The organism is Nonomuraea harbinensis (assembly GCF_019396385.1).
GTDB lineage: Bacteria > Actinomycetota > Actinomycetes > Streptosporangiales > Streptosporangiaceae > Nonomuraea > Nonomuraea ferruginea.
In genome coordinates, this window is the sequence record NZ_JAHKRN010000008.1 from 1 (window position 1) to 57,370 (window position 57,370).

The 57,370-nt window shown below is 72.6% G+C and carries 51 protein-coding genes (1 of these 51 cut by a window edge); 33 read left to right on the forward strand and 18 right to left on the reverse strand.

Annotation, left to right across the window (positions count from 1 at the left end; translation table 11 throughout):
• On the forward strand, positions 1-805 hold an 805-nt coding region (locus tag KME79_RS10565; protein ID WP_219544281.1), incomplete at its 5' end, for a hypothetical protein.
• Between the two features lie 225 nt (positions 806-1,030).
• Positions 1,031-1,537 carry a methyltransferase family protein gene (locus KME79_RS10570; protein WP_219544282.1) on the forward strand — a complete coding sequence of 169 codons (507 nt, stop codon included), beginning with the start codon at positions 1,031-1,033 and terminating at the stop codon, positions 1,535-1,537.
• 6 nt (positions 1,538-1,543) lie between these two features.
• Here KME79_RS10570 and KME79_RS10575 read toward each other — a convergent pair whose 3' ends face one another.
• Positions 1,544-1,816, reverse strand: coding sequence for a hypothetical protein (locus tag KME79_RS10575; RefSeq protein WP_148032117.1), 273 nt, complete (start codon positions 1,814-1,816; stop codon positions 1,544-1,546).
• A gap of 98 nt (positions 1,817-1,914) precedes the next feature.
• Between KME79_RS10575 and KME79_RS10580 the strand changes: the two genes are divergently transcribed.
• Positions 1,915-2,889: an acetylxylan esterase gene (locus tag KME79_RS10580; RefSeq protein WP_219544283.1), complete on the forward strand. Its 975-nt coding sequence runs from the start codon at positions 1,915-1,917 to the stop codon at positions 2,887-2,889.
• 69 nt (positions 2,890-2,958) lie between these two features.
• On the opposite strand, the gene KME79_RS10585 is transcribed toward KME79_RS10580, so the two are convergent.
• The gene (locus KME79_RS10585; RefSeq protein ID WP_148032115.1) at positions 2,959-3,246 is read right to left on the reverse strand and encodes an iron-sulfur cluster biosynthesis family protein; all 288 of its coding nucleotides are present in this window, start codon (positions 3,244-3,246) and stop codon (positions 2,959-2,961) included.
• A 182-nt stretch (positions 3,247-3,428) separates the two neighbouring features.
• On the opposite strand from KME79_RS10585, the gene KME79_RS10590 reads away from it, so the two are divergent.
• The 6 genes from KME79_RS10590 (at position 3,429) to KME79_RS10615 (ending at position 10,139) form a co-directional block, all read left to right on the forward strand.
• Positions 3,429-4,049, forward strand: coding sequence for a DUF4142 domain-containing protein (locus tag KME79_RS10590; RefSeq protein ID WP_187281202.1), 621 nt, complete (start codon positions 3,429-3,431; stop codon positions 4,047-4,049).
• Between the two features lie 140 nt (positions 4,050-4,189).
• The gene (locus KME79_RS10595; protein WP_219544284.1) at positions 4,190-5,038 is read left to right on the forward strand and encodes a DUF2382 domain-containing protein; all 849 of its coding nucleotides are present in this window, start codon (positions 4,190-4,192) and stop codon (positions 5,036-5,038) included.
• Between the two features lie 466 nt (positions 5,039-5,504).
• Complete coding sequence (locus tag KME79_RS10600) at positions 5,505-5,792, forward strand: hypothetical protein (RefSeq protein ID WP_148032111.1); 288 nt, start codon at positions 5,505-5,507, stop codon at positions 5,790-5,792.
• Between the two features lie 78 nt (positions 5,793-5,870).
• Positions 5,871-7,271, forward strand: coding sequence for an FAD-binding oxidoreductase (locus KME79_RS10605; protein ID WP_148032110.1), 1,401 nt, complete (start codon positions 5,871-5,873; stop codon positions 7,269-7,271).
• 85 nt (positions 7,272-7,356) lie between these two features.
• Positions 7,357-9,018: an MFS transporter gene (locus tag KME79_RS10610; RefSeq protein WP_219544285.1), complete on the forward strand. Its 1,662-nt coding sequence runs from the start codon at positions 7,357-7,359 to the stop codon at positions 9,016-9,018.
• A complete protein-coding gene (locus tag KME79_RS10615; RefSeq protein WP_219544286.1) occupies positions 9,015-10,139 on the forward strand; it encodes an FAD-dependent monooxygenase in 1,125 nt (374 codons plus the stop codon). The genes KME79_RS10610 and KME79_RS10615 overlap by 4 nt, the downstream gene beginning before the upstream one ends.
• Here the strand turns inward: KME79_RS10615 and KME79_RS10620 are convergent.
• Both KME79_RS10620 and KME79_RS10625 read right to left on the reverse strand, forming a co-directional pair.
• Positions 10,123-11,217 (reverse strand): serine hydrolase domain-containing protein, encoded by a 1,095-nt coding sequence (locus KME79_RS10620; RefSeq protein ID WP_246639633.1) that lies wholly within the window; start codon positions 11,215-11,217, stop codon positions 10,123-10,125. The two genes, KME79_RS10615 and KME79_RS10620, sit on opposite strands and share 17 nt — an antisense overlap.
• Positions 11,218-11,299: 82 nt before the next feature.
• Entirely contained in the window at positions 11,300-11,632 is a 333-nt protein-coding gene (locus tag KME79_RS10625) for a hypothetical protein (protein ID WP_148032106.1), read from the reverse strand.
• A 78-nt stretch (positions 11,633-11,710) separates the two neighbouring features.
• On the opposite strand from KME79_RS10625, the gene KME79_RS10630 reads away from it, so the two are divergent.
• Complete coding sequence (locus KME79_RS10630) at positions 11,711-12,718, forward strand: hypothetical protein (protein ID WP_219544288.1); 1,008 nt, start codon at positions 11,711-11,713, stop codon at positions 12,716-12,718.
• A gap of 30 nt (positions 12,719-12,748) precedes the next feature.
• On the opposite strand, the gene KME79_RS10635 is transcribed toward KME79_RS10630, so the two are convergent.
• Entirely contained in the window at positions 12,749-13,606 is an 858-nt protein-coding gene (locus tag KME79_RS10635; protein WP_219544289.1) for a helix-turn-helix domain-containing protein, read from the reverse strand.
• A gap of 135 nt (positions 13,607-13,741) precedes the next feature.
• On the opposite strand from KME79_RS10635, the gene KME79_RS10640 reads away from it, so the two are divergent.
• A complete protein-coding gene (locus tag KME79_RS10640; RefSeq protein WP_219544290.1) occupies positions 13,742-14,734 on the forward strand; it encodes an aldo/keto reductase in 993 nt (330 codons plus the stop codon).
• A 7-nt stretch (positions 14,735-14,741) separates the two neighbouring features.
• Here KME79_RS10640 and KME79_RS10645 read toward each other — a convergent pair whose 3' ends face one another.
• The 3 genes from KME79_RS10645 to KME79_RS10655 all read right to left on the reverse strand — a co-directional run bounded on the left by KME79_RS10645 (position 14,742) and on the right by KME79_RS10655 (position 17,140).
• Positions 14,742-15,341: a pentapeptide repeat-containing protein gene (locus KME79_RS10645; RefSeq protein WP_219544291.1), complete on the reverse strand. Its 600-nt coding sequence runs from the start codon at positions 15,339-15,341 to the stop codon at positions 14,742-14,744.
• A 149-nt stretch (positions 15,342-15,490) separates the two neighbouring features.
• Positions 15,491-16,651 carry a cation:proton antiporter gene (locus KME79_RS10650; protein WP_148032101.1) on the reverse strand — a complete coding sequence of 387 codons (1,161 nt, stop codon included), beginning with the start codon at positions 16,649-16,651 and terminating at the stop codon, positions 15,491-15,493.
• Between the two features lie 6 nt (positions 16,652-16,657).
• The gene (locus tag KME79_RS10655; RefSeq protein ID WP_148032100.1) at positions 16,658-17,140 is read right to left on the reverse strand and encodes a cation:proton antiporter regulatory subunit; all 483 of its coding nucleotides are present in this window, start codon (positions 17,138-17,140) and stop codon (positions 16,658-16,660) included.
• A 150-nt stretch (positions 17,141-17,290) separates the two neighbouring features.
• Here KME79_RS10655 and KME79_RS10660 point away from each other — a divergent pair, with 150 nt between their 5' ends.
• The 4 genes from KME79_RS10660 to KME79_RS10675 all read left to right on the forward strand — a co-directional run bounded on the left by KME79_RS10660 (position 17,291) and on the right by KME79_RS10675 (position 19,926).
• Positions 17,291-17,953: a response regulator transcription factor gene (locus KME79_RS10660; protein ID WP_308248863.1), complete on the forward strand. Its 663-nt coding sequence runs from the start codon at positions 17,291-17,293 to the stop codon at positions 17,951-17,953.
• Positions 17,954-18,045: 92 nt separating this feature from the next.
• Positions 18,046-18,453, forward strand: coding sequence for an ATP-binding protein (locus tag KME79_RS10665; RefSeq protein ID WP_219544292.1), 408 nt, complete (start codon positions 18,046-18,048; stop codon positions 18,451-18,453).
• A gap of 31 nt (positions 18,454-18,484) precedes the next feature.
• Complete coding sequence (locus KME79_RS10670) at positions 18,485-19,546, forward strand: PAS domain-containing sensor histidine kinase (RefSeq protein ID WP_308248864.1); 1,062 nt, start codon at positions 18,485-18,487, stop codon at positions 19,544-19,546.
• Positions 19,543-19,926 carry a response regulator gene (locus KME79_RS10675; RefSeq protein ID WP_219544293.1) on the forward strand — a complete coding sequence of 128 codons (384 nt, stop codon included), beginning with the start codon at positions 19,543-19,545 and terminating at the stop codon, positions 19,924-19,926. The genes KME79_RS10670 and KME79_RS10675 overlap by 4 nt, the downstream gene beginning before the upstream one ends.
• A gap of 6 nt (positions 19,927-19,932) precedes the next feature.
• On the opposite strand, the gene KME79_RS10680 is transcribed toward KME79_RS10675, so the two are convergent.
• Entirely contained in the window at positions 19,933-21,114 is a 1,182-nt protein-coding gene (locus KME79_RS10680; RefSeq protein ID WP_219544294.1) for an acetate/propionate family kinase, read from the reverse strand.
• On the reverse strand, positions 21,090-23,393 hold the full coding sequence (locus tag KME79_RS10685; RefSeq protein ID WP_219544295.1) for a phosphoketolase family protein: 2,304 nt from the start codon (positions 23,391-23,393) through the stop codon (positions 21,090-21,092). The genes KME79_RS10680 and KME79_RS10685 overlap by 25 nt, the downstream gene beginning before the upstream one ends.
• 96 nt (positions 23,394-23,489) lie before the next feature.
• On the opposite strand from KME79_RS10685, the gene KME79_RS10690 reads away from it, so the two are divergent.
• Positions 23,490-25,196, forward strand: a complete 1,707-nt coding sequence (locus KME79_RS10690; RefSeq protein WP_219544296.1) for an IlvD/Edd family dehydratase — start codon at positions 23,490-23,492, stop codon at positions 25,194-25,196.
• A 50-nt stretch (positions 25,197-25,246) separates the two neighbouring features.
• On the opposite strand, the gene KME79_RS10695 is transcribed toward KME79_RS10690, so the two are convergent.
• The 4 genes from KME79_RS10695 to KME79_RS10710 all read right to left on the reverse strand — a co-directional run bounded on the left by KME79_RS10695 (position 25,247) and on the right by KME79_RS10710 (position 28,926).
• A complete protein-coding gene (locus tag KME79_RS10695; RefSeq protein ID WP_219544297.1) occupies positions 25,247-25,603 on the reverse strand; it encodes a spore germination protein GerW family protein in 357 nt (118 codons plus the stop codon).
• Positions 25,604-25,617: 14 nt separating this feature from the next.
• Positions 25,618-27,249, reverse strand: coding sequence for a glucose-6-phosphate isomerase (pgi, locus tag KME79_RS10700; protein WP_219544298.1), 1,632 nt, complete (start codon positions 27,247-27,249; stop codon positions 25,618-25,620).
• Positions 27,250-27,437: 188 nt separating this feature from the next.
• A complete protein-coding gene (locus KME79_RS10705) occupies positions 27,438-28,160 on the reverse strand; it encodes a VIT1/CCC1 transporter family protein (protein WP_219544299.1) in 723 nt (240 codons plus the stop codon).
• A 166-nt stretch (positions 28,161-28,326) separates the two neighbouring features.
• Positions 28,327-28,926, reverse strand: a complete 600-nt coding sequence (locus KME79_RS10710) for a hypothetical protein (protein WP_148032091.1) — start codon at positions 28,924-28,926, stop codon at positions 28,327-28,329.
• A 218-nt stretch (positions 28,927-29,144) separates the two neighbouring features.
• On the opposite strand from KME79_RS10710, the gene KME79_RS10715 reads away from it, so the two are divergent.
• The 6 genes from KME79_RS10715 to KME79_RS10740 all read left to right on the forward strand — a co-directional run bounded on the left by KME79_RS10715 (position 29,145) and on the right by KME79_RS10740 (position 40,336).
• Complete coding sequence (locus tag KME79_RS10715; protein WP_308248865.1) at positions 29,145-30,077, forward strand: Clp protease N-terminal domain-containing protein; 933 nt, start codon at positions 29,145-29,147, stop codon at positions 30,075-30,077.
• An 894-nt stretch (positions 30,078-30,971) separates the two neighbouring features.
• On the forward strand, positions 30,972-32,042 hold the full coding sequence (locus KME79_RS10720) for an amidase (RefSeq protein WP_219544300.1): 1,071 nt from the start codon (positions 30,972-30,974) through the stop codon (positions 32,040-32,042).
• Between the two features lie 90 nt (positions 32,043-32,132).
• On the forward strand, positions 32,133-34,211 hold the full coding sequence (locus KME79_RS10725; protein WP_219544301.1) for a hypothetical protein: 2,079 nt from the start codon (positions 32,133-32,135) through the stop codon (positions 34,209-34,211).
• Positions 34,212-34,273: 62 nt separating this feature from the next.
• A complete protein-coding gene (locus KME79_RS10730) occupies positions 34,274-37,660 on the forward strand; it encodes a phosphodiester glycosidase family protein (protein ID WP_308248866.1) in 3,387 nt (1,128 codons plus the stop codon).
• Between the two features lie 154 nt (positions 37,661-37,814).
• Positions 37,815-38,963 (forward strand): amidohydrolase family protein, encoded by a 1,149-nt coding sequence (locus tag KME79_RS10735; protein ID WP_219544303.1) that lies wholly within the window; start codon positions 37,815-37,817, stop codon positions 38,961-38,963.
• Positions 38,960-40,336 (forward strand): M20 metallopeptidase family protein, encoded by a 1,377-nt coding sequence (locus KME79_RS10740; protein WP_308248867.1) that lies wholly within the window; start codon positions 38,960-38,962, stop codon positions 40,334-40,336. The genes KME79_RS10735 and KME79_RS10740 overlap by 4 nt, the downstream gene beginning before the upstream one ends.
• Before the next feature lie 5 nt (positions 40,337-40,341).
• Here KME79_RS10740 and KME79_RS10745 read toward each other — a convergent pair whose 3' ends face one another.
• Entirely contained in the window at positions 40,342-40,896 is a 555-nt protein-coding gene (locus KME79_RS10745; protein ID WP_246639634.1) for a dihydrofolate reductase family protein, read from the reverse strand.
• A gap of 73 nt (positions 40,897-40,969) precedes the next feature.
• On the opposite strand from KME79_RS10745, the gene KME79_RS10750 reads away from it, so the two are divergent.
• The 3 genes from KME79_RS10750 (at position 40,970) to KME79_RS10760 (ending at position 44,920) form a co-directional block, all read left to right on the forward strand.
• The gene (locus KME79_RS10750; protein ID WP_219544304.1) at positions 40,970-43,792 is read left to right on the forward strand and encodes a glycoside hydrolase family 2 TIM barrel-domain containing protein; all 2,823 of its coding nucleotides are present in this window, start codon (positions 40,970-40,972) and stop codon (positions 43,790-43,792) included.
• The gene (locus tag KME79_RS10755) at positions 43,789-43,995 is read left to right on the forward strand and encodes a hypothetical protein (protein ID WP_219544305.1); all 207 of its coding nucleotides are present in this window, start codon (positions 43,789-43,791) and stop codon (positions 43,993-43,995) included. The genes KME79_RS10750 and KME79_RS10755 overlap by 4 nt, the downstream gene beginning before the upstream one ends.
• Positions 43,996-44,251: 256 nt before the next feature.
• The gene (locus tag KME79_RS10760) at positions 44,252-44,920 is read left to right on the forward strand and encodes a hypothetical protein (protein ID WP_219544306.1); all 669 of its coding nucleotides are present in this window, start codon (positions 44,252-44,254) and stop codon (positions 44,918-44,920) included.
• Positions 44,921-44,922: 2 nt separating this feature from the next.
• On the opposite strand, the gene KME79_RS10765 is transcribed toward KME79_RS10760, so the two are convergent.
• Positions 44,923-45,414, reverse strand: coding sequence for an Lrp/AsnC family transcriptional regulator (locus tag KME79_RS10765; RefSeq protein ID WP_219544307.1), 492 nt, complete (start codon positions 45,412-45,414; stop codon positions 44,923-44,925).
• 105 nt (positions 45,415-45,519) lie between these two features.
• Between KME79_RS10765 and KME79_RS10770 the strand changes: the two genes are divergently transcribed.
• Complete coding sequence (locus KME79_RS10770) at positions 45,520-46,701, forward strand: MFS transporter (protein WP_148032080.1); 1,182 nt, start codon at positions 45,520-45,522, stop codon at positions 46,699-46,701.
• A gap of 86 nt (positions 46,702-46,787) precedes the next feature.
• Positions 46,788-47,075 (forward strand): putative quinol monooxygenase, encoded by a 288-nt coding sequence (locus tag KME79_RS10775; protein WP_219544308.1) that lies wholly within the window; start codon positions 46,788-46,790, stop codon positions 47,073-47,075.
• Positions 47,076-47,090: 15 nt separating this feature from the next.
• On the opposite strand, the gene KME79_RS10780 is transcribed toward KME79_RS10775, so the two are convergent.
• Positions 47,091-47,426, reverse strand: a complete 336-nt coding sequence (locus KME79_RS10780) for a hypothetical protein (RefSeq protein ID WP_219544309.1) — start codon at positions 47,424-47,426, stop codon at positions 47,091-47,093.
• A 103-nt stretch (positions 47,427-47,529) separates the two neighbouring features.
• Here KME79_RS10780 and KME79_RS10785 point away from each other — a divergent pair, with 103 nt between their 5' ends.
• Entirely contained in the window at positions 47,530-48,981 is a 1,452-nt protein-coding gene (locus tag KME79_RS10785) for a serine/threonine-protein kinase (RefSeq protein WP_219544310.1), read from the forward strand.
• 46 nt (positions 48,982-49,027) lie between these two features.
• On the opposite strand, the gene tuf is transcribed toward KME79_RS10785, so the two are convergent.
• On the reverse strand, positions 49,028-50,194 hold the full coding sequence (gene tuf, locus KME79_RS10790) for an elongation factor Tu (protein WP_219544311.1): 1,167 nt from the start codon (positions 50,192-50,194) through the stop codon (positions 49,028-49,030).
• Between the two features lie 301 nt (positions 50,195-50,495).
• Here tuf and KME79_RS10795 point away from each other — a divergent pair, with 301 nt between their 5' ends.
• The 5 genes from KME79_RS10795 to KME79_RS10815 form a co-directional block, all read left to right on the forward strand.
• Entirely contained in the window at positions 50,496-52,412 is a 1,917-nt protein-coding gene (locus KME79_RS10795) for a S9 family peptidase (protein ID WP_219544312.1), read from the forward strand.
• Complete coding sequence (locus KME79_RS10800; RefSeq protein WP_308248868.1) at positions 52,376-53,689, forward strand: serine hydrolase domain-containing protein; 1,314 nt, start codon at positions 52,376-52,378, stop codon at positions 53,687-53,689. Before KME79_RS10795 ends, KME79_RS10800 begins: the two co-directional genes overlap by 37 nt.
• Before the next feature lie 5 nt (positions 53,690-53,694).
• Positions 53,695-54,537: a serine hydrolase gene (locus KME79_RS10805; protein WP_308248869.1), complete on the forward strand. Its 843-nt coding sequence runs from the start codon at positions 53,695-53,697 to the stop codon at positions 54,535-54,537.
• Positions 54,538-54,560: 23 nt separating this feature from the next.
• The gene (locus KME79_RS10810; protein WP_246639635.1) at positions 54,561-56,147 is read left to right on the forward strand and encodes a PucR family transcriptional regulator; all 1,587 of its coding nucleotides are present in this window, start codon (positions 54,561-54,563) and stop codon (positions 56,145-56,147) included.
• 95 nt (positions 56,148-56,242) lie between these two features.
• Positions 56,243-57,370, forward strand: the 5' portion of a protein-coding gene (locus KME79_RS10815; RefSeq protein WP_219544314.1) for an ABC transporter substrate-binding protein. It continues 432 nt past the right edge of the window; 1,128 of the gene's 1,560 nt are visible here — the first part of the coding sequence; its start codon is at positions 56,243-56,245; its stop codon lies beyond the right edge, outside the window.

A 57,370-nucleotide genomic window follows, 5' to 3' on the forward strand; every position in this document is an offset into this window, starting at 1 on the left:
TCAGCCGCTTCCTCTCCCGACCGCGGCCGCCGCCGGAGCGACGCTCCTCCCCGCGGCACAGGCCGTCGCCGGCACCGGCCAGGTGGCCGGCACCGCCGTCGTCGTGCACGAGAAGCCGATTCTCTGCAAGCACCGCAAGTGCGGGCACCGCTACAGGTGCCACAGCTGCGGCCACCGTCGCGGCTGCCACAACTGCGGGCACCGCCACCACGACGGCAACTGGTTCTTCAAGAACAAGGGTCACCACCACCACCGCGACCTCGACGATGACGTCGACGACGACGAGTTCGAGCACAAGGGCCGCCACCACGACGACGGGTTCAAGCACAAGGACCGCGACGGCGGCTGGGGCAAGCGCAAGGGCGACGACGAGCGCGGCGAGTGGGACGGGCGCAAGGGCTACCAGGACCGCGGTGACTGGAAACAGTACAACGAGGACCGCGGCGAGTGGGACAAGTACAAGGGCGACCGCGCCGAGTGGGACAAGTACAAGGGCGACCACAGCCGCGGCGAGTGGGACACGTACAACGGCGTCCAGGACCACGGTGACTGGGGCAAGTACAAGGGCGACCACGGCGAGTGGCAGAAGTACAACGGCGACCGCGGCGAGTGGGAGAAGTACGGCGACGGCGACCGCGCCCGCGGCGACTGGGGCAAGTACAAGGCTCCGCACAAGGAGAAGTGGGGTCACGGCTACTACGCCAAGAAGCACCACCACCACAACAACAAGTGGTGGGTGTGGCCGTTCGTCGAGAACGGCAGCGAGCCGTGGTGGCGCACCGACCAGAAGAAGAAGACCGTCTGAAAAAACCGCTGGGGCCCGTCGCCCGTAGCGGAGGGGAATGAACCCGCCGCTCGTTTTCCGGCCCGGCCGCAGGCCGTGGCGAAAATCCGGCAGGCGGATTCCCTTCGGTGATTCATCGTGCGGACGAAATGCCGCACCCGTTTCGACGGGTGCGGCATTTCGCGTTCCCCGGGGTTGACGGGCCGATCCGAAGAAGTCATCATGTGATGAAATAAGGGGTGGGCCATGCGCAGGACATCAGCCGCGATCGGCAGTGCGATCTTCTTCCTCGCCGCCCCGGGCGTCGTCGCGGGCCTGGGCCCCTGGTGGGTCTCCGGCTGGGAGCCGCGCTCGCCCCTGCCCGGCGCCTGGATGATCCCCCTCAGGGTGGCGGGCGTGCTGCTGCTCCTGGCCGGGGCGGCCGTCGTCGTGGACGCGTTCGTCCGGTTCGTCGCCGAGGGCTCCGGCACGCCGGCCCCGATCGCGGCGCCCGGGCGGCTGGTCGTCGGCGGCCTCTACCGCCACGTGCGCAACCCGATGTACGTGGGCGTCCTGGCGGCGATCCTGGGGCAGGCGCTGCTGTTCGGCGACGCCGGGCTGCTGGTGTACGCGGCGGTGGCCGGGGCGGCGATGGGCGCTTTCGCGCACTGGTACGAGGAGCCGCGCCTGCTCGGCAGGTTCGGCGCCGACTACGAGCGATACCGCCGCGCGGTGCCCGGGTGGTGGCCGCGCGTCCGGCCGTACCACCCCTGACGCCGGTCACTCCAGCGGGTGCCCCAGGCGCAGGATGCGCCGGTCGCCGCTCACGGTCACCTCGCTGACGGTCCACATGCGCTCGTCGACGACGGTGCCGTCCATGGTCATGTAACCCCCGACGACCAGCAACGGGCGGCCGCCGATGAAGAAGAGCTCGGCCCGCGCCTCGGTCTCGTCGCCGAACCCCAGGATGAAGTCGTCGTAGTCCAGAGGGGCGTCGAGGATCATGCCCGGCGCCAGGTGGGGGCGGGAAGTCTGGAACAGGTGCACGTTCACGGGGGTCAGCTACCCGGATTCCTGATGATCGTGCACGCTATGGCGCTGATGTGCGTGGATGCGATGAAATGTCTCCATCCCGAAAGGTTGGAGTATCTGTGCCCCTGTTCGATCTGCCGCTTGAGCGACTCCGCGACTACCGCCCCGACCGTGACGAACCCGCCGACTTCGACGCGTTCTGGGCCCGCACGCTCGCCGAGGCCCGCGAGTTCGCGCTGGACGCGGAGTTCACCCCGTACGAGCTGCCGTTCGCCCACGTGGACGCGTTCGACGTCTCGTTCGCCGGGTGGGGCGGGCACCGGATCAACGGCTGGTTCCTCATCCCGCGCGGCGCCGGGGCCCCGCTGCCGTGCGTGATGCACTACATCGGCTACAGCGGCGGGCGCGGCTTCCCGCACGACCACCTGATGTGGCCGGCGGCCGGGTACGCGGTGTTCGTGATGGAGACCCGCGGCCACGGCGGCGCCAGCGTGCAGTCGCCCGGCTCCACCGGCGACCCGCACGGCGCGGCGGGCCCGCAGGCTCCCGGCATGATGACCCGCGGGATCATGGACCCGGACGACTACTACTACCGCCGGGTGTTCGCCGACGCGGTCAGGGCCGTCGACGCGGCGGCGGCCCACCCGTCCGTGGACGCGGGCCGGATCGTGGTGTCAGGCGGCAGCCAGGGCGGCGGCATCGCGCAGGCCACCGCCGCGCTGCACCCGTCGGTGGCGGCGGCGCTCGTGGACGTGCCGTTCCTGACGCACTTCCGCCGGGCCGTCGAGATCACCGACCGCGACCCGTACCAGGAGCTGGTCCGGTTCCTCGCCACCCGGCGCGAGGCCGCCGACCAGGTGTTCCGGACGCTCTCGTACTTCGACGGGGTCAACTTCGCGGCTCGGGGCACGGTGCCGGCGCTGTATTCGGTGGCGCTGATGGACTTCGTCTGCCCGCCGTCGACGGTCTTCGCCGCCTACAACCACTGGCAGGGGCCGAAGGAGATCACGGTGTGGCCGTGGAACGGCCACGAGGGCGGGAGCGGCTACCAGCGCGAGGAGCAGCGCCGCCACCTGGCCGCGCTGTTCGCCTGACCCCGCCTGGCACGCCGCCGATCCGGCACGTGGACCGTGCCGGACCCGGCGGCGTGCCGAGCTGCGGTGTCAGCCGGCGCGCTCGGTCACCAGGAAGGACACCGCCCCCTGGTCGTCGGCGCCGGCGTCGAGTGACTTGTCGTCCAGCACCGTCGCGGCCACCGGGTCGAGGTAGACGCGGGCGCCCTCCGACTCCACGACCGCGTCAGCCGGCTCGGGAGCCGTGGCCAGGGACAGGGTCAGCGAGCTGGCGTCGTCATCGCTGGAGGCGATGCGGATGCCGCCCTGCGCCGGCTCGGGCGCGCCCGCCGTGAGATTGCGGATCGCCTGGGCTGCATTAGCTGTCAGGGTGAGCACTACGGCTCCTCCTCGGATTCGACGTACATGAGTCGCCTGCCATTCCCCGGTCTGTCCGGGTCCTAACCTTTGTGGCCGGGACTTTTACCGGCGAACCGGCGTGGCGTGGCGGGCCGGGCCCGCCGGGCGCGCTTGGATGACTCTCCGTCAACGCACCATCACAGATCGTCGGGGGATTCAGCATGTCCGTTCCGCGCCCGTACCTCGCCCTGCTCCTGGCCGCCGTGACCGCCGTCACCGGCTGCAACAGCGGCCCCAGCACGTCCGCGGGGCTCGCCACGCCCGCCTCGCCCACCGCGGCCTCGCCGGGGACGGCCTCTCCCGCTCAGCCCTCCGACCAGGACCGGATCTGGCTCCGGGAGATCCACCAGGGCAACATGGCCGAGATCCAGGCGGGGGACCTGGCCCAGCACAAGAGCACCTCCGAGGCGGTCCAGAGGCTGGGCACGATGCTGGTCGAAGACCACACCAAGCTCGATCAGGAGGTCGTGAAGACCGCCGAGCAGCTCGGCGTCAGCCTGCCCAAGAACACCTCGGGCGAGCAGAAGAAGGTCATCGCCGGGCTCCGCGACGCCTCGCGCGCCGACTTCAACCAGGAGTTCCTGATCGCCATGCGCAAGGCGCACGAGAAGGCCATCACCGCCACGCAGACCGAGATCCAGAGCGGCACGTCGCCCCAGGTGAAGCAGCTGGCGGAGAAGGCGCTCCCGGCGCTGGAGATGCATCTCGACGAGATCGGCAAGATCCCCGGCGGGGAGGCGCCGGCGCCGGACAGCGGTGCCCCGGCCCCGGAGAACTCCTGAGGCGTCAACCCCGAATTACGCAAAACATCCCGGGTGAGCGTGCGTTTGTGCAGGTATGGGGGTATTTGCCCGTCTTGAGCCACCTGTCGGTCCGGCGAAGCGGCCGTCAGAACGAACAATTCGGGGGAATCGTCGTGGCTATGCAGACAGAGATCCGGAGCCTTTTCGACTGCGATGTCATCGACTCCGATGGTCAGCGGGTCGGCAGGGTCGGCCAGGTCTACCTCAGCGACCGCACGGGGGACCCGGAGTGGGTCACGGTGCGCACCGGGATGTTCGGCATGAAGCAGAACTTCGTGCCGCTGACCGGTTCGCGCCGGTCCGGCAACGAACTGCGCGTCCCGTTCGTCAAGGAGATCATCAAGGGCGCGCCCAGCATCGACGTGGACGAACACCTGACCCTGGAGGAGGAGGCCGGGCTCTACCGCTACTACGGCATGCAGCCGTCCACCATCCCCAGCCAGCGCAAGCCCGAGGGCACGACCGGAACGACCACCGGAAAGACCGGAACGTCCGGAACGACCGCCGGGATGACCGGAAAGGTCACCGGGCCCGCGCCCGAGCGGCGCGGCGCGCGGGGGACCGAGCGGGACGTCGACATGACCCGCTCCGAGGAGACGATGCACGTCGGCAAGGAGACGAGGGAGGCCGGCCACGTCCGGCTGCGCAAGTACGTGGACAGCGAGAACGTCCAGGAGAGCATCCCGCTGGAGCACGACGAGGTCGTGATCGAGCGCGAGCCGATCTCCGGCGGCCAGCCCCTGGAGGGGCGCGAGCTGGAGGAGGACGAGGAGTCCATCACCCTGTACGAGGAGCGCCCGGTCGTCGGCAAGGAGACCCGGCCCGTCGAGCGCGTGCGCCTGCACAAGGAGAGAGTCCGCAAGGACGAGACGGTGCAGGGGGAGGTCCGCAAGGAGCGCTTCGAGGTCGACCGGGACGGCACGACCATCGACGAGCGCGACGAGCGCGACGACCGACGAGGGCGCTGACGCCCTCTTTCGCGCGGTTCTCAGGCGAGGGCGCACGGTCGCGCCCTCGCTTTCAGATGATGAAAGAACTCACATAGCGCAAAGAAACCCCCGAATTCGGGCGCGCCTGATCCCGCTTGCGGGCTGTCACGACCCGTTACTCCGTGGTTGCTCTCTTACCCTCCCGCAGGGTAGCCGCGCCTGACCTTCGGGTTACATGGCGGACGGCTCGCCCGTGGCCCCCTTCCGCGGCCGAGATCCCCTTTCCGAGCACTACCGGAACGGTTTCGGGCGGTCTTCCACGCCGGCTGACCGGCGCGCCTGAAGGTTCCTGCGAGCCGCCCTGTGACCCACGGGGGCATTCCAACGCATTCGTTAAGTAGCAGTTGACAGCTTGACGGTAAATGGCAGGATCAGGGCGTGAACAAGTAGTTCAGGGTTTACAGAGCACTTCGCGGATGTCCTGAAAGGGGAGGTGACCAGCGAGATGAGCGTTACCCCCGACGGCGCCGCACCGACGTCACGGCCGACCGCGACCCAGAACCCGTTCGGTAGGAGCCCCGCCATGCACGTCCACCCCGATTACCGCCACCCCTACGACGGAGACCGGCAGCCGCCCAAGCCGCGTCTGGCCGTCTACGACCACCTGGAAGAGATCGCCGCACCCGAGCCGATCGAGCCTGACACCCAGGTCACCGAGCGGCTGTGGCAGATCCGGGAGATATCGAACAGGGCCATCGGCTCCATCGACGACCTGCTCAAGCGCACCGCCTGATCGCGAACCAATGAGGGGGGAGACCCGGCGAAGCGGCCGGCGACCCGCGGGGAATGTCTCGGCTCACCAAGGAGTGTCATGCAAGGTCACACGCGACTGGCGTCAGCAGTACGCGACGTCGGAGCACACCGCGCGCGGATGATCGCGGGCGTCGCGCGGCCCCAGAACGTCGACGAGGTACGCGCCGTGGTGCGGCGGGCAGCCGTCGAGGGGCGTCGTCTATATCCGCTGAGCACCGGGCGCAACTGGGGCATGGGCTCCGGCGTGCCGGCCAAGGACGAGAACGTGGTCGTCGACCTCAGCGCCATGAACCGCATCCGCAGCCTGGACCTGGAGAACGGCTTCGCCGTCATCGAGCCCGGAGTGACCCAGCGCCAGCTCGCCGAGGAGCTGCGCGACACCGACTGGATGCTCAACGTCACCTCCTCGTGCGCCGACACCTCCGTGGTCGGCAACGCGCTGGAGCGCGGCGACGGCTCGATCCGCTCCCGCGTGCACGACCTCGCCGGGCTAGAGGCCGTGCTCGCCGACGGCAGCCTCGTCAGCACCGGCGGGCTGGACCACTGGGGCCGCTACCGCGGCGCCGTCGCCGGCCCCGACCTGACCGGCGCCTTCGTCCAGCACAACCTCGGCATCATCACCGCGGGCGTCATCGCGCTGGTGCCCCGCCCGCAGGCCATCGGGCTGGTGCACGCCCGCATCCCGCGCGACCAGGCCGGCCGGGCCGTGGGCGCGGTGGGTTCGTTCCTGCGCAACGGCAACCCCGCCGACGGGCTGCTGCGGGTGCGCGAGCTGTCGCTGACGCCCAGCCGGGGCGGCTGGATGCTCCCGGACGGGGTGGACCCCGAACTGCTCACCATCGTCGGCCCGCTGCTCGGCAGCGGGGAGACCGTCCGCCTGGCCGAGGACCTGCTGCGCAAGCACCTGCTGGAGGTCGAGGGCGCCGAAGGGCTCCGCGTCCTGGACGCCGCGGCGGTGAGCCCCGACGACCCCCTCTACCCGCGGGCGCTCATGGCCCAGGGCATCCCCAACTGCCTGAGCGTGCACAACGCGCTCGGCGTCACCTCCTGCGACGACGTCGACGCCGGTCAGATCGGCTTCCTCGTGCTGCTGCCCAAGCTCCCGATGGACGAGATCTCCACCGAGAACCTCCTGACCGTGCTCCGCGCGGCCGTCGAGTGCAACGGCACCGCGGCGATGATGGAGTGGAACATGGTCAGCAGGAACCTCGCCAACGGCGTCATCCAGATCTTCTTCGACCGGGGCGTGGCGGACGCGCCGGCCCGCGCCCACCGCCTGCGCCAGGACGCCAACGGCCTGCTGCGCGGCTACGGCTGCCCCATCTACCGCTCCGACATCGACAACGCCGCCGCCGACGTCTACGCCCAGTCCTCGACGGCGACCCTGTCCATGCTCTACCGGCTCAAGGGCGCGCTGGACCCGTACGGACTGGTCTCGCCGGGACGCTACAGCGCCTGACGGCGGCGGGGACGGGAAGGCACGACCGCCGCCCGGCGCGCCGGGCGGCGGGAACGACATCCGGGCTCTCATGGAGGTGGCCACGTTGCGTCAGTCGCCAGTCGTCGATACGGGCTCATACCCGGTCACGCGAAAGCCCGCACGCGGGCGCGGCACGCTGCTGCGGCTGGTAGGCGCCGGCGTCATGTTCACCGTCATGGCCGACACCACGGCCACCACGCTCGCCGTCGGCCTGATGCAGCACGGCGACGCCGGGAACGCCCTGCCGCTGAACGACCTGCTCTGGCTGACCAGCGCCGCGTTCGTGCCGATCGCGGCCCTGCTGGCCACCGCGGGACGCTGGGCCGACCTGTTCGGCCGCCGCCGCGTGCTGATCATCGGGCTCGTGGTGTTCGTCCTCGGCGGGCTCGCCACGCTCACCGTGCCCGACTGGCCGATGGTCCTCGCGGCCAGGGCCGTGCAGGGGGTCGGCGCCGCCGCCATGATCCCGGCCAGCCTCGCCGTGCTCCTCGGCGAGCTGCCCGAGCACCAGCGGCGCGGCGCCATCGCGCTGTGGAGCTCCGCGTCCGGCGTCGGCTGCCTGCTCATGCAGGCGGGCGGCGGCTGGCTGGCGGAGGGGTTCGGCTGGCGCGCGCTGTTCGCGCCGGTCGTCGTGGTCGGCATGCTCCTGCTGCTCGCCGCCACCTGGCTGCCGCCCGGCCTGCCCGCCGGCCGGAGCGGCGCCCGGACGCGGCCCGACATGCTCGGCGCGGTCCTGCTGGCCGCCTCGATCGGGGCCATCGTCCTGGCCATCTCCAAGGCGACCTCGTGGGGCGTGGTGTGCGCCTACCTGGCCGCCGGCGCGCTCGTCCTGCTGGTCCTGTCGCTCCTGCGGTCCCGCCGGCACCGGGTGCCCGCCGTCGACCTGACGCTCTGGCGGCGGCCCGGCTTCGCCTGGGGCTGGCTCGCGACCTGGGGATTCGGCGTGCTGTCGTACGGCCTGCTCGCGCTGCAGCCGCTCTACCTCCTGCACCTGGGCTTCCCCATGCTGGAGGTCGCGCTGTGGCTGACGCCCACCTCCGTCGCCGTGGCGGTGACCGCGTGGCTGGGCGGCAAGGTTGTGCGCAAGCTGGGCCCGTACGGGCTCATCTACGTCGGCGCCACCGCGTGCGGCGGCTCCTGTGTCGTGGCGCTGGCGCAGAGCGGTCCCACGCTGTGGGGGCTCGCGGCGAGCGTCGGCGTGGGCGTCGGGGTGGGGGCGCTCGCGCCCGGCACCTCCATGGCCACCACCCTGGCCGCCCAGCCGCACCAGTACGCCTCCGCGGTGGGCGCGGCCGTCATGTCCCGCATGGTCGGCGGCGCCGTCGGCGTGGCCACCGTGTCGGTCGTCATCGGCCACCCCTTCATGGTGGGCCCCATGGGCGGTCTGGCCAGCGCGCTGGCGGTGTGCGTGGCCGTCTCCGTGCTGGTCGGCACGCTCGCCCTGATCAAGATGCTGCGGATGCCGCACGCCACCGGCGAGGTCATGGTCCTGGTGCCCCGCAAGATGCTGCTGGAGCTGCGCATGCAGCTGGCCACGGTCGCCGCCGAAGCCGACGCGCTGCTGCCCCCGCAGCCCGCCGCCGACCCCGGCCACCCCGCGGTCCCGGCGGTACCGCCCCAGCTGGGGCGGGGCCAGGCCCACGCCATGAGGCCCGGCTCGCAACCCCGCGTGCACGGGGGCACGCGTCTCGCAAGAACACCAGAAGGGCTCTCATCATGGCAATGACGACATCCTGCGACGTAGCGATCGTCGGCGCCGGTCTCGGCGGCTGCTTCCTGGCCCTGTTACTGGGCCGCAGCGGCCGGAGCGTCGTCGTCGTGGAGCAGGGCACGGCCATCCCGGCCGCCGGCGCCGACTTCGTCAAACGCCCCGGCATGGCGGTCCTGGCCCGGCACGGGCTGGGGAGCCTGGTGGAACGGCACTCGCTCAAACGCGACATCGTCCGCTACTACCACGACGGCGAGCCGATCCAGGAATGCCGTTACCCCGACGGCTTCCTCATCCGCCCCTACCGCGAGCTGGTCGAGGTCATCTACTCGTCCTGCGCGATGGAGGGCGTCGAGTTCTGGTTCGACTCGCGGATCGAGAGCCTGGAGCGCGACGGCGACCAGGTGGCCCGGCTGGTCCTGGCCGACGGCCGCGAGCTGCGGCCCGGCGTGGTCATCGCCGCCGACGGCACCCGCTCGATGGTGCGCCAGGAGCTCGGCATCACCAAGGAGACCACCTCCTACCCGCACATGCTGCGGGTGGCCACGGTGCCGCTGACCGCCAGCGTCGCCCGGCTCAACCGGCTCTACTTCAACTCCGCGGGCTGGTTCAGCTACCTCTATCCGGTCAACGAGGAGCAGGCTCGCGTGTTCGTCGGCCTGCCGCTGGAAGACGACGACGAGGTGTTCGGGCACGGCCTGCTCGTGGACGCGCTCAAGGAGTTCGTCACCGAGAACGACGACGCCTACGACGTCCTCGGCCCCGCGCACTGGCAGAAGATCCCGGTGGCGGCGATGCGCGTGCCGGTGTACCACAAGGGCAACGCCGCCCTGCTCGGCTCGGCCGCGTTCGCCTGCCACCCGATGACCGGCATGGGCATGAGCTACACCATGCACGACGCCGAGATCCTCGCCGGGATCATCTGCGCCGCCGAGGGAGACCCGGCGCTGCTGGAGAAGGGGCTGGAGACCGGGTACGAGCCGCGCAGGCACGCGCACGGCGAGCTGATCGACTACGGTGACGCGCTGTCAGGGACGTTCCACGACAAGGCGGCCTACCTGGACGTGTTCCGCGAGGACCTGCACGTGTTCGGCGACACCGAGCCGATCGGCGACGGGTACGTCAGGGTGCTGCGCTGAGCACCGCCGAGCCGATCCGGTCCACGGTGGCGAAGTCGCCGATGCGGTTCTTCAGGATCCCGACGGCCAGCCCGGTCCGGGTGTCGGCGAAGGCCACCGTGCCGCCGCTGCCCGGCATGCCGAACACGGTGGGCGCGGCGAGCCCCGGGGTGAGCCCGATCGCGTAGCCCAGCCCCCACGCGGCCTCGACGCCGGTGACCTCGTCGAGGCCGCGCACCGCGGGCGCCGACAGCTCGCGCAGCCGCGCCGGCGGCACCAGTTCGCCCGTCAGCAGCGCGTCGTAGACGCGCGCCACCGCACGGGCGGTCATCGTGCCGCCGGCCGGGATCTCGGCCGTGAGCACGTCGCGCCGGTTGCTGAACCCGGCGTCCGGCATGGCCGCCATCGGCGCCGCCGTGTAGCCGCCGACCACCCGGAAGAACGGGATCCCGTTCCGCAGCGACGGCGGCGGCGTCACCGGCGGGGCGACCTCCTCGATCCGCGCCAGCCGGCCCAGCTCCGCCTCCGGCACGGCGAAGAACAGCTCGCCCGAGACGCCGAGCGGCCCGGCGACCTCCTCCTCCAGCACCTGCGAGATCCGCTTGCCCGTGGCCCTGCGCACCACCTCGCCCAGCAGGTAGCCGAAGGTCTGCGGGTGGTAGCCGCACCGGGTGCCCGGCTCCCACCACGGCTCGGCGTCCGCGATCGCCGCGCACATCAGGTCCCAGTCGCACAGGTCCTCCGGCGTGGTCGCCTCGGGCACACCGGGCACGCCGGCCTGGTGGGAGAGGGCGTGGCGGATCGTCGCCCGCTCCTTGCCGCGTGCGCCGAACTCCGGCCACAGCTCGGCGATCGGGGTGTCGTACGAGAACGCCTTCCGCTCGGCCAGCACGTGCACCACGGCCGCGGTGACGCCCTTGCCGGTCGAGGTCGCGTACACGGGGGTGCTTGACGTGAACGGCCGCCCGGTCGCCGCGTCCGCCACCCCGGCCACCACGTCCGCCAGCAGCTCTCCCCGCCGGTAGACGGCCACCTGCAGCCCGCGCTCCGCGCCCGACGCCACCAGCTCGTCGGCGATGTCCTGCACGATCTTCTGCATGTCTGTCACCTTAACGCTGGTATGACCGCCCTGGTGGCAGGAAGTCATCGGCGGGCCGGCCCCCGCCACGGAGGACGCGGCGTCATGGCGTCGTGAGCCCGGGCTTCGCGCCGTCCTGACGCGGTGGGCGGCCCGCCGCGGTGACCACCAGCTCCGCCCGCCCGGCCACCTCCGCCACCTCGAACCCGGCCGCGCCGAGGATCGTGCGTAACGCGAGCCGGACGGCCGTGCGGATGGTGTCGTGACGGGAGGGGTCACCGGACGGGACGCTCCAGCGCACCACCACGCCGCGCTCCGGGTCGCACCACACGCTGAGCCCGCCGTCGCTCGGCTTGCGGGACGGCGCCACGGCGAATCCGGCGTCTCTGAGCTCCTGGCACACCAGGCGCTCCAGCTCGGGATCCGCCACGTTCATGACAACTCGCTGCCCATGACCGCCCGCCGCGAACCTACCCTCAGGTGCGAGCGCCGTACCTCCCGTACGATGGCGGGCGTGCGCGTGGGGGAAGCCGTGGACACGGCCCGACGGTGGGTGCGCGACGAGGGCGCCCGCCTGCCCGGCTTCGGCGGCGCGTTCCTGACCGGCTCGGCGCTGTGGGCGCCGCCCGGCTCCGCGCTGCCGCCGCACTCCGACGTGGACGTGATGGTGGTGCTCGACGAGCCCGCCGGGCACGGACGCAAGATCCGGTACGGGGGAGCGCTCCTGGACGTGTCGTTCCTGCCCGCCACCCGGGTGGAGTCGGCCGAGGCCGTGCTGCGCGACTACCACCTGGCCGGCGCCTTCCACCGGCCCGGCGTGCTGGCCGACCCCACCGGGCGGCTGTCGGACCTGGGCCGTGAGGTGTCCCGCCGGTTCGCCGGGCGGCGCTGGGTGCTGGCCCGCTGTGACCACGCCCTGGAGACGGTCCGCGCCCGGCTGGCCGGCGCCGGCTCGCCGGGGCCCCTGCCCGACCAGGTGAACGCGTGGCTGTTCGGCACCGGGGTGACGGCGCACGTCCTGCTGGTCGCCGGGCTGCGCAACCCGACCGTCCGCCGCCGGTACGCGGCCACCCGCGAGCTGCTCGCCGGCCGCGGCCTCGGCGACCGCCACGAGCACCTCCTCGACCTGCTCGGCTGCGCCGCCATGACCCCGGGCCGGGTCCGGCGCCATCTGGACGGGCTGGAGCGGCTCTTCGACACGGCCGCGCGGGTGGACGCCCCCGGCTACCGCTTCGACTCCGACATCACCGCCGCCGCCCGGCCGATCGCCGTCGGCGGCAGCCGCGCCCTCATCGACGCCGGCCTGCACCGGGAGGCGGTCTTCTGGCTGGCGGCCACCTACGCGCGCTGTCTGCTCAAGCTCGCCGCGGCCGGTCGGCCGGCCCCCGAGGACTCCCTCCTCGAACTCCTCTCCGACCTGGGCGCGGACACCCCCGCCGCCCGCCAGGCCCGCGCCGCCACCGTCCTGGCGGCCCTCCCGTCCCTCCGGCGCACGGCGGGACACCTGGCCCCGCCCGCCTGACCACGCGCGTACTCCCCGCGGCTCCCTGGGTCAGGCGGTGACCGCGTGGAGGGCGCCGGGCTGGCGGCCGGTCAGGTGGTCCAGGGACGCGGCCGTGGTCTCGTCGGCGGGAAGGTAGACGACGAGCCGCTGGTCGGCGTCCGCCAGGTCGAGGGACTCCACGACCAGCCGGAGCTCGCCCGCGCCCGGATGGGCCAGCCGCTCGCGGTAAGGGGTCGCGGGCGGCGCCGGCGGGGCGTGGAGCAGCTCGGTGAACCCCGCACCGGCCGTGATCGTCAGCTCCTCGACGAGGTGTCCGGCCCGCGCGTCACCCATGGCGGCGGCCAGCCGCAGGGCGGTGGCCCGACCGGCGGCCACCGCGCCCCACTCGGGGAAGGCGGCCCGCGCGCGGGGGTCGGTGAACACGTAGCGGGCCAGGTTGGGCTGATCGTCGTCGAGGACGCCCAGCGCCGCCACCATCAGGGCGTAGCCGGCGGTGTGCGCCAGCACGTCGTCCAGCCGGTTGAGCAGGACGGCCGGGGCCGGCTCCAGCCGGTCGAGCAGCGCACGGAGCGTGGGCCGCACCGTGCGCGCGGGCGAGGACGCGGCGGCGGAGCAGAGCAGCGCGTCGCCGCCGGCCATCTTGGCCAGGTGGCGCAGGTGCAGCCGCTGCTCGAAGCTCAGCCCGAGCACGTCGGCGAGCGCCCCCAGCACCTGGGCGGACGGGTTGCGGTCGCGGCCCTGCTCCAGCCGGGTCAGGTACTCGACGCTGATGCCCGCCAGCGTCGCCAGCTCGGCCCGGCGCAGCCCGGGGGTGCGGCGCCGCGGCCCCTCCGGCAGGCCGACGTCGCCCGGTCTGACCGCTTCCCGGAGGCCGCGCAGGTAGGCGGCCAGCTCGTTCCCGCTCACGCAGGGCAGTCTAGGCGGGACGGCGCCCGCGCATCGTGGCCCTGTCAGGGCCAGTCTCCGCCCGGTCTCCCTCCCCGGACGGCGGCCCCGCCATGGTGGACCCCGTACGGAATGACGAGTGAAGGGAAGACGGCCATGAGGTACCGGTTGCTCGGGCGTACCGGGTTGAGGGTGTCGGAGCTGTTCCTCGGCGCCATGACGTGGCGGGCGGTGACGCCCGGGGTGCGCGCGATGATGGACCTGTACGAGGACGCGGGCGGCAACGTCGTCGACACGGCCTCCGCCTACGGCGAGTCGGAGAGCGTGGTCGGCGAGGTGCTGGAAGGGCGGCGGGACCGGTTCGTGGTGGCGACCAAGTACACCCTGACCCGCGACGCCGGCGACCTCAACGCGGCGGGCAACCACCGCAAGAACCTCGTGCTCTCCCTGGAGCAGAGCCTGCGGCGGCTGCGCACCGACTATGTGGACCTGCTCTGGGTGCACATCTGGGACCGGCACACGCCGCTGGAGGAGACGATGCGGGCCCTCGACGACGTGGTCCGAGCGGGCAAAGTACTCTATGTCGGGATATCGGATGCGCCGGCGTGGGTGGTGAGCCGGGCCAACACGCTGGCGGAGTGGCGCGGATGGACGCCGTTCGCGGGCCTCCAGGTGCCCTACAGCCTGCTGTGGCGCGACGTCGAGCGCGAGCTGCTGCCGATGGCGGAGGAGTCGGGGCTGACGGTGGCCGCCTGGGCGACGCTCGCCCAAGGCGTGCTGTCGGGCAAGTACACCGCCGGCCCCGCTCCCGAGACCCCCACCAGGATCGAGCCCGGGGCGGTGACGGAACGCGAGCACGCGGCGGCCAGAGCCGTCATGGACGTGGCCGACGACCTGGGCGTCACGCCGTCGCAGGTGGCGATCGCCTGGACCCGGGCCCGCTCGCGCGTGGTGCACCCCATCGTCGGCGCGAGCACCCCCGGCCAGCTCACCGACAACCTCGCCGCGGCGGACGTCACCCTCCCCGAGGAGGCCATGGACCGCCTCGCCCGGGCGGCGCCCTTCACCCGCGGCTTCCCCGCCGACTTCATCGCCGAGGCCGGCGCGGTCTTCGGCACCCGGATCGACCGCCTCGACGGCCGCCCCTGACACCGGATCAGGGGAGGACCTGGAGACCCAGGGCGGTGACGATGATCGTGGCCTGGTGGGGGTCGACGGTCGCGTCGCGCAGGGTGACCGCCGACGGGTCGAGCGTGCTCAGGTCGCTGCCGCGCAGGTCGCACGAGGTCAGGTCGGCCCGGCGCAGCGTGGCGCCGCTGAGGTCGCAGCGGCGCAGGGTGGCGCCCGTCAGGTCGGCCCCCGACAGGTCGGCCTCGCGCAGGCGGACCCCGTCGAAGGTGCTGCCCCGCAGGTCGGCGCCCGCCAGCGAGGTGAACGACCAGTCGCCGCCGTCGACCTTGAGCAGCCCGTAGGTGCAGCCCGAGAACGTGCTGCCCGTCAGCTTGCAGCCGTTGAACGTGGCGTCGAAGAACGAGCAGCTCCCGAACGTGCACGCGACGAAGGCGGCGTCGGCGTGGACCGACACGTTGAAGCGGACGTTGCTGAACGTGCACTCCTCGAAGGTCGTGCCGACGTCGGCCATCTCCATCATGTCGAGGTCGACGAACCGCACCCGCCGGAAGGTCTCGCCGTCGAGGTCGCGGTCGTCCCACTCGTCGGGGCCGATCGTGGCGTCGGCCGTCACGCGTGTCGTCATCGCGCGACCGCCTCCACCCGCTCGCCGGCGACGACCACGCGGTCGCCGCCGGCGTTGTCCGTGAACTCCACCGTCAGCCGCCTCCTTCGATGATCGGAGGCAAACCTCCCACACCCCACCGACAGAAACGGAAGAGCGCGCGCCGCCGGTCAGGCGCGCTTGGCGATGGCTTCGAAGAGAGGCTGGACGAGCTTGGCCGCTAGCGGGCCGAAGGCGGCCAGGATCAGGACGTACGCGGCCGCCAGCGGACCCAGGTCGGGGTGGGCGCCGGCCGCCACCGCGAGACCCGCGATGACGATGTTGAACTCGCCGCGCGGCACCAGGGCGATGCCCGCCCGGGCCTGACCCGCTTTGGAGATGCCGGCCCGCCTGGCCGCGTACATGCCCGTCGCCAGCTTGGTGAGCATGCTGACCAGCGCCAGCGCGGCGGCGATCGCCGCCACCGGGAGGATTTTCGTCGGGTCGGTCTGCAGGCCGAAGAAGACGAAGAACACCGCCGCGAACAGGTCGCGCAGCGGCGCGAGCAGCGCCTGCGCGTCGTGCGCGAGCTGGCCGGACAGGGCGATCCCGACGAGGAAGGCGCCGACCGCCGCCGACACCTGGAGCTGCTGGGCGATGCCGGCCACCAGCAGCGCCAGGCCGACGACCTTCAGCAGCAGCACCTCGTTGTTGGGGCTGGAGACGAACGCCTCGATCCACTTGCCGAACCGCAGCGCGATCAGCAGCACCACGGTCACCGTGGCCAGCGCGATGCCCACCGCGATCGCCCCGCTGAGCAGGCTGAGCCCGGCCAGGGTGGCGGTCAGGATCGGCAGGTAGACGGCCATCGTGAGGTCTTCGAACACCAGCAGCGACAGCACGGTCGGTGTCTCGCGGTTGCCGATCCAGCCCAGGTCGCTCAGCACCTTGGCGGTGATGCCGGAGGAGGTCGCGTACGTGACGCCGGCCATCGCCAGGGCGGCCACCGGCCCCCAGCCGAGCAGCAGCGCCAGGATCGCGCCGGGCGCGGCGTTGAGCACGAGGTCGACGATGCCGGCGCGGGCGTTGCCCTTGAGGCTGGAGACCAGCTCGTCGGCGTTGTACTCCAGGCCGAGCGTCAGCAGCAGGAGGACGACGCCGATCTCCGCGCCGATGGAGATGAACTCCTCGCTGGTGGCCAGAGGAAGGACGCCGCCGGTGCCGAAGGCGAGCCCGGCGATCAGGTAGAGGGGGATGGCGGAGATGCCGGCGCGCAGCGCCAGCGCTCCGAGCACGCCCAGGCCGAGGAGAACGGCCCCGAATTCGAGGAAGAGTATCGCTGTGTGATGCACCCGGCCCTAGCCTTCAGCCAATATGTCGCCGACTTCGGCCGTGCTGTCCGCGCTGCCCACCACGACCACGATGTCGCCGGGAAGGAGCACGAAGTCGGGGCCGGGGCTGGCGTAGACCTGCCCATTGCGGACGATCGCGACGATCGACGCGTTCGTCCGGGTCCGCACGCGCGCGTCGCCCATCGGCCTGTTCACGTACGGGGAAGTGGCCGGGATCGGCAGCTGGAGGCTGACCAGGCCCTCGACCTCGGCGTGCGCCTGGTTGAGCCGCGCGACGATGCGCGGGGCGCCGAGCAGCTCGACGAGCGCGTCGGCCTCCTCGTCGTTGAGCTTGACTGCTTCGCAGGCCCGATCGGGGTCGTCCTTGCTGTAGATGACGAGATCACGCCGCCCCGTGCGGTGCGAGATCACCCCGATTCTTCGGCCTGAATGGGTGGTGAACTCATGGCGCAGCCCTATCCCCGGCAGCGCCGTCTGCTCGACCTCCACGGCTGTATCCCATCCATCTTGATCCGAAAACAACGGGAGAACATTACCAATCTCCACCCATAGTGTCGGCACCGAGAGGAACCGACATAGCAGGTGAACGGTAGTGTGCGGAGAAGACAATCGTCGGGAGCAGGTAAAAGGGGAGCTGCCGTGTCACCCTCGCAGGGGCCGCACCCGCCCGCCCCCGTGCGACTCCTGCTCGTGGAGGACCACGACATGGTGGCCGAGGCGATCGCGATGGCGCTCGACCACGACCCCGGCATCGAGGTGGTGGCCAGGTCCCGATCGGTGTCCGCAGCCGTGGCCGACGCCCGCGCCCACCTGCCCGACGTGGTGGTGCTCGACCGGCGGCTGCCGGACGGCGACGGCATCACGGCCATCGGCCGCATCTCGCAGGCCGCCCCGGACGCCCGCGTGCTGGTTCTGACCGCGGAGGCGACGCCGGCGATCGCCGTGCGCGTGGTGGAGGCCGGCGGCGCGGGCCTGGTGGTGAAGTCGTCGGGGCTGCGCGAGCTCGAGTCGGCGGTGCTGGAGGTGGCCTCGGGCGGGGTGGCGTTCGGGCCGGGCCTGCTGCCCGCCGTGCTCGACCAGCTCGCCGGCCGCGGGCGGGCGGGCCGGGGCGCGCTGACCGGGCGGGAGCGTGAGACGCTCCACCTGCTCGCCGAGGGAGTGAGCACCGACCAGCTGAGTGAGCGGCTCGGCATCGCCCGCAACACCGCCCGCAACCACATCCAGCGGGTGCTGGAGAAGCTCGGGGCCCGGTCCAAGCTGGAGGCGGTGGCCATCGCCCGGCGTGAGGGACTGCTCGACTGATGCACCTGCACCAGTCCCGTTCCGCACCAGCACCAGAAAGGTCGGCGCGGTTGCGTCTCGCGGCCGGGCTTCGGGTGGCCGAAAGTAGAACCATGGGCACGGGACTCGACTCGCACATGGTGGAGCACCACCTCGCGGAGGAGATGGGCAGCATCTCCGTCGCCCGGCAGGTCGCCCGTGACGCCCTGATAACGTGGGGTTATCGAGGACGCTTCGAGGACGTGCTGCTCGTCGTCTCCGAGATGGTCACCAACGCCCTCGTGCACGGCGCCGGCGCACCCGTGCTGCGCATCGCCGGCGGTCTCGGCCACATCCGCGTCGAGGTCGGCGACTCCAGCGACGCGTTGCCCAGGCCGCGGAGCCCGGGCCCGTCCGACGGCTGGGGGCTGCACGTCGTCGAAGAACTGAGCATCGCCTGGGGCACCTCGCTCCAGGAGGGCGGGAAGGTGGTCTGGTGTGACCTCGCGGCCCCTCTCACCGCTGTCACCACCGCCGATTGAGGGGGTGCGGGTCCCTCAGAGGGACACCGCCGTGCGAAGCTGCACTATGCCCGAGCACGAGCACGTCGACCTTCAGCTCCTCCTGCAGAGCCTCGGCGACTACGCGATCTTCATGCTGGATCCGGGCGGCCGTGTCATGAGCTGGAACTCCGGCGCCGAGCGCATCAAGGGCTATTCGGCCGACGAGGTCACCGGCCGTCACTTCTCGATCTTCTACCCGCCGGAGGACATCGCGGCGGGCAGACCCGCCCGCGGCCTGGAGACCGCCGCCGCCGAGGGCAGGTTCGAGGACGAGGGCTGGCGGGTGCGCAAGGACGGCACCCGGTTCTGGGCCAACGTGGTGATCACGGCCCTGCGCGACGGCGAGGGCCGGCTGCGCGGGTTCGGCAAGGTGACCCGCGACATGAGCGAGCGGCGCAACGCCGAGCGCGCACTCGACGAGCGCGGCAGGCTCCTCGCCCATCTGGTGCAGGCCCAGGAGAAGGAGCGGCGGCGCATCGCCTGGGACGTGCACGACGACACCATCCAGTCGATGGTGGCCGTCGGCATGCGCCTGCAACTGCTGGCCTCCCAGCTGCCGGGCGACCACGCCGAAGCCGTGCTGCGGCTCAACGACACCGTCAACGCCGCCGTCGGCCGCCTGCGCAACCTCGCCTTCTTCCTGCACCCGCCGGGCCTCGACAGCGGCGGCCTGGTCGACACCCTGTCCGGTTACCTGGAGCAGGTCGTCTCGACCGCGGGCCTCACCTACGACTTCGTCCCCGACCTCGACGAGGAGCCGCCGCCGGAGACCGCGATCACCGTGTTCCGGATCTGCCAGGAGGCCCTCACCAACGTGCGCAAGCACGCCCACGCCTCCTCCGTGCGGGTCTCGCTCGCCTCCGCCGACCAGGGCGTGCACGTCAAGGTCGGCGACGACGGCGTCGGCTTCACCGATCCGGGCGACGGCTCCTCCCGGATGGGGCATTTCGGGCTGATCGAGATGCGCGAGCGAGCCGAGATCTCCGGCGGCTGGTGGCAGCTCCACAGCAGTCCCGGCGAGGGGTCCACGGTGGAGTTCTGGGTGCCCGCGGTGCGGCCGAGGCGGTCATGAGCGCCGCGCCGGACCGGCTCACCGTCCTGATCGGCGACGACCAGCCGCTGATCCGCGAGGTGCTCACCGAGGTGCTGACGGCCGAGCCCGACCTGGACGTGGTCGCCGTGGCCGCCGACGCCCGGGAGGCGGTGCGGCTGGCGGTCCGCCACCTGCCCGCGGTCGCCATCCTCGACGTGCGGATGCCCGGCGGCGGGGCGTGGGCGGCGAGGGAGATCCGCCGGCTGTCGCCCGCCACCAGAGTGATGGCGTTCTCCGCCTACGGCGACTCCCACTCCGTCGACGAGATGCGCCGCGTCGGCGTCCGCGAGTACCTGCTCAAAGGGCTGCCCAACAGCGACATCGTGGCGGCCGTGCGGCGCACGGCCGCCACCTCCTGACCTCCCTCAGATCAGCTCCAGCGCCTGACGGGCGATCTCCCACTCCTCGTCGGTGGGGATGACCAGGACCGCGACCTCCGCCCCGGGCGGCGAGATCGCCCGCTCGCCGTCTCCCGCGGCCTCGTTGCGCGCCGGGTCCACCGCGACGCCGAACCTCTCCAGCCCGGCCAGCGACGTGGCCCGCGTCGCCGCGTCGTTCTCGCCGACGCCGCCGGTGAACACGATCGCGTCCACCCGGCCCAGCACCGCGTAGTACGCGCCCACGTACTTGCGGATGCGCCGGCAGTAGACGTCCAGCGCCAGCCGTGCCTCGCCGTCGCCGTCCGCCGCGCGCCGGCGCACCTCGCGCATGTCGCCGGTGCCGGCGAGCGCGAGCAGGCCGCCGTGGCGGCCGAGCGCCTCCTCCACGTCCTGCGTGTCGAACCCGGCCACCCGGCCCAGATACGCGCAGAGCGCCGGGTCGACGTCGCCCGAGCGGGTGCCCATCACCAGGCCCTCCAGCGGGGTCAGGCCCATGGAGGTGTCGACGCTGCGCCCGCCCTCGACCGCGGTGGCGCTGGCGCCGTTGCCCAGGTGCAGCACGATCAGGTTCACCCTGGCGGGGTCGCGGCCCAGGAACGCGGCCGCCCTGCGGGACACGTACGCGCACGAGGTGCCGTGGAAGCCGAACCGGCGCACGCCCAGCCGCTCGCGCCACTCGCGCGGCACCGCGTAGGTGTACGCCTCGGGCGGCAGCGACCGGTGGAAGGCCGTGTCGAACACCGCCACCTGCGGCACCCCGGGGAAGGCGGCCTGCGCCACCCGGATGCCGGTCACGTTCACCCGGTTGTGCAGCGGGGCCAGCGGCGCCAGCTCCTCGATGGCGGCCACCACCGGCTCGTCCACCAGCACCGCCGCGCCGAACCGGTCGCCGCCGTGCACCACCCGGTGGCCGACCGCCACCGGGTCCAGCTCCGGCCCCACCGTCCGGAACGCCTCCAGCACGGCTTCGAGGCCCTGCTCGTGGTCCGCGTAGACGCCCTTCCTCCGGTACGGGGGAGCGTCGCCTGCATGGTGGGTCAGCAGGCCCTCGCCCTCGTGGATCCGCTCGATGACGCCGCGCGCGGGGCGGGCTCCCGACTCGGCGTCGATCAGCTCGTACTTGATGGAGGAGGAGCCCGTGTTCAGGACGAGGATGTGTGCGGCCATGTCCACGAACTGATCTCGGGGGCGTCCTCGCCGTACATGCGGGTGTAGGCGCGGGCCTGCAGCCGGGCGTCGGACATGCGCTGGCGCAGGTGGGCGGCCTTCGAGCCGAGGCCGGGCACCCGGTCGATCACGTCCATCACCAGGTGGAAGCGGTCGATGTCGTTGAGCATGCACATGTCGAAGGGCGTGGTCGTGGTGCCTTCCTCCTTGTAGCCGCGCACGTGCAGGTTGTCGTGCCCGGTGCGCCGGTAGGTGAGCTGGTGGATCAGCGTCGGGTAGCCGTGGAAGTTGAAGATGATCGGCCGTTCGGTGGTGAACAGCGTGTCGAACTCGGAGTCCGGCATGCCGTGCGGGTGCTCCGACGGCGGCTGCAGCCGCATCAGGTCGACCACGTTGACGACCCGGACCTTCAGCTCCGGCATCTCCTCGCGCAGGATCGAGGCGGCGGCCAGCGTCTCCAGCGTCGGCACGTCGCCCGCGCAGGCCAGCACCACGTCCGGCTCGCTGCCGGCGTCCGTGGACGCCCACGGCAGGATGCCCAGGCCGCGCGTGCAGTGCGCGATGGCCTCGTCCATGCCGAACAGGTCCAGCACCGGCTGCTTGCCCGCCACGATCACGTTCACGTAGTCGCGCGAGCGCAGGCAGTGGTCCGTGACCGACAGCAGCGTGTTCGCGTCCGGCGGCAGGTACACCCGCACCACCGACGCCTTCTTGTTGACCACCACGTCCAGGAAGCCCGGGTCCTGGTGGCTGAAGCCGTTGTGGTCCTGCCGCCACACGTGCGACGACAGCAGGTACGTCAGCGACGCGACCGGACGCCGCCACGGGATCTTCTGCGACGACTCCAGCCACTTGGCGTGCTGGTTGAACATCGCGTCGACGATGTGGATGAACGCCTCGTAGCAGTTGAACAGGCCGTGCCTGCCGGTCAGCAGGTAGCCCTCCAGCCAGCCCTGGCACAGGTGCTCGCTCAGCACCTCCATGACCCGCCCGGCCGGTCCCAGGTGCTCGTCGGTGGGCAGCAGCCCGGCCTCCCACGTCCGGTCGGTCGCCTCGAAGACGGCGCTGAGCCGGTTCGAGGCGGTCTCGTCCGGGCCCATCAGCCGGAACGTGCGCGGGTTGCGCTCGATGACGTCGCGCAGCAGCCTGCCCATCACCCTGGTCGGCTCGGTCGACTGGGTGGCCGGGGCCTTGACCTCGACGGCGAGGGCGCGGAAGTCCGGCAGCCGCAGCGGCGTGAGCAGCTCGCCGCCGTTGGTGTGCGGGTTGGCGCTCATCCTGAGCTCGCCGCGCGGCACCGTGTCCAGGATGCCCTGAACCGGCCGGCCGCCGGAGTCGAACAGCTCGTCGGGCCGGTAGGAGCGCATCCACTCCTCCAGCATCGCCAGGTGCTCGGGGTTGTCGTGCACCGCCGACAGCGGCACCTGGTGGGCGCGCCAGGTGCCCTCCACCGGCAGCCCGTCGACCACCTTCGGGCCCGTCCAGCCCTTCGGCGTGCGCAGGATGATCATGGGCAGGCGCTTCTCGGCGCCCTCCCGGTACGCGGCGATCTGCTCGAACGCCTCGTCCAGGGTGCGCGCCATCTCCTCGTGGTCCGGGCCCACGAGGTGCGGGCGGTACCCGTACCCCTCCATGAGCTTGAGCAGCTCGTCCTCGGGGATGCGGGCGAGCACCGTCGGGTTGGCGATCTTGTAGCCGTTCAGCGAGAGGATCGGCAGCACCACGCCGTCGCGCTCCCGGTTGAGGAACTTGTTGGAGTGCCAGCTCGCCGCCAGCGGGCCCGTCTCGGCCTCGCCGTCGCCGATGACGCACGCCACCACCAGGTCCGGGTTGTCGAAGGCGGCCCCGTACGCGTGCGCGAGCGCGTACCCCAGCTCGCCGCCCTCGTGGATGGAGCCGGGGGTCTCCGGCGCCACGTGGCTGGGGATCCCGCCGGGGAAGGAGAACTGCCGGAACAGGCGGCGCATGCCGTCCTCGTCCTGCGTGACGTCGGGGTAGCGCTCGGTGTACGAGCCCTCCAGCCAGGAGTGCGCCACGGCGGCGGGGCCCCCGTGCCCGGGTCCGGCGATGTAGATCATGTCCTGGTCGCGCTCGCGGATGACGCGGTTCAGGTGGGCGAAGCAGAAGTTCAGCCCGGGGGTGGTGCCCCAGTGGCCGAGCAGGCGCGGCTTGACGTGCTCGCGCCGCAACGGCTCGGTGAGGAGTGGGTTGTCCAGCAGGTAGATCTGGCCCACCGACAGGTAGTTGGCCGCACGCCAATAGGCATCGATGTCGTCCATGCTTCGACAAGTGCCCCCGTTATGGCCATGGTGAACAAGGCACGTTCCGTAGACGATTGCTACCGTTAGCCATGATTCGATGGCTAAGGTGCCGTTATGGTTTTGCGCAGCTCGCACTGGTACGCGGGCGATGACAGGAACTCGTACATCCACCGCGCGTGGATGCGCCGAGGACTGCCCCGGGACGCCTTCGACGGCGAACGGCCGCACATCGCGATCGCCAACACCGCCTCCGACCTGACCCCCTGCAACTCCCATCTCAACGAGGTCGCCGACAGCGTCAAACAGGGCATCTGGGCGGCCGGCGGCGTCCCCCTCAATCTGCCCGCGCTCTCCATCGGCGAGACCAACGTCCGGCCCACCGCCATGCTCTGGCGCAACCTCGCCGCCATGGCCACCGAGGAGATGCTGCGCGCCAACCCGATCGACGGCGTGGTGCTGCTCGGCGGCTGCGACAAGACCATCCCGTCGCTGCTCATGGCCGCCGCCTCCGTCGACCTGCCCGCCGTCGTGCTGCCCGGCGGCCCCATGCTCACCGGCCGCTTCCGCGGCGTCCCGCTCGGGTGCGGCACCGACGTGTGGCGGCTCAGCGAGGAGGTACGCGCCGGGACGCTCTCCCGTGAGGCGTTCCTGGAGTCCGAGTCCTCCATGATCCGCAGCCGGGGCCACTGCAACACGATGGGCACCGCCTCCACCATGGCGTGCATGGCCGAGGCGCTCGGCATGACCATCCCCGGCACCGCCGGCATCCCCGCCCCCGACAGCAGGCTGCTGGAACGCTCGCACGACACCGGCCGCCTGGCCGTCGAGCTGGTGCGCGAGGGCCGCCGCCCCAGCCACGTGATGACCCGCGCCTCGTTCCTCAACGCGATCGTCACCCTGGCCGCCGTCGGCGGCTCCACCAACGCCGTCGTCCACCTGCTCGCCATCGCCGGCCGGCTCGGCGTCGAGCTGAACCTCGACGACTTCGACCGCACCGGCTCCGGTGTGCCGCTCCTCGTCGACCTGCAGCCCGCCGGCCGGCACCTGATGGAGGACATGTTCAGGGCGGGCGGCCTGCGCGCCGTGCTGAACGAGGTCGCCGACCTGCTCGACCCGTCCGCGATCACCGTCACCGGCGAGCCGCTCACCGGCTCCCTGGCCGGGGCCGAGATCTGGGACGAGACCGTGATCAGGAGGCGCGCTGAGCCGCTGCTGCCCGACGCCGGCATCGCCGTGCTGCGCGGCAACCTCGCCCCCGACGGCGCCGTCATCAAGCCCGCCGCCGCCTCGCCCGAACTCCTGCGCCACCGGGGCCGGGCCGTCGTGTTCGACAGCGTCGAGGACGTCTACGCCCGGCTCGACTCGCCCGACCTGGACGTGGACGAGACGTCGGTGCTCGTGCTGCGCGGCTGCGGTCCCCGCGGCTACCCCGGCATGCCCGAGGTGGGCAACCTGCCGCTGCCCGCCAAGCTGCTGGCCAAGGGGGTGCGCGACATGGTGCGCATCAGCGACGCCCGCATGAGCGGCACCGCCTACGGCACCGTCGTGCTGCACGCCGCGCCCGAGGCCGCCGCCGGCGGGCCGCTCGCCAGGGTGCGCACCGGCGACCCGATCGTGCTCGACGTGGCGGCCCGGCGGCTCGACGTGGACCTGCCGGAGGCCGAACTGGCCGCCCGGGAGCCGGTCATGACCGGCCACGCCCGGCCCGTACGCGGCTGGGAGCGGTTGTACGTGGACCACGTGCTCCAGGCCGACCGGGGCGTCGACCTGGACTTCCTCACCGGTTCGAGCGGCGACGGGGTGGGCCGCGAGTCCCACTGAGCGGTTTCACCGGAAGCGCGGCGCCCGGAGTCTCTGGCCGACCCCGGGCGTCAGTGACGGCGGCGACGGCGGCGCTTGAAGACGGCGCGCAGCGTCAGCAGGAGCACCACGGCGACGATCTGGCCGCCGGCCACGATGCGGTTGACGTCCACGGCCGGCTGCCAGCGCACCTCGCCGTCCTTGACCACGAACACCCCGGCGGGGGTGGCCGCCACGCCGTAGCCGACGCCGCTGCCGCTGCCGCTGTCGCCCTTCTTGTCCTCGCCCTGGCCCGTGCCGCCGCCACCGCCGTAGGCGATCCTGGCGACGGGGATGACGACCACGTCGCCGTGTTGCACGGGGTCGCCGAACACCCTCTTGACGTTCGCGGAGTCCCTGGACTTCTCCGCTATCTCCATGATGTCCATGCCCTCATGGTGGTTCACGACGGGCGGCCGCGCAGCTCGCGGTAGACGCGGACGAGCCGCTCGGTCGAGGGGTCGGGGAAGCCGGCCTGCGGCTCGTCGGAGGTGAGCGCGGGAGCCAGGTCGAGCGCCATCTTCTTGCCCAGCTCGACGCCCCACTGGTCGAAGGAGTCGATGCCCCAGATGGTGCCCTCGACGAACACGACGTGCTCGTACAGGGCGACGAGCTGGCCGAGGGTCGACGGGGAGAGCTTCGGGACGAGGATGGTGGAGGTGGGCCGGTTGCCCGGCATGACCTTGTGCGGCACGACCGCGGCGGCGGTGCCCTCGGCGGCGATCTCCTCGGCCGTCTTGCCGAACGCGAGCGCCGAGGTCTGCGCGAACAGGTTGGCGGTGAGCAGGTCGTGCATGCCCTCGCGGTCCTCGTACGGCTCGGCGAAGCCGATGAAGTCGGCGGGCACCAGGTGGGTGCCCTGGTGGAGCAGCTGGTAGAAGGCGTGCTGACCGTTGGTGCCCGGCTCGCCCCAGAAGATGGCGCCGGTGTCGCAGGTGACGGGGGCGCCGTCGGCGCGCACCGACTTGCCGTTGGACTCCATGGTGAGCTGCTGGAGGTAGGCGGGGAAGCGGTGCAGGCGCTGGCTGTAGGGCAGCACGGCGCGGGTCTGGGCGCCGAAGAAGTCGGCGTACCACACCCCGAGCAGGCCCATCAGCACCGGCATGTTGGCCTCGAAAGGAGCGGTGCGGAAGTGCTGGTCGATGGCGTGGAAGCCGGCCAGCATCGCGCGGAACCTGGCCGGCCCGACGGCGATCATCAGGGACAGGCCGATGGCGCCGTCGTAGGAATAGCGGCCGCCGACCCAGTCCCAGAAGCCGAACATGTTGTCGGTGTCGATGCCGAACTCGGCGACCTTGGCGGCGTTGGTGGAGACGGCCACGAAGTGTTTGGCGACGGCGTCCTCGCCCAGCGCGCCGACCAGCCACTGGCGGGCCACCCTGGCGTTGGTGAGGGTCTCGAGCGTGGTGAAGGTCTTGGAACTGACCACGAAGAGCGTGGTGGCGGGGTCGAGGCCGCGGAGGTTGCCGGTGATGTCGGCCGGGTCGATGTTGGAGACGAACCTGGCCTCGATGCCGGCGTCGGCGTAGTCGAGCAGCGCCTCGTAGGCCATCGCGGGGCCGAGGTCGGAGCCGCCGATGCCGATGTTGACCACGGTGGCGATGGGCCGCCCGGTGGCCCCCCGCCACTCCTGGGCGCGCACCCGGTCGGCGAAGGCGGTCATCTTGTCGAGCACGGCGTGCACGTCGCCGATGACGTCCTGGCCGTCGACCACGAGGGCGGTGTCGGCGGGGGCGCGCAGCGCGGTGTGGAGGACCGCGCGATCCTCGCTGACATTGATGTGCTCGCCGGTGAACATGGCCTCGATGCGCTCGCGAAGCCCGGCCCGCTCGGCCAGCCGCACCAGCAGCCCGATGGTCTCACTGGTGACGCGGTGCTTGGCGTAGTCGAGGTAGAGGTCGCCCGCCGTCAGCGTCATGCGGCCGGCCCGGCCGGGGTCGTCGGCGAACAGCTCGCGCAGGTGTATGCCCGCCAGCTCACCATGGTGCTTCTCCAGCGCCGCCCACTCCTGGCTCTGGGTGATGTCGCCGTTCACGTCGCCCTCCTCGCGGCCGTCACAAACCGATCACGCCATCGTCCCGTATCCGCATACCCGGAGGTTCCGATTCCGCGCATGGCGGAGCGGACTCTTTGCCGGAGCCGGGTTCCGCGCATGGATCAGGAGACGGCTGGGCCGGGAGACGGCTGGATCAGCAGACGGCTGAGTCTAGGAGACGGCTGGATCTAGGAGACGGCGACGCCCAGCAGGTGGCCGATGCCGAAGGTCACCGCGGCGGCGCCGACGCCGAGCACGAGCTGGCGCAGGCCGCCCACCCACCACGGGCGGGCCGTGAGGTGCGCCACGACCGAGCCGAACCCGAACAGGGCGAGCACGCTCAGCACCACCGCCAGCGCCAGCCCCGACGCCCCGAAGAAGAACGGCACCAGCGGCACCAGCGCCCCGGCGGAGAACGCGCAGAACGACGAGACGGCCGCCAGCTTCGGCGAAGGCAGGTCGTCCGGATCCACCCCGAGCTCCTCGCGCACGTGCACCCGCAGAGCCTGCTCGGGATCGGCCGACAGCCCGGCCGCGACCTGTTCGGCCAGCTCCGGCTCCAGCCCGCGGGACCGGTAGAGCGCGGCCAGCTCGGCGCGCTCGCCCTCGGGGTTGCGGGCCAGCTCGCGCCGCTCCACGGCGATCTCGGCGCGCATCAGCTCCGTCTGGGACTTGACCGACGTGTACTCGCCGGCCGCCATCGAGCACGCACCCGCCACCAGCCCGGCGAACCCGGCGAGCACGGCGCCCCGCCCGGGACCCGAGGCCCCCACCACACCGGCGATCAGCGCGAAGTTGGAGACGAGCCCGTCCATCGCCCCGAACACCGCCGGCCGCAGCCACCCGCCGGTGACGTCACGGTGGCTGTGGTGCATCTCGGGGGAGTACGTCCGCTCCAGCTCGATGGTCATGAAATCCCTCCTATTGCTGCATGTCCATCGACATTAGGTAAATGTCGGAAAGATCCGCAACGAAGGAGAGGCTTGCCTGACCTGCGGTTCTGCACCGTATACGAACAGGTGGACGAGTGTTTTAGGCCCTGCTAGGTAAGGCGGGCCAGGGTGACGAACGACACTCTCAGGACGCCGGCTGGGCGACGGGCAGCGGGACCGCCGGGGTCGTCGTCCCGGTGTCCTGGATCAGGCGGGAGCAGTCGTCGATCGCCGCCGTCAGCAGGTCGCGCAGCATCGTGTCCGGGTCCTCGATGCAGGCCTGCACGATCCCGACCACGGCCAGTTGCACCGCGTTCGGGGCCGCGTACCTGCGGAAGCCCTTCTCCGTGATCTTGGCTGCCCGGCTGAACCTGCGTGCCTGGGCCGCCGCCTGCGGGACCTGGTCCATCGCCTCCTGGCTGCGCGGGCTCAGCCGTCCGGGCGGGACGCCGTTCAGCCGGGCCAGCATCTCCTCCGCCGCGAGCACCGAGACCGCGAGGGCGAGCTGGCGCTCGGCGGCGGCGACGGGCAGGGCGGTGGTCGCGCAGCGGAGCGCGATGTGGGCGTCGACCCGGAGGTCCGTGCTGGTCAGGCCGATGATGGACGGGACCAGGTGGATGAGGCGGCTGCGGCTCTCGTCGGTGGTGTTGTCGTTGACGAGGCGGGCCAGCGCGGCCAGCAGTGGGTGTGTGCAGGCCGGGTGGTCGCTCCACCGTTCTCCGGCCAGATAGGACGCGAACTCCATGAAGCAAGCACCACGCTTCGGGTTGCGATGCCTGCCACGGGACAGAACCGGCATGTGATCAAGGTGATTGTCCACGGGTGCTCCACTTTGTGGTGTATCGCCGTCTTTCCAGTCTGCGCTGACATCTGCCCCAATGCCAGTGAATAAGACTCCCGGCCTTGTCGGGAGCGGTGGGGTTACATGGGGGTTATGATGGGGGCAGCCCTTGGGGAGGTGACGTGCCGAAGATCAACGTGTATCTGCCGGACGACCTGGCGGAGGCGGTCAAGCAGGCGGGCGTGCCGGTCTCGTCCATCTGCCAGCGCGCCCTGGAGCAGGCCGTACGCCGCGTCACGGCCATCCGTGAGACGGCCCTGTCCGACGTCGATCTCGACCGTCCGACCGGCGCCCTGACCCTGCTGACCCCGCGCACCCGCACCGTGCTCAAGCTCGCGGCGTCGCGCGCCGGGGCGGGCGGCGTCGAGACCGAGCACCTCCTGGCCGGCATGCTGGCGGAGGGCACCAACCTCGCCCTCCACGTCCTGCGCGCCATGGACATCGATCCCGGCCAGGTAACCCGCGACCTCGCTGGCCGGATGTCCGTGGGAGGTGGTACGTCTGCGGACGCTTCTACGGGCCCGGGAGGTGCGGAAGGCCCCGACTCTCCGGGCGGTCGTATGTCGTCCGGAGGTCTCGGAGCTGGACAGGATCCCGGCGGCGAGCCGGGACGAGCTGCGGGTTCTGAGCCCGAGCCGGGCAGCGGCCCGGTGCATGAACCCGGGGTGGGCGAGCCGGGTTCAGAGGTGCGCCGGTTCGGCGTGGGCGCGGCGAACGCTCTGGAAGCCGCGGTCAACGAGGCGACCTCGCTCGGGCACAACTACGTCGGATGCGAGCACCTCCTCCTCGGGCTCGTCGCCGAACCCGACGGGATCGCCGGCCAGGTGCTGCGCGGGCTGGGCGCCGAGCACCGGCCGACCCGCCGCGCCGTCGTGGCGGCCCTCGCCGGCTACGTCCACCTGCGCGCCGAGTCCGCCGCGCAACCGTCCGGCCAGTCGCCCGGCGCATCGGACCTGGCGGCGCTCGTGGCCGTGGCCGTGCGGCAGCAACTCCAGCCCCTCGTCCAGCGGATCGCCCGGCTGGAGGAGCATCTCGGCCCGGCCTCCGGTGACTGACAATGCGGATCACCCGAGTCCTGCGCGCCAGAGCGTTCCGCTACGCCGTCGTGGCCGTCGTCATGGTGGGCGTCGTCATCGCCGCCACCTGGTGAGGCGGTACCTTTCCCGCCGTTCCTGGCCGGGGCGTCGACCGCAACCGCGTCATGGCCGGGACACCGCCGGCGATTAGCGTCACGACCGGGATACCGCTGGCGACTGGCGACTCGGTTGGGGCACCTGACGGTGACCGACGTCATGACCGGGATACCGACGGTGACCGGTGTTTGGCCGAGGCGTCGACGGCAGCCGACACCATAGCCGGGATACCGGCCGGGTGCTGACGGGACTGGCTGTCTTGGCCGTGGTGGCGACGGTGGCCGGTGTCTTGGCCGGGATGCCGACGGTGGCTGGTTTTGTGACCGACGTCGCCGTCACAGTCTCGGCGGCATCACAGAGTCGGCCGGATCCCTCCTCTTGGCCGATGCGAGGCCGAGGAGGTCGAGTTCGCCGAGGTGCTTTACCCGAGCTGGGCGTCAGAGTTGGCAAAGGGGAGAGGCGGCGGCGAGGTACTGAGGCGTCACGGCAGATCAAGGGCGAAGCGGACGTCGCCGTACTGGCGGAGCCATCCAGCAGCGTCGGTGGCAGCGAGGTGGCCGGGTTGCTGTCTGGCCGGGTGGGCGACGGCGCGTGGTGGAAGAGGCATCCGGGCGTCGGCTTTCAGGGTGCCCTCCGAGGTGCAAGTGGCTGGCCGACGAGGAGATGGCCCTGCCCACGTACACCCTGATCAAGCGCCGGGCTCGGGGCCCCGGCGGGGGAGCGGTGGACAAGCGCTCGCCCAGACGCGTCGCCAGCCTCCGGGGTCATCGAGGACGGCCCGGCGCTAGTCGTACGGGGACATGTCAGGATGCGCGCATGGTGCGGAGCGCGGTGGGGCTGGCGGAGGGGTTACGGGCAGGCGAGACGACCGCCGTCGACGTCGTACGGGAGGCGATCGAGCGGGTGCGGTGGGCGGGGGAGCGGTTCGGGGGTGTGGCCGCCGTTGATGCCGGGTGGAGTTCGGCGGAGGCGGAGCGGGCTGATCGGCGGCTGCGGGCCGCCGGGGCGGTCGTGGTCGCGATCAGCAGTGCCATGGCCGACAACCCCCTGCACGGGAAGACCGGCAATCCGCGCGATCCGGGCAGGGCGCCCGGTGGGTCGTCGTCGGGGACGGCGGCGCTGGTGGCCGCCGGTGCCGTGCCGCTGGGGCTGGGCAGCGACTCGGGCGGGAGCGTACGGCTGCCCGCCGCCTGGTGCGGGGTGGCCGGGCTGAAGCCGACGTTCGGGCGGGTGCCGCTGACCGGTCACTTCCCGCGCTGCGGATCGCTGGAGGACGGCAGGACCGTCATCGGCCCGATCGCCGGCACCGTGGCCGACCTCGCCGCCACGCTGGAGGTGATCGCCGGGCCGGACGGGATGGACGGCGGGACGCCGCCGGTGCCGCTCGGCGATCCGGGAGCCGTGCGCGTCCCAGGGCTGCGGGTGGCGACCACGGCCGGGGCCGGCGGCCACGAGGCGACGGCGCGGGCGGTGCGGACGCTGGCCGAGGCGGGGGCGGCCGTCGCGGAGCGGCCGCTGCCCGACGTGCGGGAGGAGGCGCTGGAGCTGACCCGGCGCTACTGGGACCGGGCGGGGCTGAGCGGAGAGGAGAACGTGCGGGTGCTGTGGGACTGGGACCGGTTCCGCAGGCGGATGCTGGCCGCCACCGCGCAGGCCGACGTCCTCGTCATCCCCGCCGCCGAGGAGCCGCCGCCGTGGCGGGAGTCCGAGACGGCCGACTACCTGTGGACGCTGCCCTGGAGCCTCACCGGCGCGCCGGTCGTGGTGGTGCCCTGCGGCGGCTCGGCCGTCCAGGTGGTCGGCCGTCCGTGGGAGGAACACGTCGTGCCGGCCGCCGCGGGCGGAGATCGAGCGCGCGGATGCCCCGGGATGAGGAGGGGAGCCTAACCACGGGATGGCGTGCTACGTTGCCTGCTGATCCCCGGCGGCCGGATCCGCGTCGCCGTACCTGACTCCTTCTCCGCATGGGGGCAAACGGTGAGGTGGGCGTACTTCCTGCTGGTCGCGTCGGCGCTGTGGTGGATCGCGCCGCCCGCGCACGCCGCGCAAGAGGAGCCCCCGGTCGCGCTCATCGGCGTGCCCGGCCTGCTCTGGGAGGACGTCGACCCGCACGCGACCCCCAACCTGTGGCGGCTGGCCGGGGAGAGCGACCTGGGGTCGGTGTCGGTGAAGACCGTGGGCACCCTCGCCTGCCCGTTCGACGGCTGGCTGTCGGTGTCCGCCGGCGTCCGCTCCGCCGTCGGGCAGCGCTGCGGGCTGCCGCCCGAGCCGGAGCGCACGGGCGAGGGCGCCCGGGTGCCGGGCTTCGACGGGTTGCGCGCGAGGCGTGACGGCACGTACGCGGGCACGCTCGGCGCGGCCGTGCACGCCGCCGGCCACTGCACGACCGCCGTCGGCCCCGGTGCCGCGCTGGCGCTGGCCGACGCCGACGGCAAGGTGGACGTGTACGCGCCGGAGCCGGCCGCGCTGGCCGACTGGTCGCGCTGCCGGGTGCTGGCCGTGGACGTGGACGAGCTGATCAGCCCCTACCTGGCGGGCGGCCACCTGCCCGCGGTGCCCGACGCGCTCGGCCCGGAGCGGCGGCGCGAGGCCGTGCGGGCCGCCGACGCGGAGGTCGGCGCCGCGCTGGCGAAGCTGCCCGCCGGCGCCCAGGTGGTGCTCAGCGGCATCGGCGACCACGGGTCGGTGCCGCACCTGCGGGTGGCCATGTGGAAGCGGGCCGAGGCGTCCGGCGCGCTGCTCGGCACCGCGTCGACCCGGCGCGGCGACATCGTCATCATCACCGACACCACGCCGACCGTGCTCACCGCCGCGGGCATCCCCGTCCCGCCGACCGTGATCGGCCTGCCCTGGCAGGCGGGGGAGCGGCTGCCGCTGGAGGAGGCCGTCGCGGAGCTGCGCAGGGCCGACATGATGGGCACCGGCATCCGCAACACCACCGGGCTGTTCTTCACCGGCTTCGCCGTCATCACGGTGTCGTTCTACGCGATCGCCTACTACGTGCTGTCACGCCGCAGGAACGCCGGCGCCGTCGGCGTGGTCGCGCTCGGCCTGGCGGCGGTGCCCGTCTCGACGTACGCGGTGAACGTGTTCCCCTGGGGGCACGGCCCGTACCCGATCGCGCTGGTCATCACCGGCGTGGTGGCGATCGCCTCGGCCATCACCGCCTTCGCCGTGCTCGGGCCGTGGCGGCGCGGCCCGCTGGGGCCGCCCGGCGTGGTGGCCGCGATCATCGGCATCGTCATGGTGGCCGACCTGCTGACCGGCACCAACCTGCAGTTCAACAGCCTCATGGGCTACACCGCCGTGGTGGGCGGGCGCTACTACGGGCTGGCGAACATCCCGTTCGCGCTGCTGGCCACCTCCGTGCTGATGACCGCCGCGGTGGCCGCCGACCATCTGGTGCGGGCCGGGCGGCGGCGGGCCGCGGTGGCGCTGGTCTCCACGCTGGGCGTGGCCGCGATGCTGCTGGCGGGCTGGCCGGGGATCGGCAGCGACTTCGGCGGCGTGATCGCGTTCGTGCCCGGCATCGCGGTCACCGCGCTGCTGGTGGCGGGCAAGCGGGTGTCGGTGCTGAAGTTCGTCGGGTTCTGCGCCCTGGGCGGGGTGACCGTGTCGGCGCTCGCGGTGCTCGACTACCTGCGGCCGGCGCCGTCGCAGACCCATCTGGGCAGGTTCGTCGGCATGGTGCTCGAAGGGACGTTCATGCCGATGATCCTCCGCAAGCTCGGGGCCATGCTCAACACCATGCTCTCGCCCAACCTGATGCCGATCGTGATCACCGGCCTGGCGTTCCTGATCTTCGCGATCATGCGACCGGGCAAGATCAGCGCCGGGGTGGTGCCGCAGGCGTTCGAGCGCGCGCCCATGCTGAAGGCCGGGCTGATCGGGGCGCTGGTCAGCGGGGTGGTCGGGATGCTGGTGAACGACTCGGGCACCGCCGTGCTGTCGATGGTCGTGGCGGTGGCCGTGCCGCTGGTGCTGTACGCGGGGATCCACAGCGAGCCGCTGGCGGAGCCCGCGTCCGAGGAGGCCCCTGTCGCCGCCAAGATCTGAAATTTTCTTTTAGTTCACCTCAAGGTCTTGAAAGTTATATGCACGGACGATTGCATTCGGTCGTGCAGACCCTCCGTTTACTCGCCGCGGCGACGCTCGTGCTCACCGCCGCCGCGCCCGCACAGGCCGATCCCGCACCCCCGATCGAGGACGCGCCGACGGCGTCGTCCTACCCGCCCCTCTCGACGCTGGTCGCCGCCCAGGCGACCGGCGACCGGCTCGACACCGCCAAGAAGACCAGGCCGGTGGCCCCGGGCATCACCCTCACCTCCTTCGACCGGCTGGACCCGCTCGGGTGGCTGCGCGCCGACGCGCTCACCGCCGACCTCGCCGGCGGGGCGAGCGCCGACTACGTGTACTCCGGCGAGGTGTCGAAGACCGAGCCGCTGTCCGGCCCCGCCCAGCGGTCGCGGGCGGTCGCCGCCGTCAACGGCGACTTCTTCGACATCAACAACTCGGGCGCCGCCCAGGGCATCGGCGTGCAGACCGGCGAACTCGTCCAGTCGCCGATGGCCGGCCACGACAACGCGGTCGCGATCAGCGGCGACGGCGTCGGCCGGGTCCTCAAGATGCACTTCGAGGGCACCGCCACCCCCGAGGGCGGCTCACCGGTCACGCTCACCCAGTTCAACCAGCGCATCCAGTCAGGCGGCGTCGGCCTGTTCACCCCGCTGTGGGGGTCCTACACCCGGGCCCGCGCCGTCGAGGGCGCCACCGCCGTCACCGAGGTGGAACTGAGGGACGGCGTGGTCGCCGCGGTCCGCGGGCAGGCCGGTGAGGGACCCATCCCGGCCGGGACCTCGATCCTGCTCGGCCGCGACGCCGGCGCCGCCGCCCTGGCCGGGCTCAAGGCAGGCGACAAGGTCGAGGTCGCGTACCGGCCGAAGGCCTCCGACGGCGGGGACGTCAAGGCCGCGGTCGGCGGGAACTGGGTGCTGGTCAAGGACGGCAAGGCGCAGAACTCCACCGACCAGTCGGCGCACCCGCGCACCGCGGTCGGCTTCTCCGCCGACGGAAAGAAGATGTACCTGCTCGCCGTGGACGGCCGCCAGGCCGACAGCCGCGGGGTCACGCTCAACGAGCTGGCCGCGATGATGGTCGAGCTGGGCGCGGCCGACGCGCTCAACCTCGACGGCGGCGGCTCCTCCACCATGCTCGCCCGCGAGCCGGGCCAGGCCGCCCCGCAGGTCGAGAACAGCCCGTCCGACGGCGGCGAGCGGCACGTCCCCAACGGCCTGGCGCTTTACGCCCCCGAGGGCAGCGGCAAGCTCAAGGGCTTCTGGGTCGAGACCGCTGTGGACCCCGGCCGGGCCCCCGGCGCGGCGCCCATCGGCGGCGGGCGCCCCGAGCGCGTCTTCCCCGGCCTCACGCGGCGGCTGACCGCCGCCGGATACGACGAGACGTACGGGCCCGCGTCCGGGGCGCCGATCTGGCGGAGCAAGCCCGCGGTCCACGGCGTCGTCAGGGACGGCAGGTTCCACGCCCTGGTGCCCGGCACCACGACCGTCACCGCCGCCCGGGGCAAGGCCACCGGCTCCCTGGAGCTGACCGTGCTCCAGCCGCTCCAGCGGCTCGGCGTCACCAGCGACCGGGTCGGCCTGGCCGGCGCGGACGACACCGCGACCTTCGGCGTCGTCGGCTACGACCGCAACGGCAACACCGCTCCGATCGAGCCCGCCGACCTGTCGCTCGACTACGACCGCGCACTGCTCGACGTCACCGCGAACGAGCACGGATCCTTCACCGTCAAGGCCAGGAAGGACACCGGCTCCGCCCTGATCACCGCCAAGGTCGGCAAGATCAGCACCGCCCTGCCGGTGACCGTCGGTTTCGAGGACCAGCCGGTCGCCGACTTCGAGAACGCCGCCTCGTGGACGTTCGCCGCCGCGCGGGCCACCGGCTCGCTCTCGGCCGCGCCGGGCCAGAGCGGCGGCGGGCTCAAGCTCTCGTACGACTTCACCCAGTCGACGGCGACCCGCGCCGCCTACGCCAGCCCGCCCGAGCAGCTCGTGGTGGACGGGCAGCCGCAGGCGTTCGGGATGTGGATCCACTCCACCGGCAAGGGGGAGTGGCCCAGCCTCGAGTTCTACGACGCGCTCGGGCAGTCGCAGATCCTGCGTGGCCCGTACATGACGTGGACCGGCTGGCGGTTCGTCGAGTTCGCGGTGCCGCCGGGCGTGAGCTACCCGCTCAAGCTGCGGCGCTTCTACATGGCCGAGACCAAGGCCACCGCCTCCTACACCAACGAGATCCTGATCGACGGGCTGGTCGCGAAGGTGCCGCCGTCCGTGGAGACGCCGGAGCCGGAGAAGGTCGCCGACCCGGTGGTCAAGCCGGACGTGGCCGACCGGCCGTGGCGGTTCGCGGTCATGTCGGACGCGCAGTTCGTCGCCCGGGACCCGGACAGCGACCTGGTCGCGGGCGCGCGCCGCACGCTCCGCGAGATCAAGGCGGCGAAGCCGGACTTCCTGTTCGTCAACGGTGACCTGGTGGACGAGGCCTCGCCGGAGGACTTCGCGCTGGCCAAGCGGATCCTCGACGAAGAACTCGGCGATGACCTGAAATATCACTACATCCCGGGTAACCACGAGGTGATGGGCGGCAGCATCGACAACTTCAAGGCCGTCTTCGGTGACACGTACACCACCTTCGACCACAAGGGCACCCGCTTCGTCACGCTCGACACCTCCCGCCTCAACCTGCGCGGCGGCGGCTTCGAGCAGATCGAGCTCCTCCGTACGGAGCTGGACCGCGCCGCGGACGACCGCTCGATCGGCTCGGTCGCGGTGCTGTTCCACGTGCCGCCGCGCGACCCCACCCCCGGCAAGGGCAGCCAGCTCGGCGACCGCAAGGAAGCCGCGCTGGTGGAGGGCTGGCTGGCCGACTTCCAGCGGGAGACCGGCAAGGGCGCGGCGTTCATCGGCGGGCACGTGGGCACCTTCCACGCCTCCCGGGTGGACGCGGTGCCCTACGTGATCAACGGCAACTCCGCCAAGAACCCGTCCACCCCGGCGGGCGACGGCGGCTTCACCGGCTGGTCCCTGTGGGGCGTCGACCCGGTCACCGGCAAGGAGGCCGAGCACGTCAGGCGCAACTGGTTCGCCGACGCCCCCGAGTGGATCGGCGCCGAGCTGCGCCCGCACGTCGACCGGCTCACGCTGACAGCCCCGGCCAGGGTCGAGACCGGCACCCCGGCCACCGTCACCGCCACGGTCCGGCAGGACGGCCGTGACGTGCCCGTCGCCTACCCGGTGTCGGCGGCCTGGTCCGGCTCGCCCAACCTGCACGTGGGACCGCGGGCCAAGGCCAAGCCGTGGCACGTCGCCGTGCTCGACCCGGAGACCGGCACGCTCACCGCGCTGCGCAAGGGTCAGGTGACGGTCGCGGTCACCGTCAACGGCGTCACCGAGCAGGCCGCCGTGGCGGTCGCCGCCAGGTCAGCCGCCTGATCGACCGCCTGATCCGCGGGGACGGGCGCGCAGGTCGTGCCCGTCCCCACGTTCATCGGCCCCGCACGCGGGCACGGTTCGGGTTGAGGCCGTTGTCCGCGAAGGGGAAGAACGTACGTGTCGCGCGTAGAGGTGAAGCCGGGCGGGGGCGCCGATGGCCAGTGAACTCACCGTGCTGTCCGGGCTCCATCGGACGATCGAGGAACTGCCGCTGGTCGACCAGCACGCCCACGGGGTGACGGGCCGCGACCTGTCGCGTGCCGCGTTCGAGGACCTGATCACCGAGGCCCACGGGCCGGCGCCCGACTGGATGACGCCGTTCGACTCGCAGCTGGGCCACGCCATCCTGCGCCACTGCGCGCCCGTGCTCGGACTCGACGCGTTCATCTCGCCCGAGGAGTACCTGGCCCGCCGCGCCCGGCTGGGCGTCGTCTCGGTGAACCGGCTGCTGCTCGGCGCCGCGGGCGCGGGCCACTACCTGATCGAGACCGGTTACCGCGCCGACGAGGTCGTCGGCCCTTCCGGCATGGCCGAGCTCGCCGCGGTCCCGGTCGACGAGGTGGTGCGGCTGGAGGCCGTGGCCGAGCAGGTCGCCGCCTCAGGCGTGTCCGCCGCGGGCTTCGCCGGCCGGTTCGCCGAGGCGCTGGGGGAGCGGATCCGCACCGCCCGCGCGCTGAAGAGCATCGTCGCCTACCGGCACGGGCTCGACCTCGACCCGGACCCGCCCTCGCCCGCCGAGGTGACCGAGGCCGCGGGCCGCTGGCTCGCCGCCGGCGGCCGCCTGGCGGACCCGGTGCTGCTGCGGCACCTCATCTGGACCGCGCTGGAGACCGGCCTGCCGCTGCAGTTCCACACCGGGATCGGCGACCCCGACCTGGACCTGCGCCGCGCCGACCCGCTGCTGCTGCGCGGGCTGATCGAGCGGACGCAGCCGGCCGGGGTGCCGCTGGTGCTGCTGCACTGCTACCCGTTCCACCGCCACGCCGGATACCTGGCGCACGCGTACCCGCACGTGTTCTTCGACCTGGGCCTGGCCGTCCACCACACCGGTGCGGGCAGCGCCGCGGTGGTGGCCGAGAGCCTGGAGATCGCCCCGTTCGCCAAGATCATGTTCTCGTCCGACGGATGGGGCCCGGCCGAGCTGCACTTCCTCGGCGCGGAGCTGTGGCGGCGGGCCATGACGCGGGTGCTCGGCGGCTTCGTCACCGAGGGGGAGTGGTCGGCGGGCCAGGCCGTGCGGGTCGCCACCATGATCGGCGCCACCAACGCGCGCCGCCTCTACCGGCTCGGGGGCGCCGCGTGACCTCCTATCCCCGCCCGGACGGCCACTCCGACCGGCGTACGGACCACCGTGCTGAGCTGCGATCCGATCAGCTCTCCGGCCGGCGCGCGGACGCCCGCGCCGACCTCGGCTCCGGCCACCGCGAGGTGCTGCTGCGGGAGGCGCTGCACGCCGAGCTGCCCGCCGCCGAGCGGCTGCGGCGCGAGCTGCACGCCGACCCCAGGGTGTCGGGCAAGGAGGCGCCCACGCTCAGACGGGTGCTGGACGCGCTGCCGGAAGGGCCGGTGGAGCACGTCGCCGGGACCGGCGCGCTGGTCAGGATCGGCGGCCCCGGCCCCGCCGTGGGCGTGCGCGGCGAACTCGACGCGCTGCCCATCGTCGAGCGCACCGGCGTGCCCTGGGCGGCCGACAACGGCGCCATGCACGCCTGCGGCCACGACGTCCACCTGGCCGCCGTCGTGGCGCTGGCCCGCGCGGTCGCCAGGGTCACCGCCATCCTGGAGACGCACGAGAGCCGGCCCGAGGCCGGGTACGAGTCCGTGACCGCCCAGCAGCGGCCGGCCCCGCTCATGGTCGTGCTGCAGCCACGCGAGGAGAGTCACCCGTCGGGCGCCGCCGACATCGTCCGATCGGGAGCCCTGGCCCGCAACGACGTCTGCGCCATGATCGGCGCGCACGTGCAGCCCGTGCTGGACGCCGGGGTGACCGCCTGCACGCCGGGCGCGGTCAACGCCTCCGCCGACGAGTTCCGGGTGACGCTCAGGGGCGTGAGCGGGCACGCCGCCTACCCGCACCTGGCCCGCGACCCGATCGTCGCCATGGCGCAGGTGATCACCGGAGCCCAGCACCTGGTCAGCCGGACCGCCGACCCGATGGTGCCGACCGTGGTGACGTTCGGCACCGTGCACGCCGGCACCGCGCCGAACGCCATCCCCGCCGAGGCCGTCGCCCACGGCACCCTGCGCACCCTGTCACAGCCGGCGCGCGAGACGCTGCACGCCCAGTTCGCCCAGCTCGTCGAGGACATGGCGCGCACCTACGGCTGTGAGGCCGACGTCCGGGTCCACCGGGGCGAGCCGGTCCTGGTCAACGACGCCGCGCTCGCCATGCGCACCGGCGCGCTGCTGCGCCAGAGCGGGCGGTCGGTCAGCGAGGAGCTGCGCTCGTGCGGCGGCGACGACTTCGCCCAGTACGGCGAGCTGATGCCGTCGCTGATGATGTTCGTCGGCGTCGACACGCGGGCCGGGCTGCACACCCCCGAGTTCCTGCCCGGCGACGCCACCGTGGGCGAGGTCGCCGAAAGCCTCCTGGCCGGCTATCTCGCCGCGTCCCCGTCGCCGAACGTCAACGGGAGGGGTGTCCGCCGGCATCCCCAGGAACGGGTGATCCCCTGACGGGGTCAGGCGTTCCTGGCGACCCGGAACGTCAGGTGCGTCATGCCCGGCGTCGTCACCGTCCTGACCTCCTCCAGCTCGGCCGGCAGCGGGAGCTTCCCGAACAGCGGCAGCCCGTCGCCGAGCAGCACGTGCGCGACGTGCAGCCGCAGCTCGCCGACCAGCCCGGCGGCCAGCGCCTGCCGGCACACGTCCGCGCCGCCGACCACCCACACGTCCCGCTCCCCGGCCGCCGCCCGCGCGCGGGCGACCGCGTCCTCGATCCCGCCGGTGACGAACGTGAACGTCGCCGGCGGCTTGACCAGCGGCTCCCGCTCGGTGTGGGAGAGCACGAACACCGGGTGCGGGAACGGCGGCGCGTCACCCCACGGCTCCAGGCCCGACCGGAACATGCCCATCCCCATCACGTACGCGCCCGGCTCGGCGGCGAACTCCGCCATGATCTCCGCGTCCTCCGCGCTCTCCGCGAAGATCCACCGGTGGAGCCGCTCCAGATCCTCGTCCGGCCCGGTGGCGAACCCGTCGACCGAGACCGTCATGTTCAGCACCACATCACTCATACCCTGTAGACCGCCGTCCCGCCGGAAACTCGTCGCTGACGAAAGCGCGCCGAACCTCTAGGCTCGGCAGGCGATGGAATGCGAACGTTTCACCCCTGGTTCCGGCCGCCTCGACCCTCGCGCGGCCCTGCGCTCGGACGCCCCCTCGCTCGACCTCGACGGCACCTGGCGGTTCCGCCTGTCACCGGTGGCGACCGTCTCCGAGAGCTTCGCCGACCCCGGCTACGACGACACGGGCTGGGACGACTTACCGGTGCCGTCGCACTGGCCGCTGCACGGCCACGGCGCTCCCGCGTACACCAACGTGTCCTACCCCTTCCCCGTCGACCCGCCGCACGTGCCCACGGAGAACCCGACCGGCGACTACCGCCGCGCCTTCGACCTGCCGGACGGCTGGAGCGGCGGCAGGCTCCGCTTCGAGGGCGTCGAGTCGTACGCGAAGGTCTGGCTGAACGGGCACGAGCTGGGCTTCACCACCGGCAGCCGGCTGCCCGCCGAGTTCGACGCCGGGCCGTGGCTCAAGCCGGGACGTAACGTGCTGGCCGTGCGCGTCCACCAGTGGTCGGCCGCCTCCTACCTGGAAGACCAGGACCAGTGGTGGCTTCCCGGCATCTTCCGCGACGTGACCCTCACCCGCTCGGCCGCCGACGTGTTCGTGCGCGCCTCGTACGAGGAAGGGCGCGGCACGCTGAGCTTCGACGGCGACGGCGCCCTCGACGTGCCCGAGCTGGGCATCACCGGGCTCGGGCCGGGCGAGCGCGTCACCGTCGGAGCCGAGCCGTGGAGCGCCGAGACGCCGCGGCTGTACGAGGCGGTGCTGCGCGCGCCGGGGGAGACCGTCCGGCTGCGCGTCGGCTTCCGCACCGTCTCCATCGAGGACGGGGTGCTGCTCGTCAACGGGCGGCCGCTGCTGCTCAAGGGCGTCAACCGGCACGAGTTCCACCCCGAGCACGGGCGGGCGGTCTCGTACGAGACCATGCGCGAGGACGTGCTGCTGATGAAGCGGCACAACGTCAACGCCGTCCGCACCAGCCACTACCCGCCCCACCCCGCCTTCCTCGACCTCTGCGACGAGCTGGGGCTGTGGGTGATCGACGAGTGCGACCTGGAGACGCACGGCTTCGGCCAGGTCGGCTGGCGGCGCAACCCCAGCGACGACCCGCGCTGGGAGGAGGCGTGCCTCGACCGGATGCGCCGCATGGTGGAGCGTGACAAGAACCACCCCAGCGTCATCATGTGGTCGCTGGGCAACGAGGCGGGCGTCGGCCGCAACCTCGGCGCCATGGCGGACTGGGCCCGCGAGCGCGACCCGTCCCGGCCCATCCACTACGAGGGCGACCGCTCGTGCGAGCACACGGACGTGTACTCGCGCATGTACGCCTCGCACGCCGAGGTCGAGGCGATCGGCCGGGGCGCCGAGGACCCGCTGGACGACCCCGAGCTGGACGCGCGGCGGCGCGCGATGCCGTTCCTGCAGTGCGAGTACGCGCACGCGATGGGCAACGGCCCCGGCGGGCTCGCCGAGTACCAGGAGCTGTTCGAGCGCCATCCGCGGCTGGCCGGCGGCTTCATCTGGGAGTGGATCGACCACGGCCTGGCGCATCCCGCGCTCGGGTACGCGTACGGCGGCGACTACGGCGAGCCCGTCCACGACGGCAACTTCGTCGTGGACGGCCTCGTCTTCCCCGACCGCACGCCGTCACCCGGGCTCCTGGACCTGAAGAAGGTGTTCGAGCCGGTCGCGTTCACCTTCTCGGAGGGTTCGGTGACGATCCGGAGCAAGTACGGCTTCCGCGACCTGTCCCACCTGGCCTTCTCGGGCGAGGTCGAGGCGGAGGGCGTGCCCCTGGGGTCGTTCCCGCTGGAGGTCCCGGCCGAGGGCGGCGAGGTCAAGCTGCCGGTCTTCCCGGAGGGGGAAGGCGAGCGCTGGCTCACCGTCCGCGCCTCCCTGGCCCGCGACGAGCCGTGGGCGGACGCGGGGCACGAGGTGGCGTGGGCCCAGGTCCCCCTCGACACGGACGGCACCCCGTACACGGGGCCGGACGACCTCCGCGCCGTCCCGCGCCGTGCCGATGGACCCGCTCACCGCAGGGACGCCGCCTCGGCCGCTCATGGGGAGGAGGTCGAGGTCGGCGGGGCGGTGTTCGACGGGGCGACCGGCCGTCTCACCCGCCTGTTCGGCCTCGACGTCGAAGGTCCTCGGCTGGAGCTGTGGCGGGCGCCGATCGACAACGACCGCTACGACGGCACCGAGTTCCGCTGGCGCCTGCTCGGCCTGCACCGCCTCACCCACCGCGTGGACGCGGTCGAGCCCGGCGACGCGCTCACCGTCCGCACCAGGGTGGCGCCCGCAGCGACCGACCTCGGCATGCGCGCCACCTACACCTGGACCGCCTCGGGCGACGCCCTCGACCTCCGGGTGGACATCGTCCCCGAAGGCGACTGGCCCGAGCCGATCCCGCGCCTCGGCCTCGCGCTGACGCTTCCGTCCGTCCCTCGGACGGTCACCTGGTACGGGCTCGGGCCGGGGGAGGCGTACCCGGACACCGGTATGGCCACCCGGGTCGGCCGGTGGACCAGCACGGTGGAAGGGATGCAGACCCCGTACGTCTACCCCCAGGAGAACGGCCACCGCGCCGCCGTCCGCTGGGCCGAGCTCGCCGGCATCCGGATCACCGGCGCCCCGGTGTTCGGCCTGACGGTCCGCCCCTGGAGCACCGCGGCCCTGGACGCCGCCGCCCACCGCCCCGACCTCGTCCCGGACGGCCGCCTCCATCTCACCCTGGACCTGGCCCAGCACGGCATCGGCAGCGCCGCCTGCGGCCCGGCCACCCTGGCGCGGTACGAACTGCGCGCCCGCCCGGCCACCTTCCGCCTCCGTTTCGAGCCGTCGTGACTCCCTTGGAACGGGCCCTGGAGACGGTCATCGCCGACCTGCCGCCCGAGGTCAGGGCCCGCCACCGGTTCCACTTCGCCGAAGGGTGGGACGAGACGCTCTTCCTCGCCCTGGAGGACGGCAGGTACTGGAGCGGGGGAGCGTTCCTGAACGCCGACACCGGGTACGACGTGGCGAACGTCGCGGAGTGCATGCAGACCTGATGAGGGAGGTGCTCTGCCGTCGTGAAGGCGGATCATCCTCCAGGGCCGGATGCGATGAACGGCTTGGTCTCTTTGTCGACCATTCTTTCCAGGTACCAGAAAGGAGGAACCGGCGAGCCGTCGCCCTGCGGCTCGGGTCGGCTGCGAGCATCGTACGGACCCGGTCGAAAGGAAGCTCACCGACATGTCCACGGCGAAACCAGGAAGAGTGGCCTCGTCCGGGCCGGGAAGGCGTCGCCCGGCCGGGAGATCGGCGATGCTGGTCGCCGCGGGCACCCTGTCCGCGGCCCTCGTCGCCATCCTGTCCCCGTCGGCGAGCGCGGGCCCGGCCCCGGGTCCCACCCCGACTCCCACCCCGACTCCCACGCCCAGCCCTACGGAGAGTCCCACCGAGAGCCCCACGGAGAGCCCGACCCCGGCTACGCGGGTGAGGTGGGGCTTCGGGGACGTCGACGCGACGTGCGAATCCAGGGTCTTCTTCAAGATCCACCGGCTCTCGCCGCGGAACTTCTACATCCCACGCACCCGTTTCATCGACGGGCCGGGCGGCACGATGACGGTGAGTGTGACACGTGAGCACGAGGTGCTCGCCTTCCTCGAGACCGAGTCGGAGAAGCAGATCTCCCTCACCACCGGAGACGTGGTGCGCAACCTGCGCCGGCTGGGAATCCCGCACCTGGAGGAGCGCCACATGGTCTTCGCCGGCCACGAGTACACGCGGGAAGTCAGCAAGGGCATGTACGGCAACATGCGCTACCGCGTCTTCGGTTACCGCGTCGGCTGGTCGGCCTGGTCGGTGCTCGGCACCTGCCGTCACCGTCTCATCGACCGCGGCATCGCCAACGTCCCCGCCAAGGTGGAGGGCTGGCGCTACTGGGAGACCAAGCACCCGAAGTACCACGGCCGCATCCTGTCCCTCAAGTAGGGTCAGCGGCTCCACCCGGCGGAGTCGGTCACCGGTCTGAGCTCGGAGGCCGGAGGTTCGACGGGACGGCCCTCGTACTGGGTGGACAGGACGACGAACGAGGTGAGCTCGCCGTGCCCGCCGAGGCGTTCGAGCAGTCCTTCCAGATGGCGCATCGAGGCGGTGCGGATCTTGAGCATGGTGCACGAGTCGCCCGTCAGTTTGTGCACCTCGACGACCTCGGGATAGTCCCCCGCCGTGGTGGTCTTCAGCAGGCAGCGGCCCGGCGCGCAGCGCATCTGGACGAACGCGGTGAGCGGCAGCCCCGCCTTGGCCGGATCGATCCTGACCTGATATCCGGTGATTACTCCGGCCTCCTCCAGACGGCGCACCCGCTCGGCCACGGCGGGCGGCGACAGGTTGACGAGGCGGCCGAGCCGGTTGTACGAGAGGCGGCCGTCGCGCTGGAGTTCGGCGAGGATCCGCCAGTCCGTACGATCCAACTGTCTGTCCATTCGTCAACCTCTGACCGGATCATGCATCACGTTCGAGAAGCGTAACCGCCGCAGGGCCGTTCAGATCCCCTTCATTCTCAAAACCGACATTCCTATCGTAAAGGGATGATCAATAGACACCGGCGCAGCATAACCGCCCTGTTCACGGCGACCGCGCTCATGAACGCCGCGATGGCGGCGGCGAGCGCGGTCAGCACCCTCGTCGCCACGGACCGCCTCGGCCTCGCGTGGGCCGGCGTGCCCGTGACGGCGGGCATCGTCGGCACCGGCGCCGGCGCCCTCGCGCTGACCCGCGTGATGAACCGCGCCGGGCGGCGTGCCGGGTTCGTGCTCGGCTTCGCGGTGGCGACGGCGGGGGCCTGCCTCGCGCTCCTGGCCGTCGCCTCGTACGACATCGTCACGCTGACCCTGGGCATGCTCCTGCTGGGGGTGGGCAACGCCGGGGCCCAGCTGTCCCGCTACGCGGCGGCAGACCTGTATCCACCGGCGCGGCGCGGGTTCGCGATCGGGACCGTGGTCTGGGGCGGCACGCTCGGCGCGGTCGGCGGGCCGTTGCTGCTCGCACCGTCGAGCACGGTCGCGACCGGGCTGGGATGGATCGCCTTCACCGGCCCCTTCCTGCTGGCCGGTGTCGCCTGCGCCGCGGCCATGGCCGTCTCCGCCGCCCTGGCGGGATCCGGGGCACGCCCGGTCCCCGGGCGGGCACGGCTCAGCGACCTGGTGCACGGGCCCGCCGCGCGGTCGGCGTTCGCGGTGATGGCCGCGGCGCAGGTCGTGATGGTCGGCATCATGACCGCGGCCCCGCCGGACATGCACCTGCACCACCACGGCCTGGATGCGGTCGGCGCCGCGCTGGCGGCGCACACCTTCGGCATGTTCGCGTTCTCGCCGCTCACCGGCCACCTGATCGACCGGTACGGCGCGCGGCCCGTGATGGCCGCCGGGCTGGCGATCATGGCGCTGTCCGTGGCCCTGGCCGCGGCCGGGCCCGGCCGCATGCCGATGCTGACGGCCGGCCTGTTCCTGCTCGGGTACGGCTGGAACCTCTGCTTCATCGGCGGCAGCGCCGGCCTCGCCACGGGGCTGCCGGAGGGGGCCGACCGGATGCGCGTGGAGGGCGCGGTCGACGCCGGACTCTGGGGCGCGGCCGCCGTGGCCGGCCTGGCCTCCACCATGGTCCTTTCCTCTGGTGGGTACACCGTCCTCGCGCCGGTCGCCATGGCCCTGCTCGTCCTGGCCGCGGTCACGCTCGCCCGTACCCGGCGCGCCGCCCCTGCGCGAAGGTGACCCTCTCGTGCGCGCACCGATGAGTTCCGGCTCGCTCGGCGGTCACAACCACGACGGTCAGGACGAACTCGGCAGAGGAGCAGGACATGGTCATCGTCGCGGGGCACATCGTGGTCGATCCGCACCGGCGCGAGCGTTATCTGGCGGATTGCGAGAGCGTCGTCGAGCTGGCCCGCCGCGCACCCGGCTGCCTCGACTTCGCCATCGGCGCGGACCTGGTGGACGCCGGCCGCGTCAACATTCTCGAGCGCTGGGAGTCGCGGGCGGCCGTCGAGGCGTTCCGCGGCAGCGGCCCCGACGACACCCAGCAGGACGCGATACTCGCCGCCTCGGTGACCGAGTACGACGTCGCGGACCTGCGCTCGCTGACCTGAGCCGTCAGCCGGTCCTCAGTCGCCCGCGTAGCGTGCCGAGACGTCCTTCCGGATACCGATGATCATCGCGACGACCAGGAAGAACAGCGAGACGACCAGCCCCGTGGGAAACGGCCAGGCGAGCACGCAGCCGAGGTACAACGCCATGGCTCCCACGAGCGTCCAGGTGAGAGCGCCGAACACGTCACCGGTCCCGCGCGCGCTCCCGTGGCGCAGCCGGCGGACGCCGATGTAGCCGATCACCGGAAGGCAGGCGATCGCGCCGGCCCAGAGGACGTTGTTCCCCAGCGCGCAGGCGCTCGTCAGGAAACCGAGGGCGATCACCAGCCATAATCTGACGGACTCGAACATGGCACCTCCATGCCGCGGGGCCGACAGTGTGCCATGGAGCACCACCACGCCCAGATCATTAGGATCATTGCCGTTGCGATGACCCCGGCGATCGGGAGCCCCGATGAGCGACCCCCGCGGCTTCGGCCCCCGGGCGATGGACGAGCCAGAGGTGATCGGCCCGTACCGCGTCGAAGGCCGGATGGGCGCCGGCGGCATGGGCGTGGTCTACGCGGGGGTGGCGGCGGACGGCGCCCGGGTGGCGGTCAAGGTCATCCATCCGGGGCTGGCCGCCGATCCGCAGTTCCATGCCCGTTTCGTGCGCGAGGTCGATCTCCTGTCCCGGGTGCGCGGGCGCTGCACGGTCTCGGTGCTGGCCGCCGACACCGCCACGATGCCTCCCTGGCTGGCCACCGAGTTCGTGCCCGGCCCGACGCTCAGCACGCACGTGCAGGGCAACGGGCCGCTGCCGCCGGACGAGTTACTGTCGTTCGGCGCCGACATCGCCGAAGCGCTCACCGACATCCATCGAGCCGGCGTCGTGCACCGCGACCTCAAACCCGGGAACGTCATCCTCTCCGCCTCCGGCGCGAAGGTCCTGGACTTCGGCATCGCCCGCGCCCTCGACGAGAGCGGGCTCACGGGCACCGGCGCGCTGATCGGCACCCCCGGCTGGATCAGCCCGGAGCAGTACCGGGGCGACCAGGCGGACGCGGCCGCCGACGTCTTCGCCTGGGGCGCGCTGATGGTGTACGCCTCGACCGGGCGCCCGCCGTTCGGCACCGGCGCCCCCGATGTCCTGGCCTACCGCGTCATGAGCGTCGACGCCGACCTGTCCGGCGTGCCGCCGCGCGTCCGCGACCTCGTACGGAGCGCGCTCGCCAAGGATCGGAAGGCGCGGCCGGCCACGCACGAGCTGCTCGCCCGGGTCACCGCGCTGAGGAGGGGCGCGACGACCCCCATGCCGGTGCCCGGCAGGCGCCCCGTGGTGCCGCTGTGGTCGGCCGTCGCCGTCGTGGCGGCGGTCTCGGCCGTCGGCGTGGCCTTCACGGTGAACGCGGCGGGGACGCCGGAGGCGCTGCGGAGCCCGGGCGTCTCTTCCTCGTCCACGCGGTCCGGAAGCCCGGAGCCGGGCGGGAGCGAAAGCCCGGAGCCGGATGAGAGCGAGAGCCCGGAGGAGACGGCGACGGCGGACGAGACCGCCGAGGAGTCGCCCACTCCCAGCAGGACCCCCGTGAAGACGCCCACCGCGAGGAAGACGAGCCCGCGCCCCTCGGCCACCACCGCGCCGTGCCCGTCCAACAGCGCGATACTCCAGCAGGTCGCCGCGATGAACGGCGGCAGCCTGCCGCAGGACGCCGCGGTCGGGGGCAGGAAGTGCGCGGGCTCCTGGCTCGCGGCCGAGATCGAGTCCCCGAGTGTCGGCGGGATCTCCCTGATCGCGACGCGGAACAGAGCCCGGTTCGTCGACGCCGAGATCGGCAGCAACTTCTGCTCACTGTCGGACCGCCCGTCCCTCCTCGCCAGAGCGCCGGGCAGCATCAAGACCTTCCTCTGTCCCCAGGGCTTCAGCTGATGCCGCTGGTCGCCGGGACCTCCGAAGAGGTCCCGGCGACCACGGTTCAGTCCGTCACGGCGAGCACCGTGCCGGCGCCCACGGTCAGGCCGCCCTCGCGGATGGCGAAACCGAGGCCCGGCTCCAGGGCGACCGCCTTGCCGAGGGTGACCGGGACCTCGATCGTGTCCCCCGGCCGGGCCGGCGAGGTGAGCAGCAGCTCACCCGGCACGTCCGTCGTGCGCAGGTAGAACTGCGGCCGGTAGCCCGAGGCGATCGGCTTGCGCCGGCCGCCCTCCTCCGCCGTCAGCAGGTACACCCGGGCGGTGAACGCCCGGTGCGCCGCCTGGCTGCCCGGGGCCGCGAGCACCATGCCGCGCCTGACCTGGTGCCGCTGGACGCCGCGGAGCAGGAGGGCGGCGTTGTCGCCCGCCTCGCCGCGCTCCATCGTGCGGCCGAACGTCTCGACGCCGGTGACGACCGCGGACAGGTCGCCGCCCAGCCCGACGGCCGTGACCGGGTCGCCGACGCGGACGGCGCCGCGCTCGATGGCCCCGGTGACGACCGTGCCGCGGCCGGTGATGGACATGACGTTCTCCACGGGCATGAGGAACGGCGCGTCCACGTACCGGACCGGGACCGGGATGTGGTCGTCGACCGTACGGAGCAGCTCGTCGATGGACGCCGTCCAGGCCGGGTCGCCCTCGAGCGCCCGCAGCCCGGAGACGCGCACCATCGGCGAGCCGGCGAAGCCGTGCTCGCCGAGCAGGTCCTGCAGCTCCAGCTCCACCAGGTCGGTGAGCTCCGGGTCGGCCCCGTCGGCCTTGTTGACCGCGACGACCAGGTGCTCGACGCCCACCCGCCGGGCGAGCAGGACGTGCTCCCTGGTCTGCGGCATGATGCCGTCGCGCGCCGACACCACCAGGATGGCGCCGTCGAGCTGCGCCGCCCCCGTGATCATGTTCTTCACGTAGTCGGCGTGGCCCGGCATGTCCACGTGGGCGTAGTGCCGCGTGGCGGTCTCGTACTCGACGTGCGAGATGTTGATCGTGATGCCCCTGGAGTGCTCCTCCGGGGTGCGGTCGATCCGCTCGAACGGCGTGTACGTGGCCTGGCCGCGCTCCGCCAGCACCTTCGTGATGGCGGCGGTCAGCGTGGTCTTGCCGTGGTCGACGTGGCCCATCGTGCCGATGTTGAGGTGCGGCTTGTTCCGCACATAGGCCTGCTTGGCCATGATCCCTTCCTTGCGAACCTGGATGCGTGGTGACCCGTGCAGGGCCGTCGACCTCTCCCCGCCGGGTCACACTCCGGGACGAACGGGAAGAGGTCAGCGCTCCAGGCCGTCGCAGGCACGCTCGAACGCGCCCGCGCGGGCGGGCGTCGTCGGGAGCGCGTGCCGGATCATGATGACCATGGTGCTGCTCTCAGCGGCGATGGGCAATCGAATATTCCCTTTGGTCCGTCGGACAAGGCGCGGGCCCCGGTTCGTCCTGCAGACCGAAGAAGGCGTGACGGTGCTGGCCTAGCGTTCGCTCATGCCCCGCATCACGCTGGACGACCTGTTCCGCCTGGCCGTGCCGTCCGATCCGCAGCCGCGGCCGGACGGCGGCGCGGTCGCGTACACGCTCACCACGGCCCGGCGCGAGCCGGACGGGAACCACGACGAGATCTGGCTCGCCGCCCCCGGCGCGGAGCCCCGGCGGCTCGCCGAGGGGAGCTGCCCGCGCTGGTCGCCGGACGGGCGCACCCTGGCGTACCTGCGGCCCGTCGAGGGCCGGCCGCAGATCCACCTGCTGCCCATGGACGGCGGTGAGCCGCGCGTCCTCACCGCCGTGCCGCTCGGAGCGGGCGCGCCGGTGTGGTCGCCCGGCGGCGACAGGATCGCGTACGCGGGTCCGCACGGCGAGCTCGACCCGCACGCTCCCGTGGTGGCGGACCGGCTGGACTACAAGGCCGACGGCGCCGGGCTGCTGCGCGGGATCACCACACAGGTCTTCGTCGCCGAGGTGACGTCGGGGGAGACCGTCCGGCTCACCGAGGGCGGCTTCCACGCGGGGGAGCCTTCGTGGGCGCCGGACGGGGAGCGGCTGGCGTTCACCGCCGGGATGGAGCCCGACGGCGACCTGCGGCTGTCGAGCTCGGTGTACGCGGTCGAGGTGGGCGGGGGTGAGCCGAAACGGCTGACCGGTCCCGAGGTGATCGCCGCCGGCGTGTGGTGGCTCGGCGGGCGGCTGGTGGTGGCCGGGCCGGTCGAGCCGGTCGGGCACACGCGGCTCCACCTGGTGGAGGCGGACGGGGCGCGGGAGCTGGAGACCGGGCTGGACCGCAACGTCATGGTGGGCGCGCCCGGCTACCCCGGCGCCGCGCCCCGGCTCGCCGGCGGGCAGTTGCTGTTCGCGGCCCGCGACCGCGGCTGCACGCACCTCTACACCGTGCCCCTGACCGGAGGGACGGCGGTGAAGGTCGTCGGCGGCGACGCCGTGGTGGCCGGTGCGGGCACCGCAGCCGGGAAGCTCGCGTACGTCGCCGCGACGGCCCGCAGCGCTGGCGAGGTGTACCTGACGGATCTCCCGCCGGGCGGAACATCCGAGACATCGGGAGAGTCACCGCCGGACACCTCCGAGACCCCGGCGCCAGAGGGCGCGCTCACCTCGTACGCGCTCGCCGGCGTGGACCTGTTCACCCCCGTCCGCCGCACGTTCACCGCCGCCGACGGCACTCCCGTCGAGGGGTTCGTGCTGCGCGACGAGACGCTGGACGGGCCGGGGCCGCTGCTGCTCGACATCCACGGCGGCCCGCACAACGCCTGGGCGCCCGTCTTCGACGGCGCGCACCTCTACCACCAGGTGCTCGCCGCACGCGGCTGGACCGTGCTCACCCTGAACCCGCGCGCCAGCGACGGGTACGGTGAAGCCTTCTACAAGGCGGCGGCCGGAGCCTGGGGGCTGGCCGACACCCAGGACTTCCTGGGCCCCCTCGACGACCTGGTGGCCGAGGGCGTCGCGGACCCGGAGCGGCTGGCCGTCACCGGCTACAGCTACGGCGGCTACATGACCTGCTGGCTGTCCACGCGGACCGGGCGGTTCAAGGCCGCCATCCCCGGCGGTGCCGTGACTGACCTGGTCAGCATGGGTGGAACCTCCGATATGGGATATTTCCTGAAAATGTTTGAATGCGGGAGTGACGTCGTACCCCAGTCCCCGCTCACCCACGTGGACGACGTCACGACCCCCACCCTCCTGCTGCACGGCGACACCGACGACCGCTGCCCCGTGGGCCAGGCCGAGCAGTGGTTCGCGGCGCTGCGCGAGCGCGGCGTGCCCGTCCGGCTGGTGCGCTATCCAGGCGCCTCCCACCTGTTCATCCTCAACGGACGCCCCTCACACCGGTTCGACTACAACGAGAGGATCATCGCGTGGCTGCAGCAATGGGTCACCGGCTCGCCGAGCTGATCGCCGAATACGAGGTGCCCGGCGCGGCCCTCGCCTACCTGCACCAGGGGGAGCTCCACGAGTTCGCCGCCGGGGTGCTCAACAAGGCGACGGGGGTCGAGAGCACCCCCGACTCGCTGTTCCAGATCGGCTCCGTCACCAAGGTGTGGACCGCCACCCTGCTCATGCAGGACATCGAGCAGGGCAGGCTCACCCTGGACACGCCCGTCGTCGACGTGCTGCCCGAGTTCAAGGTCGCCGACCCCGAGGTGACCAAGACCGTCACGATCCGCCACCTGCTCTCCCACACCAGCGGCATCGACGGCGACCTGTTCCTGGACACCGGCCGCGGCGACGACTGCGTGGAGAAGTACGTGGCGGCCTGCGCCGACCTGGCCCAGAACCACCCGCTCGGCGTCACCCAGTCCTACTGCAACTCCGGCTTCATCGTCGCCGGGCGGGTGCTGGAGAAGCTGGCCGGCAAGCGCTGGGACGACGTGCTGCGCGAGCGGATCATCGAGCCGCTCGGCCTCACCCACACCGCCACCCTGGCCGAGGACGTGCTCCGCTTCCGCGCCGCGATGGGCCACATGGAGAACGGGGACCCCGCCCCGGTCTGGGGGCTCATGCGCTCCGCCGGACCCGCCGGGCTCATCTGCGCCCGCCCCGCCGACGTGGTCGCCTTCGCCCGCGCCCACCTCGAAGGCGGCCTGCTGGAGAACCCGGCCGCCATGTGGGAGCCGCAGATCGACATCCCCAACCCGCACACGCTCGGCAGGCAGTGGGGCATCGGCTGGATCCTCGACGAGTGGGACGGCCGGCAGGTCGTCTCCCACGGCGGCAACACCATCGGCCAGCACGCCATGCTCTGGATGCTGCCCGGCACCGGCACCATCGCCTGCGTCACCGTCAACGGCGGCCACAGCGGCGCGTTCACCCACCGGGTCGTCACCGAGCTGTTCGCCGAGCTCGACGGCGTCACCGTGCCCGCCAGGCTGGGCCCGCCCGAGCGGCCCGTCCAGGTCGACTCCGCCCGTTACGCCGGCGTCTACGAGCGCGCCGGGTCCCGCATCACGATCGGCGAGCGCGAGGGCGGGCTGCGGCTGCGCATGGAGTCCACCGGCGAGCTGGCCGCGCTGGACGAGCCCGTCGAGCTGGACCTGCGGCCCGTCGACGAGGTCACCTTCGTCGGCCGCAGGGACGGCGACCCCGACTGGCTCTCGGCCGTGTTCTTCGAGCTGCCCGACGGCTCCCCGTACGTGCACCTGGGCGCCCGCGCCACGCCGCGGACGGGCTGAAAGGCGTGCGTGAGGTGTTCGAGGGCGCGGGCGCGCGGGGCTTCCTGCACGCCCGCGACGTCGACGGCGACCGCGAAACTTGCCTCGACGCGGACGAGCCCGTCGTCCTCGCGTCCGTGTTCAAGATCGCCGTGCTGCTGGAGTACGCCCTGCAGGCGGCGGCGGGCGAGCTGGCGCGGACCGAGCGGCTGACCGTCACCGCCGCCGACAAGGACGGCGGCATCGGCACCTCGGGCTGCGCCGACGACGTCTCGCTCACCCTGCGGGACCTCGCGCACTTCATGATGACGATGAGCGACAACGCCGCCACCGACGTGCTGCTGCGCCGGGTCGGCCTGGACCGGGTGCACGCCACGCTCGCCCGGCTCGGGCTGCGCCGCACCCGGCTCATCGGCGGCTGCGCCGAGCTGTTCGCCCAGGTCGAGGCCGAGCTCGGCACCGTCGAGCTCGACGGGATGCCGCGCGAGCTGATCGAGCCGCTGGCCGTGCGCGACCCTGCGCGGACCACGTCGGGAACGCCGCGCGAGATCACCACGCTGCTCGCCAGGATCTGGCGGGACGAGGCAGGCCCCGCGGAGGCGTGCGCCGAGGTCCGCGCGGTCATGGGCAGGCAGATCTGGCCGCACCGGCTCGCCTCCGGGTTCGGCGACGAGGTCCGGGTCTCCGGCAAGACCGGCACGCTGTGGGGGGTGCGCAACGAGGCCGGCGTCGTCGAGTACCCCGACGGCGGCCGCTACGCCGTCGCGGTGTTCCTGCGCACGGACAAGCTGGGCGGGCGCGACCCGGCCGCCGACGCGGTGATCGGGCGGGCCGCCCGGCTGGCGGTTGACCGGTTGCGCGGCCCATGACGGCCGCCCCCTATGGTGAGTGGATGACCACCCGCCCGCGCGCCAGCCTGGGGCGGATCCTGCAGGACCTGGGCAGCACCGTCCTCGACGTGGCCGCCGCGCCCGGCGACCTCGACGCCGAGGTCACCGGCGTGCACATCTACGACCCGCACGACGAGCCGATGGTGGCGCCGGGCGGGATCGTGCTCGCCGTCGGGGTGCGCGGCGCCGACGGCGTCCGCGCCCTGCTGGAGCGGGCGCCGCGGGCGGCGGGCGTCGTCGTCAAACTGCCGGTCGAGGTGGACGAACGGGTCCGCGCCGCGGTGACCGGGACCGGAGTGGCCGTGCTCGGCCTCACCCGCGCCGCCTCCTGGTCGCAGGTCGCCGCGCTGCTGCGCTCGCTGCTGGCCGAAGGCGACCTGGACGGGCCGGAGGACGAGCCGCAGGGCGACCTGTTCTCCCTCGCCAACGCCGTCTGCGCGCTGCTCGACGCGCCCGTCACCATCGAGGACCGCTCCTCCCGCGTCCTGGCCTTCTCCGGCCGGCAGGACGAGGCCGACCCCGGACGCGTCGAGACCGTGCTCGGCCGCCAGGTGCCCGAGCGCTACCGGCGCATGCTCGACGAGCGCGGCGCGCTCAAGGAGCTCTACCAGAGCCGCGACCCCATCCACATCGAGCTGCCCGCCGACATGCTCGACCGGGCCGCCGTCGCCGTCCGCTCAGGCGACGAGATCCTCGGCTCGATCTGGGCCGCCGTGGGCGAGCCGCTCACCGAGCAGCGGCAGCGCGCCCTCGCCGACGCCGCCAAGATCGTGGCGCTGCGGCTGCTGCGCGACCGGGCGGGCGCCGACGCCCAGCGGCGGCTCCGCGCCGACCTGCTGTCCACCGTCCTCGCCGGCGGGACGGGCGCCGCCGAGGCGGCGGGCCGGCTCGGCATCGCCACCCAGCGGCTGTGCGTGCTCGCCGCCCAGCTCACCGACCAGCAGGAAGGCGACCCCGCCCGCGGCGAGAGCGACCGCCAGCGCTTCTGCGACGCGCTCGCCCTGCACGTCGCCACCATCCACCCGAAGGCCGCAGCCGCGCTCGTCGGCTCCGTCGCGTACGCCGTGCTGCCGCTCACCGCGGGCCCGGAGGACGAGGAGGCCCGCGCGGTGCGCATCGCCCAGGACTTCCTGGCCCGGGTCGGCCCCCGCCACCCCGCCAACATCGGCGTCGGCCGGCTCGCCGGCACCCTCGCCCAGGCGTCCAGGTCCCGCGCCGACGCCGACCGGGCGCTGCGCGTCCTGCGCGCCCGGGGCACCTCCGGTCAGGCCGCCGGCTACACCGATGTCCACTTCGAGTCGCTGCTGCTGCAGGTCGCCGACGTGGCCGGCGCCGAGGAGCAGACCCCCACCGGCCCCTACCAGCGGCTGCTGGAGCACGACCGCGAGCACGGCAGCGAGCTGGCCGCCACCCTGCGGGCCTACCTCGACGCGTTCGGCGACGTGAACGCCGCCTCGGCGCGCGTCCACGTGCACGCCAACACCTTCCGCTACCGGCTCAAGCGGCTCGTCGAGATCAGCGGCCTGGACCTGTCCGATCCCGAGGCCAGGCTCACGGTCATGCTGCAGATGCGGATCTTCGGGCCGTAGCACGACGGCGCGCGCGGATTTCGTGGGCGGGCACGAAGAACGAGCCGCCGCAAGCGGAAAAGGTGGGGCATCACCTCCCACCTCCCGGAGTTCCCATGAAGAAAGCAGCAGGCGCCGCCGCGCTGGCCCTGTTGGCCACCGCATGTGGCGCGGGCACGCCCGAGGCGGCGCCCACGTCCACCGGCGGCACGTTCACGTACGCGATCCCGGCCGACCCCGGCGTGCTCGACCCCGCGACGGGCGTGCTGTCGGTCACCAACACCGTGCTCTCGATCGCGTACGACACGCTCGTGCGGGCCGGCGAGGACGGCGGCATCGTCCCCGGGCTGGCCGAGAAGTGGGACGTCAAGCCGGACGCCGTCACCTTCACCCTGCGCAAGGACGTCACCTGCTCCGACGGCTCCCCGGTCACCCCCGAGGACGTGGCGGGCACCATCAACCACATCGCCGACCCGGACACCAAGTCGCCCGTCTACGGCGTGTTCGTACCGGTGGGCATGAAGGCGGAGGCCGGCGACGGCACCGTCACGCTGTCCACGCCGGAGCCGTTCGGGTTCATCCTGGAGAGCGCCAGGGACATCTTCATCGTCTGCGGCAAGGGGGTGGAGGACCGCTCCCTGCTCGCCCGCGGCACCTCCGGCTCCGGCCCGTACGTGCTGTCCGAGGCCGCGCCCGGCGACCACTACACGTTCAAGGTGCGCCGCGACTACGCGTGGGGGAGCAGCGGCACCGGCGCGGACCTGCCCGAGCAGGTCGTGCTCAAGGTCGTGCCCAACGAGCAGACCGCCGCCAACCTGCTCGTCGCCGGCACCCTCAACGGCGCCCAGTTCCTCGGCCCCGACCGCGCCCGCATGGAGTCCACCCCCGGCATCGGGCAGATCGTCACCCCCGTCGGCAACGGCCAGTTCTTCTACCACCAGGGCGACGACCGGCCCGGCGCCGACCCCGCCGTCCGCAAGGCGCTCACCCAGGCGCTCAACCTGACCGAGCTGGGCGGCATCGCCTCCGGCGGCACCGGCCGGCCCGCCACCGGGCTCGTCGTCGAACCCCGCGCCTGCCCCGGCGACACCGTCACCGGCCACGTGCCCGCCTTCGACGAGGCCGCGGCCGCCGCCGCGCTCGACGCCGCCGGCTGGAAGCCCGGCCCCGAGGGCATCAGGGTCAAGGACGGCAAGCGGCTCAGCCTGCGCCTGCTCTACGCCACCACCCGGGGGCCGGGCGTG

What these genes read in the sequence shown, in the direction of transcription:
- KME79_RS10710 (WP_148032091.1), bottom strand. Translation starts at nt 28,926, where the DNA reads ATGGAGTTCGCGTCCTATCTGGCCGGAGAACGGTGGAGCGACCACCCG.
- KME79_RS10620 (WP_246639633.1), bottom strand. Translation starts at nt 11,217, where the DNA reads ATGCAGAAGATCGTGCAGGACATCGCCGACGAGCTGGTGGCGTCGGGC.
- KME79_RS10680 (WP_219544294.1), bottom strand. Translation starts at nt 21,114, where the DNA reads ATGGCCGCACACATCCTCGTCCTGAACACGGGCTCCTCCTCCATCAAG.
- KME79_RS10685 (WP_219544295.1), bottom strand. Translation starts at nt 23,393, where the DNA reads ATGGACGACATCGATGCCTATTGGCGTGCGGCCAACTACCTGTCGGTG.
- KME79_RS10775 (WP_219544308.1), top strand. Translation starts at nt 46,788, where the DNA reads ATGGTCATCGTCGCGGGGCACATCGTGGTCGATCCGCACCGGCGCGAG.
- KME79_RS10665 (WP_219544292.1), top strand. Translation starts at nt 18,046, where the DNA reads ATGGGCACGGGACTCGACTCGCACATGGTGGAGCACCACCTCGCGGAG.
- KME79_RS10590 (WP_187281202.1), top strand. Translation starts at nt 3,429, where the DNA reads ATGTCCGTTCCGCGCCCGTACCTCGCCCTGCTCCTGGCCGCCGTGACC.
- KME79_RS10750 (WP_219544304.1), top strand. Translation starts at nt 40,970, where the DNA reads ATGGAATGCGAACGTTTCACCCCTGGTTCCGGCCGCCTCGACCCTCGC.
- tuf (WP_219544311.1), bottom strand. Translation starts at nt 50,194, where the DNA reads ATGGCCAAGCAGGCCTATGTGCGGAACAAGCCGCACCTCAACATCGGC.
- KME79_RS10595 (WP_219544284.1), top strand. Translation starts at nt 4,190, where the DNA reads ATGCAGACAGAGATCCGGAGCCTTTTCGACTGCGATGTCATCGACTCC.
- KME79_RS10695 (WP_219544297.1), bottom strand. Translation starts at nt 25,603, where the DNA reads ATGGACATCATGGAGATAGCGGAGAAGTCCAGGGACTCCGCGAACGTC.
- KME79_RS10615 (WP_219544286.1), top strand. Translation starts at nt 9,015, where the DNA reads ATGACGACATCCTGCGACGTAGCGATCGTCGGCGCCGGTCTCGGCGGC.
- KME79_RS10600 (WP_148032111.1), top strand. Translation starts at nt 5,505, where the DNA reads ATGAGCGTTACCCCCGACGGCGCCGCACCGACGTCACGGCCGACCGCG.
- KME79_RS10760 (WP_219544306.1), top strand. Translation starts at nt 44,252, where the DNA reads ATGCTGGTCGCCGCGGGCACCCTGTCCGCGGCCCTCGTCGCCATCCTG.
- KME79_RS10570 (WP_219544282.1), top strand. Translation starts at nt 1,031, where the DNA reads ATGCGCAGGACATCAGCCGCGATCGGCAGTGCGATCTTCTTCCTCGCC.
- KME79_RS10625 (WP_148032106.1), bottom strand. Translation starts at nt 11,632, where the DNA reads ATGAACGTGGCGGATCCCGAGCTGGAGCGCCTGGTGTGCCAGGAGCTC.
- KME79_RS10795 (WP_219544312.1), top strand. Translation starts at nt 50,496, where the DNA reads ATGCCCCGCATCACGCTGGACGACCTGTTCCGCCTGGCCGTGCCGTCC.
- KME79_RS10745 (WP_246639634.1), bottom strand. Translation starts at nt 40,896, where the DNA reads ATGAGTGATGTGGTGCTGAACATGACGGTCTCGGTCGACGGGTTCGCC.
- KME79_RS10690 (WP_219544296.1), top strand. Translation starts at nt 23,490, where the DNA reads ATGGTTTTGCGCAGCTCGCACTGGTACGCGGGCGATGACAGGAACTCG.
- KME79_RS10720 (WP_219544300.1), top strand. Translation starts at nt 30,972, where the DNA reads ATGGTGCGGAGCGCGGTGGGGCTGGCGGAGGGGTTACGGGCAGGCGAG.
- KME79_RS10705 (WP_219544299.1), bottom strand. Translation starts at nt 28,160, where the DNA reads ATGACCATCGAGCTGGAGCGGACGTACTCCCCCGAGATGCACCACAGC.
- KME79_RS10810 (WP_246639635.1), top strand. Translation starts at nt 54,561, where the DNA reads ATGACCACCCGCCCGCGCGCCAGCCTGGGGCGGATCCTGCAGGACCTG.
- KME79_RS10675 (WP_219544293.1), top strand. Translation starts at nt 19,543, where the DNA reads ATGAGCGCCGCGCCGGACCGGCTCACCGTCCTGATCGGCGACGACCAG.
- KME79_RS10770 (WP_148032080.1), top strand. Translation starts at nt 45,520, where the DNA reads ATGATCAATAGACACCGGCGCAGCATAACCGCCCTGTTCACGGCGACC.
- KME79_RS10640 (WP_219544290.1), top strand. Translation starts at nt 13,742, where the DNA reads ATGAGGTACCGGTTGCTCGGGCGTACCGGGTTGAGGGTGTCGGAGCTG.
- KME79_RS10785 (WP_219544310.1), top strand. Translation starts at nt 47,530, where the DNA reads ATGAGCGACCCCCGCGGCTTCGGCCCCCGGGCGATGGACGAGCCAGAG.
- KME79_RS10735 (WP_219544303.1), top strand. Translation starts at nt 37,815, where the DNA reads ATGGCCAGTGAACTCACCGTGCTGTCCGGGCTCCATCGGACGATCGAG.
- KME79_RS10765 (WP_219544307.1), bottom strand. Translation starts at nt 45,414, where the DNA reads ATGGACAGACAGTTGGATCGTACGGACTGGCGGATCCTCGCCGAACTC.
- KME79_RS10605 (WP_148032110.1), top strand. Translation starts at nt 5,871, where the DNA reads ATGCAAGGTCACACGCGACTGGCGTCAGCAGTACGCGACGTCGGAGCA.
- KME79_RS10645 (WP_219544291.1), bottom strand. Translation starts at nt 15,341, where the DNA reads ATGACGACACGCGTGACGGCCGACGCCACGATCGGCCCCGACGAGTGG.
- KME79_RS10780 (WP_219544309.1), bottom strand. Translation starts at nt 47,426, where the DNA reads ATGTTCGAGTCCGTCAGATTATGGCTGGTGATCGCCCTCGGTTTCCTG.